This is a genomic window from Brevibacillus sp. M2.1A, from assembly GCF_013284355.2.
Classification (GTDB): Bacteria; Bacillota; Bacilli; order Brevibacillales; family Brevibacillaceae; genus Brevibacillus.
This window is the reverse complement of sequence record NZ_JABSUY020000001.1, coordinates 4,226,615-4,284,285: the sequence shown is the minus strand read 5'-3', so window position 1 is coordinate 4,284,285 and position 57,671 is coordinate 4,226,615. Positions and strand designations below refer to the sequence as shown.

Annotated in this window: 61 protein-coding genes (2 of these 61 running past the window's edge); all 61 read left to right on the top strand. The window is 46.7% G+C overall.

Annotated features, from left to right (window positions below; genetic code table 11):
- Window positions 1-793, top strand: partial view of a type I DNA topoisomerase gene (gene topA, locus HP567_RS20475; protein ID WP_173608023.1) — the final stretch only. It extends 1,286 nt beyond the left edge of the window; 793 of the gene's 2,079 nt are visible here — the last part of the coding sequence; the start codon falls outside the window, past its left edge; its stop codon occupies window positions 791-793.
- Between the two features lie 39 nt (window positions 794-832).
- Window positions 833-2,146, top strand: a complete 1,314-nt coding sequence (gene trmFO / locus HP567_RS20470; protein WP_056488428.1) for an FADH(2)-oxidizing methylenetetrahydrofolate--tRNA-(uracil(54)-C(5))-methyltransferase TrmFO — start codon at window positions 833-835, stop codon at window positions 2,144-2,146.
- Window positions 2,147-2,207: 61 nt separating this feature from the next.
- Window positions 2,208-3,149 carry a tyrosine recombinase XerC gene (gene xerC, locus HP567_RS20465; protein WP_173608022.1) on the top strand — a complete coding sequence of 314 codons (942 nt, stop codon included), beginning with the start codon at window positions 2,208-2,210 and terminating at the stop codon, window positions 3,147-3,149.
- Between the two features lie 15 nt (window positions 3,150-3,164).
- Window positions 3,165-3,707, top strand: a complete 543-nt coding sequence (hslV, locus tag HP567_RS20460; protein ID WP_015891764.1) for an ATP-dependent protease subunit HslV — start codon at window positions 3,165-3,167, stop codon at window positions 3,705-3,707.
- Window positions 3,708-3,727: 20 nt separating this feature from the next.
- The gene (gene hslU / locus HP567_RS20455) at window positions 3,728-5,125 is read left to right on the top strand and encodes an ATP-dependent protease ATPase subunit HslU (RefSeq protein ID WP_304502563.1); all 1,398 of its coding nucleotides are present in this window, start codon (window positions 3,728-3,730) and stop codon (window positions 5,123-5,125) included.
- Between the two features lie 40 nt (window positions 5,126-5,165).
- Window positions 5,166-5,945 (top strand): GTP-sensing pleiotropic transcriptional regulator CodY, encoded by a 780-nt coding sequence (gene codY / locus HP567_RS20450; protein WP_016743316.1) that lies wholly within the window; start codon window positions 5,166-5,168, stop codon window positions 5,943-5,945.
- Window positions 5,946-6,318: 373 nt separating this feature from the next.
- Window positions 6,319-6,729, top strand: coding sequence for a flagellar basal body rod protein FlgB (gene flgB, locus HP567_RS20445; RefSeq protein ID WP_173608021.1), 411 nt, complete (start codon window positions 6,319-6,321; stop codon window positions 6,727-6,729).
- A gap of 2 nt (window positions 6,730-6,731) precedes the next feature.
- Window positions 6,732-7,190 (top strand): flagellar basal body rod protein FlgC, encoded by a 459-nt coding sequence (flgC, locus tag HP567_RS20440; protein WP_106653452.1) that lies wholly within the window; start codon window positions 6,732-6,734, stop codon window positions 7,188-7,190.
- 18 nt (window positions 7,191-7,208) lie between these two features.
- Window positions 7,209-7,505, top strand: coding sequence for a flagellar hook-basal body complex protein FliE (fliE, locus tag HP567_RS20435; RefSeq protein WP_088908111.1), 297 nt, complete (start codon window positions 7,209-7,211; stop codon window positions 7,503-7,505).
- A 30-nt stretch (window positions 7,506-7,535) separates the two neighbouring features.
- A complete protein-coding gene (gene fliF, locus HP567_RS20430; RefSeq protein ID WP_173608020.1) occupies window positions 7,536-9,125 on the top strand; it encodes a flagellar basal-body MS-ring/collar protein FliF in 1,590 nt (529 codons plus the stop codon).
- A gap of 12 nt (window positions 9,126-9,137) precedes the next feature.
- Entirely contained in the window at window positions 9,138-10,151 is a 1,014-nt protein-coding gene (gene fliG / locus HP567_RS20425) for a flagellar motor switch protein FliG (RefSeq protein ID WP_007719331.1), read from the top strand.
- On the top strand, window positions 10,135-10,953 hold the full coding sequence (gene fliH, locus HP567_RS20420; protein ID WP_173608019.1) for a flagellar assembly protein FliH: 819 nt from the start codon (window positions 10,135-10,137) through the stop codon (window positions 10,951-10,953). The genes fliG and fliH overlap by 17 nt, the downstream gene beginning before the upstream one ends.
- The gene (gene fliI / locus HP567_RS20415) at window positions 10,950-12,269 is read left to right on the top strand and encodes a flagellar protein export ATPase FliI (protein WP_173608018.1); all 1,320 of its coding nucleotides are present in this window, start codon (window positions 10,950-10,952) and stop codon (window positions 12,267-12,269) included. The genes fliH and fliI overlap by 4 nt, the downstream gene beginning before the upstream one ends.
- A 1-nt stretch (window position 12,270) precedes the next feature.
- Complete coding sequence (gene fliJ, locus HP567_RS20410; RefSeq protein ID WP_173608017.1) at window positions 12,271-12,717, top strand: flagellar export protein FliJ; 447 nt, start codon at window positions 12,271-12,273, stop codon at window positions 12,715-12,717.
- Between the two features lie 12 nt (window positions 12,718-12,729).
- Entirely contained in the window at window positions 12,730-13,638 is a 909-nt protein-coding gene (locus tag HP567_RS20405; protein WP_173608016.1) for a MotE family protein, read from the top strand.
- A 63-nt stretch (window positions 13,639-13,701) separates the two neighbouring features.
- Window positions 13,702-14,925, top strand: coding sequence for a flagellar hook-length control protein FliK (locus HP567_RS20400; RefSeq protein WP_173608015.1), 1,224 nt, complete (start codon window positions 13,702-13,704; stop codon window positions 14,923-14,925).
- Window positions 14,926-14,949: 24 nt separating this feature from the next.
- On the top strand, window positions 14,950-15,345 hold the full coding sequence (locus tag HP567_RS20395) for a TIGR02530 family flagellar biosynthesis protein (RefSeq protein ID WP_173608014.1): 396 nt from the start codon (window positions 14,950-14,952) through the stop codon (window positions 15,343-15,345).
- A 101-nt stretch (window positions 15,346-15,446) separates the two neighbouring features.
- The gene (flgG, locus tag HP567_RS20390; RefSeq protein ID WP_173608013.1) at window positions 15,447-16,265 is read left to right on the top strand and encodes a flagellar basal body rod protein FlgG; all 819 of its coding nucleotides are present in this window, start codon (window positions 15,447-15,449) and stop codon (window positions 16,263-16,265) included.
- Window positions 16,266-16,334: 69 nt separating this feature from the next.
- Complete coding sequence (locus HP567_RS20385; protein WP_015891749.1) at window positions 16,335-16,556, top strand: flagellar FlbD family protein; 222 nt, start codon at window positions 16,335-16,337, stop codon at window positions 16,554-16,556.
- 15 nt (window positions 16,557-16,571) lie between these two features.
- Window positions 16,572-17,027 (top strand): flagellar basal body-associated FliL family protein, encoded by a 456-nt coding sequence (locus HP567_RS20380; RefSeq protein WP_173608012.1) that lies wholly within the window; start codon window positions 16,572-16,574, stop codon window positions 17,025-17,027.
- A gap of 39 nt (window positions 17,028-17,066) precedes the next feature.
- The gene (gene fliM / locus HP567_RS20375; protein ID WP_172140508.1) at window positions 17,067-18,062 is read left to right on the top strand and encodes a flagellar motor switch protein FliM; all 996 of its coding nucleotides are present in this window, start codon (window positions 17,067-17,069) and stop codon (window positions 18,060-18,062) included.
- Entirely contained in the window at window positions 18,055-19,422 is a 1,368-nt protein-coding gene (gene fliY / locus HP567_RS20370) for a flagellar motor switch phosphatase FliY (protein ID WP_173608011.1), read from the top strand. The genes fliM and fliY overlap by 8 nt, the downstream gene beginning before the upstream one ends.
- A gap of 36 nt (window positions 19,423-19,458) precedes the next feature.
- The gene (locus tag HP567_RS20365; protein WP_007719294.1) at window positions 19,459-19,821 is read left to right on the top strand and encodes a response regulator; all 363 of its coding nucleotides are present in this window, start codon (window positions 19,459-19,461) and stop codon (window positions 19,819-19,821) included.
- Window positions 19,821-20,501: a flagellar biosynthetic protein FliO gene (locus HP567_RS20360; RefSeq protein WP_173608010.1), complete on the top strand. Its 681-nt coding sequence runs from the start codon at window positions 19,821-19,823 to the stop codon at window positions 20,499-20,501. The genes HP567_RS20365 and HP567_RS20360 overlap by 1 nt, the downstream gene beginning before the upstream one ends.
- Window positions 20,498-21,259, top strand: coding sequence for a flagellar type III secretion system pore protein FliP (gene fliP / locus HP567_RS20355; RefSeq protein ID WP_088908099.1), 762 nt, complete (start codon window positions 20,498-20,500; stop codon window positions 21,257-21,259). The genes HP567_RS20360 and fliP overlap by 4 nt, the downstream gene beginning before the upstream one ends.
- Window positions 21,260-21,289: 30 nt before the next feature.
- Window positions 21,290-21,559, top strand: a complete 270-nt coding sequence (gene fliQ / locus HP567_RS20350; protein WP_007719290.1) for a flagellar biosynthesis protein FliQ — start codon at window positions 21,290-21,292, stop codon at window positions 21,557-21,559.
- Between the two features lie 3 nt (window positions 21,560-21,562).
- Window positions 21,563-22,345 (top strand): flagellar biosynthetic protein FliR, encoded by a 783-nt coding sequence (fliR, locus tag HP567_RS20345; protein ID WP_173608009.1) that lies wholly within the window; start codon window positions 21,563-21,565, stop codon window positions 22,343-22,345.
- Window positions 22,342-23,439: a flagellar biosynthesis protein FlhB gene (flhB, locus tag HP567_RS20340; protein WP_173608008.1), complete on the top strand. Its 1,098-nt coding sequence runs from the start codon at window positions 22,342-22,344 to the stop codon at window positions 23,437-23,439. Before fliR ends, flhB begins: the two co-directional genes overlap by 4 nt.
- A gap of 18 nt (window positions 23,440-23,457) precedes the next feature.
- Entirely contained in the window at window positions 23,458-25,500 is a 2,043-nt protein-coding gene (flhA, locus tag HP567_RS20335) for a flagellar biosynthesis protein FlhA (RefSeq protein WP_064202438.1), read from the top strand.
- A complete protein-coding gene (flhF, locus tag HP567_RS20330) occupies window positions 25,497-26,843 on the top strand; it encodes a flagellar biosynthesis protein FlhF (RefSeq protein WP_173608007.1) in 1,347 nt (448 codons plus the stop codon). Before flhA ends, flhF begins: the two co-directional genes overlap by 4 nt.
- A gap of 4 nt (window positions 26,844-26,847) precedes the next feature.
- The gene (locus HP567_RS20325; protein ID WP_173608006.1) at window positions 26,848-27,711 is read left to right on the top strand and encodes a MinD/ParA family protein; all 864 of its coding nucleotides are present in this window, start codon (window positions 26,848-26,850) and stop codon (window positions 27,709-27,711) included.
- Window positions 27,712-27,742: 31 nt separating this feature from the next.
- Entirely contained in the window at window positions 27,743-28,858 is a 1,116-nt protein-coding gene (locus HP567_RS20320; protein WP_173608005.1) for a protein-glutamate methylesterase/protein-glutamine glutaminase, read from the top strand.
- A gap of 21 nt (window positions 28,859-28,879) precedes the next feature.
- Entirely contained in the window at window positions 28,880-30,904 is a 2,025-nt protein-coding gene (locus HP567_RS20315; RefSeq protein ID WP_173608004.1) for a chemotaxis protein CheA, read from the top strand.
- Window positions 30,905-30,920: 16 nt separating this feature from the next.
- Entirely contained in the window at window positions 30,921-31,397 is a 477-nt protein-coding gene (locus HP567_RS20310) for a chemotaxis protein CheW (RefSeq protein ID WP_007719278.1), read from the top strand.
- 5 nt (window positions 31,398-31,402) lie between these two features.
- The gene (locus HP567_RS20305; RefSeq protein ID WP_173608003.1) at window positions 31,403-32,029 is read left to right on the top strand and encodes a chemotaxis protein CheC; all 627 of its coding nucleotides are present in this window, start codon (window positions 31,403-31,405) and stop codon (window positions 32,027-32,029) included.
- On the top strand, window positions 32,016-32,501 hold the full coding sequence (locus HP567_RS20300; RefSeq protein ID WP_015891734.1) for a chemotaxis protein CheD: 486 nt from the start codon (window positions 32,016-32,018) through the stop codon (window positions 32,499-32,501). The genes HP567_RS20305 and HP567_RS20300 overlap by 14 nt, the downstream gene beginning before the upstream one ends.
- Window positions 32,502-32,504: 3 nt before the next feature.
- Window positions 32,505-32,888: a hypothetical protein gene (locus HP567_RS20295; RefSeq protein WP_173608002.1), complete on the top strand. Its 384-nt coding sequence runs from the start codon at window positions 32,505-32,507 to the stop codon at window positions 32,886-32,888.
- 16 nt (window positions 32,889-32,904) lie between these two features.
- Window positions 32,905-33,693: a FliA/WhiG family RNA polymerase sigma factor gene (locus HP567_RS20290; RefSeq protein ID WP_173608001.1), complete on the top strand. Its 789-nt coding sequence runs from the start codon at window positions 32,905-32,907 to the stop codon at window positions 33,691-33,693.
- 31 nt (window positions 33,694-33,724) lie between these two features.
- On the top strand, window positions 33,725-35,143 hold the full coding sequence (locus tag HP567_RS20285) for a DUF342 domain-containing protein (protein ID WP_173608000.1): 1,419 nt from the start codon (window positions 33,725-33,727) through the stop codon (window positions 35,141-35,143).
- 46 nt (window positions 35,144-35,189) lie between these two features.
- On the top strand, window positions 35,190-35,528 hold the full coding sequence (locus tag HP567_RS20280; protein WP_173607999.1) for a hypothetical protein: 339 nt from the start codon (window positions 35,190-35,192) through the stop codon (window positions 35,526-35,528).
- A gap of 23 nt (window positions 35,529-35,551) precedes the next feature.
- Window positions 35,552-36,079, top strand: coding sequence for a DUF6115 domain-containing protein (locus HP567_RS20275; protein WP_173607998.1), 528 nt, complete (start codon window positions 35,552-35,554; stop codon window positions 36,077-36,079).
- Window positions 36,054-36,746, top strand: coding sequence for a DNA polymerase III subunit gamma/tau (locus HP567_RS20270; protein WP_173607997.1), 693 nt, complete (start codon window positions 36,054-36,056; stop codon window positions 36,744-36,746). The genes HP567_RS20275 and HP567_RS20270 overlap by 26 nt, the downstream gene beginning before the upstream one ends.
- Before the next feature lie 244 nt (window positions 36,747-36,990).
- Complete coding sequence (rpsB, locus tag HP567_RS20265; protein WP_015891726.1) at window positions 36,991-37,701, top strand: 30S ribosomal protein S2; 711 nt, start codon at window positions 36,991-36,993, stop codon at window positions 37,699-37,701.
- 137 nt (window positions 37,702-37,838) lie between these two features.
- Window positions 37,839-38,726: a translation elongation factor Ts gene (gene tsf, locus HP567_RS20260; RefSeq protein ID WP_173607996.1), complete on the top strand. Its 888-nt coding sequence runs from the start codon at window positions 37,839-37,841 to the stop codon at window positions 38,724-38,726.
- A 159-nt stretch (window positions 38,727-38,885) separates the two neighbouring features.
- Window positions 38,886-39,608, top strand: a complete 723-nt coding sequence (gene pyrH / locus HP567_RS20255) for a UMP kinase (RefSeq protein ID WP_007719254.1) — start codon at window positions 38,886-38,888, stop codon at window positions 39,606-39,608.
- Between the two features lie 2 nt (window positions 39,609-39,610).
- The gene (gene frr / locus HP567_RS20250) at window positions 39,611-40,168 is read left to right on the top strand and encodes a ribosome recycling factor (protein WP_015891724.1); all 558 of its coding nucleotides are present in this window, start codon (window positions 39,611-39,613) and stop codon (window positions 40,166-40,168) included.
- A gap of 66 nt (window positions 40,169-40,234) precedes the next feature.
- Window positions 40,235-41,005, top strand: a complete 771-nt coding sequence (locus HP567_RS20245) for an isoprenyl transferase (RefSeq protein ID WP_173607995.1) — start codon at window positions 40,235-40,237, stop codon at window positions 41,003-41,005.
- 17 nt (window positions 41,006-41,022) lie between these two features.
- Entirely contained in the window at window positions 41,023-41,808 is a 786-nt protein-coding gene (locus tag HP567_RS20240) for a phosphatidate cytidylyltransferase (protein ID WP_173607994.1), read from the top strand.
- Window positions 41,809-41,848: 40 nt separating this feature from the next.
- Window positions 41,849-42,997: a 1-deoxy-D-xylulose-5-phosphate reductoisomerase gene (locus HP567_RS20235; protein ID WP_173607993.1), complete on the top strand. Its 1,149-nt coding sequence runs from the start codon at window positions 41,849-41,851 to the stop codon at window positions 42,995-42,997.
- 43 nt (window positions 42,998-43,040) lie between these two features.
- The gene (gene rseP / locus HP567_RS20230; protein ID WP_173607992.1) at window positions 43,041-44,306 is read left to right on the top strand and encodes an RIP metalloprotease RseP; all 1,266 of its coding nucleotides are present in this window, start codon (window positions 43,041-43,043) and stop codon (window positions 44,304-44,306) included.
- Window positions 44,307-44,361: 55 nt separating this feature from the next.
- Window positions 44,362-45,444, top strand: coding sequence for a flavodoxin-dependent (E)-4-hydroxy-3-methylbut-2-enyl-diphosphate synthase (ispG, locus tag HP567_RS20225; RefSeq protein ID WP_015891719.1), 1,083 nt, complete (start codon window positions 44,362-44,364; stop codon window positions 45,442-45,444).
- 43 nt (window positions 45,445-45,487) lie between these two features.
- On the top strand, window positions 45,488-47,233 hold the full coding sequence (locus HP567_RS20220; RefSeq protein ID WP_173608376.1) for a proline--tRNA ligase: 1,746 nt from the start codon (window positions 45,488-45,490) through the stop codon (window positions 47,231-47,233).
- Between the two features lie 116 nt (window positions 47,234-47,349).
- Window positions 47,350-51,654: a PolC-type DNA polymerase III gene (locus tag HP567_RS20215; protein ID WP_173607991.1), complete on the top strand. Its 4,305-nt coding sequence runs from the start codon at window positions 47,350-47,352 to the stop codon at window positions 51,652-51,654.
- 167 nt (window positions 51,655-51,821) lie between these two features.
- Window positions 51,822-52,280 carry a ribosome maturation factor RimP gene (rimP, locus tag HP567_RS20210; RefSeq protein ID WP_173607990.1) on the top strand — a complete coding sequence of 153 codons (459 nt, stop codon included), beginning with the start codon at window positions 51,822-51,824 and terminating at the stop codon, window positions 52,278-52,280.
- 53 nt (window positions 52,281-52,333) lie between these two features.
- Window positions 52,334-53,425: a transcription termination factor NusA gene (gene nusA / locus HP567_RS20205; RefSeq protein ID WP_048033423.1), complete on the top strand. Its 1,092-nt coding sequence runs from the start codon at window positions 52,334-52,336 to the stop codon at window positions 53,423-53,425.
- A gap of 2 nt (window positions 53,426-53,427) precedes the next feature.
- Entirely contained in the window at window positions 53,428-53,718 is a 291-nt protein-coding gene (gene rnpM / locus HP567_RS20200; RefSeq protein WP_015891714.1) for an RNase P modulator RnpM, read from the top strand.
- On the top strand, window positions 53,715-54,014 hold the full coding sequence (locus HP567_RS20195) for a YlxQ family RNA-binding protein (RefSeq protein ID WP_016743350.1): 300 nt from the start codon (window positions 53,715-53,717) through the stop codon (window positions 54,012-54,014). The genes rnpM and HP567_RS20195 overlap by 4 nt, the downstream gene beginning before the upstream one ends.
- A gap of 21 nt (window positions 54,015-54,035) precedes the next feature.
- Entirely contained in the window at window positions 54,036-56,615 is a 2,580-nt protein-coding gene (gene infB, locus HP567_RS20190) for a translation initiation factor IF-2 (RefSeq protein WP_173607989.1), read from the top strand.
- Window positions 56,615-56,896, top strand: coding sequence for a DUF503 domain-containing protein (locus HP567_RS20185; RefSeq protein ID WP_016743352.1), 282 nt, complete (start codon window positions 56,615-56,617; stop codon window positions 56,894-56,896). The genes infB and HP567_RS20185 overlap by 1 nt, the downstream gene beginning before the upstream one ends.
- Before the next feature lie 26 nt (window positions 56,897-56,922).
- A complete protein-coding gene (gene rbfA / locus HP567_RS20180) occupies window positions 56,923-57,288 on the top strand; it encodes a 30S ribosome-binding factor RbfA (RefSeq protein WP_007719226.1) in 366 nt (121 codons plus the stop codon).
- Window positions 57,278-57,671 carry the beginning of a DHH family phosphoesterase gene (locus tag HP567_RS20175; RefSeq protein ID WP_173607988.1) on the top strand. It continues 602 nt past the right edge of the window, so the window shows 394 of its 996 coding nt (coding positions 1-394); it begins with the start codon at window positions 57,278-57,280; its stop codon lies off the right edge, out of view. Before rbfA ends, HP567_RS20175 begins: the two co-directional genes overlap by 11 nt.

Below are 57,671 nucleotides of genomic sequence, written 5' to 3'. Positions count from 1 at the left end.
AGAGAGCTTTCTTCCACCTATTGAAGAAGGACAAATCCTGGAACAAAAAGAAATCGAGCCGAGTCAGCACTTTACACAGCCACCACCTCGATTCTCCGAAGCACGCATGCTTAAAACGATGGAAGAGATGGGGATTGGACGCCCGTCTACCTATGCGCCTACATTAGAAACCATTCAAAAGCGTGGCTACGTGTCATTAGAGGAGAAAAGGTTTGTCCCGACCGAGTTGGGCGAGATTGTGATCACGCTTGTCGAAGAGTTCTTCCCGGAAATTCTCAACGTAGAATTCACTGCCCATATGGAATCGGGCTTGGATAACATCGAAGCAGGAACCACCAATTGGGTGCAAGTGCTGGACAATTTTTATCAAGACTTTGCAAAGCGCGTAGTTGTTGCAGAAGAAGAAATGAAAGAAGTAGAGCTGAAAGTCGAAGAATCGGATGAATCATGTGAGCTTTGCGGCCGTGTGATGGTTTATAAGCTTGGTCGATTTGGCAAGTTTTTAGCTTGTTCCGGATTCCCGGATTGCCGTAATACGAAGCCGATTGTAAAAGAAATCGGCGTAAAATGTCCGCAGTGTGAAACCGGAGAGATTATTGAACGTAAATCTAAGAAGAGTCGTATTTTTTACGGCTGCAATCAATATCCGGAATGCGATTTTGTATCGTGGGACAAACCGATTGCCAGACCTTGTCCAAAATGCTCCAGCATGCTCGTGGAGAAAAAGCGCAAAAAGCAAGGAGTTAGCATTGTTTGCACCAAGTGTGATTATCAAGAAGAAGCAGACTCCTAGACAGCCTGATTCGATTTTGTAGTTTGGAGGATTAACAGCATGTCACAACCAACAATTACAGTAGTGGGCGCTGGTCTCGCTGGTAGTGAGGCAGCATGGCAAATCGCGCAGGCGGGTGTAAAAGTAAAGCTGTATGAGATGAGACCGAAGACACAAACGCCTGCACACCATACCGATAAATTTGCAGAGTTGGTATGCAGTAATTCATTGCGTGCTAACACGTTAACGAATGCAGTGGGTGTATTAAAAGAAGAAATGCGTCGACTGAACTCTGTCATTATCGATGCGGCAGATCGTTGCGCGGTTCCAGCTGGAGGCGCGCTTGCCGTAGACAGACACGAGTTCGCGGCTCATGTTACAGATGCCGTTCGAAATCATCCATTGGTTGAGGTCATTTCGGATGAAATTACCGAAATTCCGGATGGGATTGTCGTAATTGCGACGGGGCCACTTACTTCTCCAGCTTTGTCTACAAAGTTAAAAGAGCTGACGGGTGAAGAGTATCTGTACTTCTATGATGCAGCAGCGCCCATTATCGAAAAAGACTCGATTGATATGAACAAGGTATTCGTTGCCTCCAGATATGATAAGGGTGAAGCAGCTTATCTGAACTGCCCGATGACTGAAGAGGAGTTCAATCGTTTCTATGATGCGCTGATCTCTGCGGAAACAGTTCCATTGAAGGAATTTGAAAAGGAAATCTTCTTCGAAGGCTGCATGCCGATTGAAGTATTGGCAAAGCGTGGTCACAAGACCATGACATTTGGTCCCATGAAGCCAGTAGGTTTGGTTGATCCGCGGACGGGCAAAAAGTCTTATGCTGTTGTACAACTTCGTCAGGACAATAGTGCTGCCACATTGTATAACATCGTAGGTTTCCAGACCCATCTGAAATGGCCGGATCAAAAAAGAGTCTTTTCACTCATTCCTGGGTTGGAAAACTGCGAAATCGTTCGTTATGGTGTGATGCATCGCAACACCTTTATCAACTCGCCAAAACTGTTGAAGCCTACGTATCAGTATAAAGACCGGGAAACACTTTTCTTTGCTGGTCAAATGACTGGTGTCGAAGGATATGTAGAGTCAGCAGCATCTGGTTTGCTTGCGGGGATAAATGCAGCACGACTCGCAAAAGGGGAAGAATTAATCGAGCTCCCACCAGAAACAATTATGGGTAGTATGGCTCGTTATATTACAACGGCAGATCCAAAGCATTTCCAACCGATGAACGCAAACTTCGGGCTTGTACCGGAATGGCCAGAACGAATCCGAGACAAGCGGTTGAAAAATGAAAAGCTCGCTGAGCGGGCGCTAGATACAATTCAGAATTTTACACAAGAACGACACAATTAACATTGATATCCGATTTTCGTCTGTGTTACTATATAGGTGCTTCGAGGAGGGTGCATCCCGTATGGACATTTCGCAACAAAATTCTGCGGATATTGAGATGTTTACCCGCTATTTGCGAGTTGAAAAAAACGCCTCTCCTCATACGGTGAAGCAGTATGTGGCAGATATCAGCGAATTTGTCTCCTTTATGGAACAGCACCAAATCACCGTATTTGCTGCTGTTTCTTATTTGCATGGTCGCTCCTTTCTCGCGCAATTGGCTGGCAGGGGGCTTTCCCGGCGAAGTATTGCCCGCAAGCTATCCAGCTTGCGTAGCTTGTACCGATTTCTGTTGCGTGAAGGTCAACTGGAACAGAACCCATTTCAACTAGTCTCCACTCCCAAAATGGAGAAGAAACTTCCTTCCTTTTTATATCCGCAAGAAGTTCAAGCTTTTTTCGATCTGCCTGATACAACCACTCCATTGGGAATTCGTGATCGGCTGATTTTTGAACTGTTGTATGCTAGCGGCATGCGCGTTACGGAGCTCACCACTTTATCTGTGAGTGATGTGAATCCGAGCATGGGAGTCGCCTTGGTTTATGGAAAAGGAGCGAAAGAACGATATGTGCCGGTTGGAAGTTATGCCTGCGACGTTCTTCGGCAATACCTAGAATATGGAAGAGAAAAACTGTTGGCTGGAAAAGTAGAACACGGCAATTTGCTGGTTAACTATCGGGGAGAACCGTTATCCGACCGCAGTGTTCGGCGGATTGTAGACAAATACGTAGAAACGTACGCTCTTCAATTGCGGGTTTCACCACATACCTTTCGTCATACGTTTGCGACCCATATGTTGAATGGCGGTGCTGATCTGCGTACCGTGCAAGAATTATTGGGACACGTTAATGTATCGACGACACAGGTGTACACGCATGTGACCAAAGAGCGACTTCGGCATGTATATGACACCGCTCACCCACGAGCAAACCCGGGCAATACAGGTTCCGCCAATCGGACATAACGGGAGGAATCAGTGATGGAACAGTTTCACGCAACAACCATATTTGCTGTACAGCACAATGGGTCTGTAGCGATGGCCGGAGATGGTCAGGTTACTTTTGGCAACAGCATGGTAATGAAGCACGGTGCCAAAAAAGTAAGACGTCTGTATCGCGGCGAAGTTTTAGCAGGATTCGCTGGCTCTGTTGCTGATGCCATTACGCTTTTTGAGAAGTTTGAAGGAAAGCTGGAGGAGTACCACGGCAATCTGCAGCGAGCTGCTGTAGAGCTGGCGAAAGAGTGGCGCATGGATAAAATTTTGCGTCGTTTGGAAGCAATGATGATTGTTGCCAATAAGGAGCATTTGCTGCTTATTTCCGGAAATGGTGAAATCATCGAGCCTGATGACGGGATTCTTGCAATTGGTTCTGGCGGTAGCTTTGCCCTTGCAGCAGGTCGTGCATTGAAAACATATGCGCCTCACCTCGGCGCACGTGAAATTGCGGAAGCATCGCTTCGTACCGCTGCTGAAATTTGCGTGTTCACAAACAACAATCTTGTTGTGGATGAGTTGAATTGAGCGAAAGGGAGGAACCTACTGTGCTGAATCTTGAGCAATTAACCCCGCGTAAGATCGTAGAGCATTTGGATAAATACATTGTCGGGCAGGCACAAGCCAAGAAAGCCATTGCTGTGGCGCTTCGCAACCGCTATCGTCGCAGTCGTTTGCCAGAGCAAATGATTGAAGAGGTTGTTCCAAAAAACATCTTGATGATCGGACCTACTGGTGTTGGAAAAACGGAAATTGCACGTCGGATTGCAAAACTGACTGGTGCTCCTTTTATTAAAGTAGAAGCAACGAAGTTTACGGAAGTCGGTTATGTAGGACGAGACGTAGAATCGATGGTTCGTGATCTGGTGGAAGCTTCTATCCGTACGGTCAAACAAGAAAAAGTAGAGTCGGTGAAAGAGAAAGCCGAGAAGCTTGCTAATGAAGCGATTGTGAACGTACTTGTTCCATCTCGCAAGCAGGCGAACTCATTCAAAAATCCGTTGGAGATGTTCTTCGGTGGACAGCAGCAACAGCAGCAGGATACCTCTGATCAAGAAGAAGTGTCGATTCAGCAGCAACGCCGGCAAGTCATGTGGCAATTGACGAATGGTCAGTTAGAAGAGCAAATGATTGAGATTGAAGTCGAAGATCAATCACCTTCGATGTTTGACATGTTCCAGGTTCCGGGTACAGAACAAATGGGGATGCAAATGCAAGATATGCTCGGTAGCCTGATGCCTAAGCGGATGAAGAAACGAAAATTGCGAATAAAAGATGCGCGAAAGGTATTAATTCAGCAGGAAGCGCAAAAACTGGTGGATATGGACGAAGTCACGCAGGAGTCAATTCGTCGAGCTGAACAACACGGGATTATCTTCATTGACGAAATTGATAAGATTGCGGGTAAGGATGGGCGTGGCCCGGATGTATCCCGTGAAGGGGTCCAGCGTGATATTTTACCGATTGTGGAAGGCTCAACCGTCATGACCAAGTATGGTCCTGTCAAAACAGATTATGTTCTGTTTATTGCAGCTGGTGCTTTTCACATGGCAAAACCATCAGATTTAATTCCTGAATTGCAAGGTCGTTTTCCGATTCGGGTGGAGTTGACTAGCTTGCGCGTTGAAGATTTTGTCCGAATTCTGACAGAGCCTAAAAATGCGTTGCTTAAGCAGTACGTGGCCCTATTGGAAACAGAAGGTGTGCGTGTTGACTTTACCCCGGAAGCCATTCAGGAACTCGCTCGCCTCGCTGCTGAGGTCAATCAGAGCACAGATAACATTGGTGCTAGACGATTGCACACCATATTGGAGAAGCTACTGGAGGATCTCTCTTTTGAAGCCCCAGAAATTCACCTAGAAGTTGTACAGATTACCCCCGATTACGTTAATCAGAAATTAGGTACAATCGCGGGGAACAAAGACTTGAGTCAATATATTTTATAAACATTGGATAGGCAGCACATATAATTAGGAGGAAATACAGATGGATCTACTGTCAAAAACAAGAAGAATTAACCGCATGTTGCAAAAATCCGCGGGTCATGCCGTGAACTTCAATGAAATGTCCCAAGTTTTGAGTGACGTGATTGAAGCAAACACTTATGTGGTAAGCCGCAAAGGAAAACTTCTCGGCTTTGCGATTCATCAAGAAATGGATAACAGCCGTATGCGCAAAATGCTGGAAGAGCGCCGTTTTCCAGAAGAATACAGCATGGGGTTGCTAAAAGTAGACGAAACATCTGCGAACCTGGATGTAGATAGCCCATACACGATTTTCCCTGTTGAAATGAAAGAAGTATTCCGCACAGGTTGGACGACGCTTGTTCCAATTATGGGTGGAGGAGATCGTCTCGGTACGTTGATTTTGGGTCGTATTAACGATCAATTTGTCGATGACGACCTGATTCTTGCAGAAGTAGGGGCAACGGTAGTAGGCATGGAAATCTTGCGTGAGCGTTCTGAAGCAATCGAAGAAGAAGCACGCAGCAAAGCGGTTGTACAAATGGCAATTGGTTCCCTCTCCTATAGTGAGTTGGAAGCAGTTGAACATATTTTTGAAGAACTCGAAGGCAAAGAAGGCTTGCTCGTAGCCTCCAAAATCGCGGATCGCGTAGGAATTACTCGCTCTGTTATTGTAAACGCGCTCCGTAAGCTGGAGAGTGCGGGTGTTATCGAATCCCGTTCCCTGGGGATGAAAGGTACCTTCATTAAAGTGCTGAATGAAAAGCTGTTGCCTGAGCTTGAGAAGCTCAAAACTTCGTAATTTACCTTGTCAAAAGTTACAAGAAAGTAAACAAAAAGGTGTAGCAACTCAAGTTGCTGCACCTTTTCTCATGGGACTTTGGTCCTAGTTGTAGTAAAAAACGACACATTATTACCATAAAATATATATTGATTTTTTATGCATGCCTCGACATTTGCAATGGTTTGAATATGGTTTCCTTGTAAAATGCAGTAAAAAAACAGGAAAGATAAGGGATTTAGTCCCATTGAATCATTTTGAAAAACGTCATGAAAAGGGGCTTTTTTGTCCAAATTGATTTTGCTATGATTGAATCGTATTAGGGTGTCGAAAATACAGGAAATATAGGTGGTTTTAGGGAAAAGAATTGACTCATATTGGGGGAGAAGGAAAAATGCTGGATAGTTACCATCTGCAGGTCTTGGAGAGATCACTGGACGCTGCAACATTGCGACATAGAACGATCGCAAACAACCTTGCCAACATAGACACCCCTCAATTCAAAAGTCAACAAGTCATCTTCGAGAGCTTTTTGCAAGATGAGTTGAACGCAAGAGCGGGAAATGGCAAGTTAGAAGCGTATCGGACCAATCAAAGACACCTCCCGTTTGGAAATGCAGGTGTTGCAGTCCCACAGGTTGTGTCCAATCCGAATAACTTCATTCAGAACAGTGGCAATGATGTTGACTTGGAATCAGAAACAACAGAATTGGCCAAAAACCAAATTTGGTACAGCGGTTTAACGCAATTGACAGCAGGACATTTTCAAAAACTACGCAGTGTAATTGAGGGTGGAGGTAAATAAAGATGAGCTTGTTTCAGGGAATTAACACAAGTGCTTCTGCCTTAACAGCTAACCGCTTGCGATTGGATACGATTGCTTCCAATATTGCGAATGCGGAAACCACTCGAGCGAACTTCGTAGATGGCGCCTGGCAGCCATACAGGAGGAAAATGGTGGAGTTGTCACCTCAAACAAATGGAACATTTGATAACTTCCTGCAAGCTGCGGTAGGGACGGTCTCAGGAAGTCGGGGTGGACAAGGTGTGAAGGTCACAGCGATTCAAGAAGACAATACTCCGTTTAAGCGAGTATTTGATCCATCTCATCCAGATGCAGATCAAGACGGGTATCTCTTGATGCCGAATGTCGACCCGATGAAAGAGATGGTGGACATGATCTCCGCATCAAGATCATACGAAGCCAACGTGACAGCATTGAATGCTTCCAAATCGATGATGCTAAAAGCATTGGAAATCAAGTAAGGCGGGTGACAGTAAGGAATGGAAATGAGTGCAATCTCCCAACTAACGCCAATTCGTACACCGAGTGTGAACAAGCCAACCCCAGCTGAAGTTTCCCAAGAATTCTCATCGTTTCTATCGGATGCCATGAATAAAGTGAATCAGGCGCAAGTAGAATCGTCGAATCTTGCCGACAGGTTTGCAGCGGGAGAAATTACCGACTTGCACCAATTGACTGTTGCAGGTCAAAAAGCTTCCGTGATGCTACAAATGACCATGCAGGTCAGGAACAAGATGATTGAGTCTTATCAAGAAATCATGCGCATGTCGATTTGATCGTTGTTGGTATCCTTTGAGAGGTGAAACATGAACGAACGTTTAGCAGTATACAAAGACCAGATTACGTCAAAATGGAACCAATTTTCCAAGAAACAAAAATGGATGATTCTCGGTATTTCGCTCTTCCTCTTGATTTCTCTAGGTCTATACATATACATCGCTTCTCAGCCGGTGTACAAACCACTTTACAACCAAAGATTAAGTGAACAGGAAATCGGGACTATCAAGCAAGAGTTGGAAGCTTCACAAATCCCATACCGTATCACGGGGAATGGTACAAGTATCGAGGTTCCAGAAAAAATGGCACAAGATGTCATTGTCGATTTGGCTGCACAAGGTATTCCGAGCCAAGCAGGAATTAATGCGGAAATATTCTCCAGTACTCTAGGAGTTACAGATCGCCAATTTGATGTCATGAAGAAAGAGGCTTTACAACAAGAGCTACGCAAGATGCTGGAACGTGTAAAAGGTGTACGCTCCGCACAAGTGATGATTACGTTGCCGCAGGAAAGCGTTTGGGTAACGGAGACTCCGGATACAGCGACGGCTTCCGTTATCGTCGATGTAGAACCTGGAACAACGCTTGATCAAAAGCAAATTAACTCGCTTTATCTGCTTGTTTCCCGAAGCGTTCCCAAATTGCCGATGGAAGCGATTGCGATTACAGACCAGTATTCCAATCCACTGGAACGTTCCGAAGGCAATGAAAACGAAGGAACATTGAGTAGCTTTAAGCAACAGGAAACAATCAAAGCAGATGTTGAAAAGAAAATTCAACAAAACCTGTACAACTTGTTGGGTACAATCATGGGACGCGATAAAGTCATCGTACATACGTTCATCAAAATGAACTTTGACAAAGAAAATCGCGTAGAGAACATCGTCGAAGCACCTGACAAAGAGAATAACGAAGGACTTATCATTTCTTCTCAAAAATTATCAAAAGCCTTTTCTGGACAAGGTCAACCTCCAGGGGGAATTGCAGGAACCAATAACAATGCAGTTCCGAACTACCCGGGAGCTAACCCACAAGGAAGTAACAGTCAATACGAAGAGTTGAATGATACGATTAACCGTGAAGTAAATCGCATCACACGAAATGTTACATCAAGCCCGTACAAGATCGAAGACATCACAATCAACGTTGGGGTAGAACCGCCAGCTGGTGGAACACTGGATGCTGCTACACTCGAGAGCATTAAACAAGTGTTGCGCAATGTTGTTCGTGTCACATTAAGTGAGCAGGCTTCTGATTTGACGGATACTGAGTTGGACAAGCATATTTCTGTACTCCCTCGTCAGTTCTCAGGAAAAGCTGAGATTGAGGATTCCAGTGCACTAAGTCCTGCTGTTCTTTGGACAGTTGGTGGTATTGCAGTCTTGGCACTTGCTGCTGTTGCCTTCCTCGTTTATCGCAGACGCAGTCAAGCGAAGCAACAACAAGAAGAAGAGGAATTGCCAGACTTGCTGACACCGTTAAACGCGGCCGAAATACCAGACTTGATTTACCAAGAAGATGGAGACCAGGTAGTGGTCAGAAAGCAACTTGAAAAATTGGCGCGAAGCAAACCAGATGAGTTTGTTGTTCTGCTTCGTACATGGTTAGCAGAAGATTAAGGAGTGAATGGTATGGCTCGCGGCGCTAAAGAGTTGTCAGGACGACAAAAAGCAGCTATCCTCCTCATCTCACTCGGGCCGGAAGTTTCTGCCCAAGTGTTCAAGCATTTGCGTGAGGATGAGATCGAGCAACTGACATTAGAAATCGCCAATGTGCGAAAAGTGGATACGGATGAAAAAGATAAAATTTTATCTGAATTTCACCAGATAGCAGTTGCCAAAGAGGTAATTGCACAAGGCGGGATTACATACGCCAAAGAAATCTTGCAAAAAGCTTTGGGTGAGACCAAAGCGATGGATATTATCAATCGCTTGACGGCAAACCTTCAAGTTCGACCGTTTGACTTTGCTAGAAAGGCTGACCCAGGTCAAATCCTAAACTTTATCCAAAATGAGCATCCGCAGACGATAGCCCTGGTGCTTTCTTATCTGGAGGCTCAACAAGCTGCCATGATCCTGTCGGCACTTCCACAAGAACGTCAAGCGGAGGTTGCAAAACGTATTGCGACTATGGACAGTACTTCACCGGAAGTAATCGCCCAAGTAGAACAGGTATTGGAGCAAAAGCTCTCTGCCACTGTTACCCAAGATTACACGCAGGCAGGCGGGATCGAAGCGATCGTGGCTGTACTCAACGGTGTCGATCGTGGAACCGAACGCACGATTCTGGATTCCCTCGAAATTCAAGATCCAGAGTTGGCAGAAGAAATCAAGAAGCGTATGTTCGTCTTCGAGGATATTGCTACACTCGACAACCGTTCGATTCAGCGCGTTATCCGCGACGTGGAAAATGCCGATCTGCAACTTTCCCTCAAGGTATCCAGTGAAGAAGTTCGGGAAGTTATTTTCCGGAACATGTCCAAGCGGATGGCGGATACCTTCAAAGAAGAAATGGAGTTTATGGGCCCAGTTCGCCTTCGCGACGTCGAAGAGGCACAATCTCGTATCGTTGCAATTATCCGTCGCTTAGAGGAGGCTGGTGAGATCATCATCGCCCGCGGTGGAGGAGATGATATCATTGTCTAGGATCATCAAAAGCGCCAATTATCGGCCTTCTGAGGAATCTTTTCTTCTCTCGGTAACGCCTGTACCACTTAAGACGGAGGAAGTTGCCGAAAGGTTGCAAGAAAACCAAGAAATTTTTAATCAAGCTGAGATCGAGGCGAAAACGATCATCTCAGATGCAGAAGAAACCGCACAAAACATCTTGCAGCAAGCTGCGGAGCAAGCAGAGCAGGTAAGACAAGAGACGCTTGCTCAGATGGAAGAATGGTGGGAACAAAAGCGTCAGGAAGCCGCTCAACTTTTTCAGCAAGTGCAGGAGCAGGCTATGACGGAAGGGCAAGAGGCCGGTTTCGAAGCGGGTAAACGTGAGGCGTACGAGGAGCAAACAGATACACTCAGCCAAGCAAAAACCATTCTGGAACAAGCGTTTGCCGAGAAAAAACAAATTATCGCTGAGGCGGAGCCCTTTCTAGTGGAACTCAGCATAGAAATTGCCAAAAAAATCATCGGACAGGAATTGCAACAGCATCCCGAGCAGGTCCTGGAAATGACCAAAAAAGCACTCCGCCGCTCCCGGGTTCATGGCGAGATTACAGTGTGCGTCAACCATAAGTACTTCGATTATGTGCTCGAGCATCGTGCTGGTTTTCTGGAATTATTAGATGGACAAGCAGAGCTCTCCATTTACCCTGACTATACAGTACAAGACGGTGGATGTGTCATCCGTACCGCTTTGGGAAGTGTCGATGCCCGCATCGATACACAAATGGAGGAGATTAAGCAGGCACTGCTTACGATTGCCAGAGGAAGTGAGGCTCCATGAGCATCCTAGATCTCTCGAAGTACAAGCACATGCTGCATGGCTTAGATCCGATGCGGGTGAATGGCAAAGTGACACAGGTCGTTGGACTCACCATTGAGTCGCAAGGGCCAGAAGTGAAATTAGGCGAGATATGCCATCTATATCCGGCTAACACAAAGGAACCGATCATCGCAGAAGTGGTTGGATTTCGCGAAAATAAAGTGCTGTTAATGCCATTAGGCGAATTGACCGAAATTGGTCCAGGTTGTGACGTCGTCGCGACAGGACGGTCGCTAGATGTAAAAGTTGGACCTGAAATATTGGGTTCGATCCTCGATGGCCTTGGGCGGCCCTATCAAGGTTCACTGCCATTTGGACTGACGTCCTATCCTACCAACAATATGCCGCCAAATCCTATCCTTCGACCGCGCATTCAAGAACCATTGAGTGTGGGAGTGAGAGCGATAGACGGACTCCTTACCATCGGGAAAGGTCAGCGGGTCGGCATTTTCGCTGGATCGGGGGTAGGGAAAAGTACATTGATGGGAATGATTGCCCGAAATACGACGGCAGATATCAATGTGATTGGTCTCATTGGAGAACGTGGCCGTGAAGTCATGGAGTTTATCGAGCGCGATCTTGGGGAAGAAGGACTAAAGCGGTCTGTTGTTGTCGTAGCTACTTCCGATCAACCTGCCATGATTCGAATCAAGGGAGCGATGATTGCGACTTCCATAGCGGAATATTTCCGCGATCGTGGAATGAATGTCATGCTCATGATGGATTCTGTCACGCGCTTTGCCATGGCACAACGTGAAGTGGGCTTGGCAATCGGTGAACCTCCGGCTACGCGTGGTTATACGCCATCGGTGTTTGCGATGCTGCCAAAGCTGATGGAGCGTGCAGGAACAGCGGATAAGGGAAGTATTACGGCATTTTATACCGTATTGGTTGACTCTGACGACATGAACGATCCGATTGCGGATGCGGCGCGGGGGATTTTGGACGGTCACATCGTTCTTGACCGGAAAATTGCTCACAAAGGTCATTTTCCTGCCATTGATGTGATGGCGAGTGTAAGTCGTGTCATGAATGAAATCGTCGATAGTAACCATTTGGATGCTGCTCGTCAGCTGAAAAAACATTTGGCTACGTATCGTGAAGCGGAGGACCTCATAAACATTGGGGCGTACAAGCCGGGAAGCAATCGGGAAATCGATGCAGCCATTCGCTATCGTGATATCATTTCTGGTTTTACGGCACAAGGAACGCATGAACCGTCTACTTTGCAGGGTGCTATCCAAGCGTTGACAGCTCATTTCGGAGGAGTGAACTAACGTGCGTGTGTTTCAGTTTCATCTCCAAAAGGTTCTTGATTTAAAGGAAAAAGAAAAAGAACAAGCAGAGTGGGCTTTCGGAAAGTCCATCCAGCGTAAAAACGAAGAAGAGTGGAAGCTTTCTCAACTAACTGAGCATCATGACGAGATGACGATGAAGCTCCAGGAAGTACAGATGCAGACATGCAGTGCTGCGCAGCTCATTTCCATTACGCAATATCAGCAATCTGTTGCGAAATCCATTCAGAATCAGCAACGTACCTTGCATGGTTGTGAACAGGATGTGGAACGCTGTCAGTCACGATTGACGGAACGTATGAAAGAGTCCCAACTATGGCAACGCCTTCGGGAAAAGTCGCTCCACCAATTTCTGGACGACCAGAAGCAAAGAGAGCAAAAAGAGTTGGATGAGATCGGTACGCAGCTCTATCTTCGCCGAAGCTACTGAGGGAGGTTCCAAATGGAAGAAATCCAAGAAGAACGGGAATACGGCAGGTGGGAATGGTTCTTTTATATGATTGTCATTCCTGCTCTGTTTGCCAGCCTCCTTGGCGGTGTGCTCCTGAGCTTGCTCGGAGTAAACGTGTTAGGGACTGTTCTCCACTGGGCTAACTCCATACCGTACGTGGAAAAATTAGTCCCGGACGACTATGCAGCAACTCCCGGCTCAGAAGAACAACCTGACATGGACAAACAAGTGGCAACCCTACAGCAAGATCAAGCAAAAAACCAGCAGCAGATTACCACTTTAAAAGAAGAGTCAGCAAAGAAAGATGCCACGATTGCGGCACTGGAAAAACAAATCGATGATGTAAACAAGGCAATGGAAGACAAGCGTGCAACTGAGGAAGAGCGTCAGAAGCAGTTTACAGATTTGGCGAAAGTGTACACAACCATGTCTCCAAAGAATGCTGCGGCCATCATTGAAAATTTAAAACTGCAAGAGTCAGTTGCCGTCATGACGAAAATGAAGCCTGCACAACAGGCAGACATTTTGGCCAAGATGGAACCAAAGAAAGCTGCCGATATTTCCATCTTGTTAAAAGATTCAGTTGTGAACAAAGATGATGACATTGCTGCTCTGCAACAACGAGTTGATGTTCTGACTAAGGCGTTGAGCAATACGCGTGAGGGGTCTGAGTCGAACGAGGAACTAATGAAGACATTTACTCAATTGCCGCCTGCGGATGCTGCTGCTATCATTCGTTCACTCATGGATACTAACAGAGGTCAAGCTATTGCCTTAATGAAAGACTTGCCTGCGGATAAACGGGCACAAACTCTCTCAGCGATCGCCAATGACGACAAGAAACAGAAAGAACCAGATAATCTGGCGGCTCGCATTACAGCAGAGTTGCTTCGAAAATAGAATGAGCAATCATCTGTTTTCGTTCTTATAAGCAACAAATATCAAATGGAGGAGGTGAACGAGATGAATGTGGCCAATTTGACCCCTGCAGTAGGATCAGCAGGATCTGTTACAGCAACCCCTACCGTTAATGCAGGTGGAACTGGTCTAGGTCAAATGTTTTCCATGCAATTGATTCAGGTGTTGGATCAGGTGGGGAACCCAGAAGAGACAATGGTGGATCCAGAGGGTTTAAGTGAAGAGGACATGCTCGCATTAGCTGATCTCATGGCATTATTTGCCCAACTGCTTGGCTCTGGTCAAACTGCGCAAGACGAATTACCGCCTGACGCCCAAGAAAAATTTGCAACTGCAATGGAACAACTATTGGGTAAAGCGCAAGGGAATGCTGGTCAAGTGAGTGAGGATTTAAAGCAGCTTCTAGCTAACCTGAAAAAAGGGGAAGCAACTCCAAACGAACTAGACAAGCTGGCAGCTCTTCTCGAATCCCTGAAGAATCAAAAAGGAAATGCTGAGGAGTCAAAACGAAGTGGACTGAACTTGCGATCCGATGTGATGGCAAACATGAACACAACCCAACAGGATACGTTTAAGACGATTTCTCCACTGCGGTTGAATCAAGGACTCTCGGCTTACAAGCTAGAGGCAGGGATTCAATCCCAAACAGTACAGTCAACCCTTCAAAGCGGCCTTTTGAATCAGGATGGCAATGCAGAAGAGGGCATGTTGAATGGAAATGGTCAGACACCGATTATTGCTTCATCTAATACACAGACACAATCTGTACAGACCTTTCAGCAACAGTCTGTTCCAACACATCACGTGAACGCCAACCAACTGACACAGCAAGTCACACAGCTTTTCGTGTCCAAGATGCAGTTGACCCAACATAATGGCGTACATGAGGCAAGGCTGATTCTGAATCCACAATCTTTGGGCCAAGTAGATGTAACGATTACTTCCCAAAATGGAGTGATTACAGCACAGTTCCATGCTGAAACACAGGCTGGAAAGGATATGCTGGACAATCAGCTTCCACAGCTTCGAGCTGCTTTGACCCAACAAGGCTTGCAGGTTGATCGCTTGGAGGTAAACCAACAGCAGGATACAGCTTTTAACTTCCAACAGCAGCGTGAACAAGCACGACAGCAACAAGAAAATCGAAAACAGCAAGATAAAGACGAGCAAGAATTTGCTCTCGATGCCCTGGTAGACAGTAATGAATCATCAGAAGTGCTATGGAATCGATTGCGGGAAACGGCTCGCGGCATTGACGACATCGTCTAGGATTGGATGTAAGGAGGAAGTGCCATGAACCATTTTCGTGTGGGGCAACCCTATTTTCCTCCGAAAACGAATCACGTCGCAAAAGCTACTGCCCAAACTGCTCCGGGAAACAACACGTTATTTCAGCAGTATTTGACGGAATCGATTGGCGCTGTAACAAAGGCGGAGCCACTTAGTTTTAGCCAGCATGCCGTCAATCGCTTGCAGGAGCGGGGCATAACGCTAGAAAGACAACAGATGGAGCGTTTGGAATCCGCTGTGGAAAAAGCAGCCGCCAAAGGCGCCAGAGAGTCTCTCATTATGATGGATAATGTGGCCTACGTCGTGAGCATCGTAAATCGGAAAATTATTACCGCTGTAGACGATGGCAGCATGAAAGACAACGTATTTACTAACATTGACAGTGCCATATTCGTGTAGGTGGCTGTTTACTGGGCTGGACCTCCTTTTGAGGAAGCCCATTCGGCTACCGACTGACAGAGGTAGCCGCTGTAAATGAGAAGGTAAAGGAGGAAGCAGGTATGCTTCGATCTATGTATTCAGGTATTTCAGGCTTGCGTGGATTTCAAACTAAGTTGGACGTTATTGGTAATAATATCGCGAACGTAAACACCGTGGGCTTCAAAAAGGGTCGTGTGATGTTCCAAGATATTTTGAGCCAAAACGTTCAAGGGGCTGGGGCACCTACAGCTGGTGGGAAGGGCGGAACTAACCCAACTCAGATTGGTCTAGGAGCTTCAATCGCATCCGTTGATACCGTCTTCAATGCTGGTAGTCCAATGACAACCAACCTGCCAACAGACCTTTCTATCGAGGGCGATGGATTCTTTATGGTAAGCCCGGATGAAGGGGCAACGATCTATTATACGCGTGCAGGCAACTTTACACGTGATGCAGACGGATACCTGGTGAACTCCCAAGGGATGAAGCTCATGAACACTGATCCAGGTGCCATTCAGATCAGCCAAAATGATGGGATTGTTTCTTACTCTATCGGAAAAGACGGAGTCATCACAACGGTGGATGAAACAGGTGCATTAGACTCTACGAATACCATTGGGATAATGACCTTCAATAACCCAGGTGGTTTGAAGAAGATTGGGAACAATCTTTACGAAAACACAGTAAACGCTGGTGCGAATGATAATGACCCCTTGACACCAGTAACGCCAGCTGATGCAAAAGTAAGCATCATCGCAGGACAACTGGAAATGTCCAACGTTGACCTTTCTGAAGAATTTACAGAAATGATCGTGGCACAACGCGGTTTCCAAGCAAACTCACGGATCATCACGACATCTGACACAGTATTGGAAGAACTGGTGAACCTGAAACGATAATTTCGTTTAACGGAAAAGCCGGGGAAGTGTTCTAAGCCTTCCCCAGCTTGATCCGGAAAGGAGCAGCCAATGATTAAGTTAACGCGGTTTAACGGTTCTACTTTTTATCTGAACATCACTCACATTGAAACTGTTGAAGGAACTCCGGATAGCGTAATTACGCTGTTCAACGACAGAAAGTACATCGTGAAGGATTCGGTGGAATCCATCGCTGAACGTGTTCAGGCTTTTTATCATAATGTTCCTCCGGCAACATCTGTACCGAAAATGCCGGGTGATTCAAATGAATAGCGGGAGGCATTAGCGATGTTTCAAAATCGATTGTTTAACATGGCTCTAATCATTATCATCGCGATATCGCTACTGGGAGTGATCTCGTTTGTTCTCTGGCAAACCTATCTCTCTCCGGCAGCCCAAACAGCCACGACGGAAGAGCAAGAAGTGAAGCCGCTCACGGCAGAGGAAATGAAAGAGTTCTCTGTTGATACTGGCGAAATTACTACGAACTTGCTAACGAATAATTACATGATTGTACGCTTTAGCATTACGGCTGACAGTAGTGCTGCCAAAACAGAGTTGGAGCAGCGCTTGCCGCAAGTCAATCAGGTGATTATTAAAACATTGGCGGGGTTGACACCAGAAGACATAAAAGGGACTGAAGGTGTGAACAAGCTAGAAGCAAAAATCATGAATGAAATCAGCTCCCTGATGCAAGAAGGTAAGATTGTTCAAGTAGTGACAACCAAACGCGTCTTGTCATAGGAAGCGATTATGGTATACATAGCAAGGAGGTGACGACATATGGCCGAGGTTCTCTCACAGAGTGAGATTGATGCGCTGTTGGCCGCCCTATCTTCGGGTGAAATGGATGCCAACGAGCTGAAAAAGGAAGAAACTGAGCGTAAAGTCAAAGTATATGATTTCAAACGCGCCCTGCGATTCTCGAAAGATCAGATCCGTGGTTTAACGCGAATCCATGAAAACTACGCGAGGCTGTTGACTACGTATTTTTCAGCTCAGCTCCGTACCTTCGTGCAAATTACGGTTGCCTCCGTCGATCAATTGCCGTATGACGAATTTATACGTTCTATTCCCAAGATGACTATCTTGAACATCTTTGAAGCTCCTCCGCTGGAAGGACGAATGGTTTTGGAAGTAAATCCAAACATCGCCTATACCATGTTGGATCGACTTCTGGGAGGACAGGGGGCGATTCCGGAAAAAATGGGCGCCCTTACGGAAATTGAAACAACGGTGATGGAACGCGTATTCGGCAAAGCGCTGGATACTTTCCACGAGGCATGGAAGCAAATCATTGAACTGGACCCGTATCAGGAAGGCTTGGAAATGAATCCACAGTTCATGCAGATCGTCTCACCTAATGAGATTGTCGTGGTAATCTCTTTTAGTACCAAAATCGGCGATACAACAGGAATGATCAATCTCTGTTTGCCTCACGTGGTACTGGAGCCAATCATGACAAAGCTGTCTGGACAATACTGGTTCTCCAAACAGAAGAAAACGCGGGATGAAGAAGAGCGCCTGCGTGTAGAAGAGCGAGTAAAAGTTGCAAAATTGCCGATTGTTGCTGAAATGGGAACAGCTACGATTACAGTAGGAGATTTCCTACAGCTACAAAAAGGCGATGTCATTCAATTAGATCAATCGATCGACAACAAGCTGAAAGTCAAAGTGGGCGACCACTTAAAGTTCTTGGGTCAGCCAGGAACACATAAAGGAAGAGTCGCCGTACAGATTGATGAAGTCATAGAGGAGGGGGAGGAACAAAATGAGTAGAGATATGCTTTCTCAAGACGAGATTGACGCGCTGTTACGTGCGAACAACTTGGTTGAGGACGAAGAGGAAGCTGTATCGGCAGTGACCCAGGATGTTGCCGATTTTCTGTCCCCGTTTGAACAGGATGCACTCGGAGAAATTGGTAATATCTCCTTTGGGAGCGCAGCTACTGCGTTATCTACTTTGTTAAGTCAAAAGGTAGATATTACAACCCCTACTGTTTCGGTAGTCAATGTCGATGAATTGGAAAGTGAATTTCCGATTCCTCACGTGGCTGTCCACGTGGAATATACAGATGGATTCAAAGGAATTAACCTGCTCGTCATTCGCATGGAAGATGCTGCCGTTATCGCGGATCTGATGATGGGCGGAGATGGTAGACCAGCGAGCACTGAAATGTCTGAGCTTCATATCAGCGCGGTTCAGGAAGCCATGAATCAAATGATGGGCTCCGCTGCTACGTCCATGTCGACGATTTTCAACCAGTTCATCAATATTACGCCACCAGGCATCGATGTAATGGATCTAGCGCAAGGCAAGGGTGGAGACAGCTTCTCTGATGATGACAGTCCTCTGGTGAAAGTATCTTTCCGCTTAAAGGTAGGAGAACATGGCGAACTTATTGATTCCAATATTATGCAGCTTCTCCCTCTTTCCTTTGCGAAAAAGATGATTGATCGACTGGTTGGAGGTGCAGGGGATGAAGAAGCAGCAGCGGCCCTCATAGATGAGATAGAGATGCCTTCTCTGCCTGCTATGGGTCTGTCGGCTCCTTCTATCCAGCCAAGTGCGCAAGAACAGCCACAGAGTCATGTACCGCCTGTAGCGCAGCCGTCACAGGCACAGCAACAGCCAATGTATCAGCAGCCGCCGGGCTACGCACCGCCAATGGGCTACCCAGGACAGCCGCCGATGTATCCTGACGCGTATGGACAACCAATGATGCCACCTGGCTACGCTCCGTACCCAGGAATGTATCAGCAGCCTCCAATGGCTCCGCCAACACCACAGCATTTCGGAGGTCCTGCCGCTAGTCAGGCGAATGTAGTACCAGCACAATTTGCTCCGCTTGGAGGTGCTCCTATGTATACAGGAGACATACAGAATTTGAACTTGCTTCACGATATTCCATTACAAGTAACAGTTGAGTTAGGACGTACGAAAAAGCTTATTAGAGAAATCCTTGACTTGTCCGCTGGATCGATTATACAGTTGGACAAGCTGGCAGGTGAGCATGTAGACATTTTGGTGAACAACAAACTAATTGCCAAGGGCGAGGTTGTCGTCATTGATGAGAACTTTGGGGTTCGTGTTACAGACATCATCAGTCAGATAGATCGTGTTCAAAAATTACAATAAACCAATCAAGTGGGAAGCATTAGGGAGGAGCTATTCATGTCTAACAAAGTTTTAATCGTCGACGATGCAGCATTCATGCGTATGATGATCAAGGAAATTCTTTCGAAAAACGGGTACAGCGTCGTAGGGGAAGCAAGTGACGGTGCACAAGCAGTTGAAAAGTACAAAGAATTGGGACCTGATCTGGTAACCATGGATATTACCATGCCAGAGATGGATGGAATTTCTGCATTGAAAGAAATTAAAAAGTTGGATCCTAACGCGCGCGTGATCATGTGCTCTGCGATGGGACAACAAGCGATGGTAATCGATGCGATCCAGGCGGGCGCAAAAGACTTCATCGTAAAACCATTCCAGGCAGATCGCGTTCTGGAAGCGATCAAAAAGACAATGAGCTAATGATGATGATCCGGAATGCAGGGGCAAGACTCATTTTAGCCTTCAGTCTGATCCTGTTGCTTTTCGTCTCCTCCCTGCCGAGTACCGTTTTTGCGGAAGGTTCAGTAGCGGATGCGTACAACCAGGGAAAAGTGCCAACTAGCAATGCGCCCGCCGGCAGTGAACAGCCGGCGGCCATTCCGGGCAGCGGAACAGGAAGTATGATCGGGTATCTGGTTCAAGTCATTTTTTCGCTTGGCTTTATTGCAGTATTGATCTTTTTATTGCTTCGTTTTCTTGGTCGACGTCAAGGGGCCGGGAGTCATGGACCGATTAAAGTGATTAGCGCTACTGCGCTTGGCAATGGCAAAACACTGCAGGTTGTTATGATCGGCGAGTCATTGTACATCGTGGGAGTAGGAGAAAACGTTCAATTGCTTCGTAGGATCGAACCGGGTGAAGAGGTAGATGTGATCTTGGCTGACGCTGAGATCAAACCGATGAAAAGCCCATTCTCGCTAGAATGGCTCCCGTTCGGTAAGAAAAAGCAGGCGGAAGAAGAAATCTTGTTTTCTTCTGACATGGACGGGAAAAGCTTTCAAGATCTGTTGCAAGGTCAATGGAACGACTTGAGAAATCGTCCAAACCAAACAGAACATTGGAAGAAAGAGCAAGCTCAGGACAGAGGGGACCAAAAATGAAATATTTTTTGCAGGTGCTGATGCTTGTCGCAGTGTTGCTATCCGTACCTGATATGGTCATGGCGGCGCCAGCGGGGACACCGCTTGTTCCGAGTATTGATTTGAAGATAGGCGGCGGAACAGGAACTCCGCAGGAGACATCGACGGCCATTCAGCTGTTACTGATTTTGACAGTATTATCTGTAGCTCCAGCGATTTTGCTTTTAATGACCAGTTTTGCGCGAATTATCATTGTCTTGTCTTTTGTGCGAAATGCATTGGCAACTCAGCAAATGCCACCGAATCAGGTATTGATTGCCCTTGCGTTATTTATGACATTTTTCATAATGGCTCCGACACTCGGACAAGTAAACGAAACAGCCGTGCAGCCATTTATGCAAGGAAAGCTAACGCAACAGCAGGCATTAGACGCAGCGGTCATACCCTTTAAGGAATTTATGGCAAAGCAGACGCGTGAAAAAGATTTAGCACTTTTTCTGGAATACACAAAAGCCGAACGACCAAAATCAATCCAAGATATTCCGTTGAATGCATTGGTACCTGCTTTTGCCATTAGTGAATTGAAGACGGCTTTTCAGATCGGCTTTATGATATTCATTCCATTTCTCGTAATTGATATGATCGTCTCCAGTATTTTGATGGGGATGGGGATGATGATGTTACCGCCGGTTATGATTTCATTGCCGTTTAAGATTTTATTGTTCATCATGGTGGACGGCTGGTATCTCATTGTGAAATCACTTTTGACCAGTTTTTAGCGACATTCCGAATGCCTCAGGAGGTAGAGCATGACACAAGAATTACTTATGCAAATTGCCCAGAGCTCTGTTTATACCATCCTGCTGATTTCGGCACCCGCACTTGGGGTCGCCTTGCTGGTCGGTTTGATGGTCAGTGTCTTTCAGGCAACGACACAAATTCAGGAGCAGACACTCGCTTTCATTCCAAAGATCGTGGCCGTATTTGTCGTGATCTTGGCTGCTGGTCCATGGATGCTCCGGGTACTGCTTGATTTTACGATGGGGATTTTCGGTAACCTTCATCGTTTTGTTGGGTAGCGTATGAATCTTTTTCTGATGTATCTGCCCGTATTCTTGCTTGTTTTTGTCCGAATGAGTGCCTTTTTTGTAACGGCTCCGTTCTTTTCCATTCGTGGTGTACCGAATCAGTTTAAAATCGGTCTCGCATTTATCATTGCCGTCATTAGTTTTCAATCCTTGCCGGTACAAGGCGAGATTCCAATGGATTTGACTTTTATTCTGTATATCATGAAGGAAGCGCTTGTTGGTGTCATTCTTGGATACATATGTGAAATGATGTTTGTCGCCATTCAGGTTGCCGGCGGACTGATGGACATGCAGATGGGTCTCGCAATGGCAAACGTGATTGATCCCAAAACGGGTGCATATATCCCGATAACAGGTAACTTCAAAAACATTCTCGCTGTCCTGTACTTTTTCAGTATTGACGGACATCACATGCTGATACGAGGTGTGATAAGCAGTTACCAGGTTATACCCGTGGACATCATGTGGGCGGCTTTCGGAAGCGAAAACGTCATGATGACAGCAGTAAAAACATTTCAAACGATGTTTACGAGTGCGTTTATGATTGCGGCACCGATCGTCGTTGCATTGTTTCTGGTTGATCTCTCTCTTGGTATTATCGCCAAATCTGTCCCGCAGTTTAATATCTTTGTGGTGGGTTTGCCCATTAAACTGCTTGCCGGCTTTTTACTGCTTATTGTGGTGATGCCTGCGTTCTTGCTGACCCTGAACGGATTGTTTGGAAACATGTTCCGGGCACTTGCAGAAATGATGAAATCGCTCGGAGGATCACCATGAATCAATTGAGGCTTTCCTATCAAGTAGATCTTCAATTTTTTAATGGGGAAAAGACAGAAAAAGCTACGCCCAAGAAAAAGCAAGATGCACGAAAAAAAGGGCAAGTCGCGAAAAGTCAGGATCTTTCCCCAGCCCTATCTTTGACAGCATTTTTCTTTCTGCTAATGATGCTTGGCTCTACCATGCTAGGCACCTTTCAAGATTTGATGCGGGAGTCATTGATTACATATACCACGTGGCAAGTAAATGAAGAAAATTTAAAAGTCATCGTAATGCAGCTTGCATTTGAAGCGATAAAAATTGTAGGACCTATCTTGGGCTTGAGTTTTCTTATCGCATTTGCGGTGAACTACATGCAGGTAGGCTGGCTAATTAGTACAGAACCCCTTCAAATGAAGCTGGAAAAGATCGATCCGATTAAAGGGGCAAAACGAATTTTTTCCTTACGCTCGCTCGTAGAGCTACTGAAATCTTTATTAAAAATAAGCGCAGGCATTTACGTCGCGTACGTCATTTTGTGGAATGCAAAGGAACAAGTTGTACAGCTTTCCTTATTGTCTCTCGGAGCAGTCTTATCGTTTACTGCCGAAGAGGTGACAAAGCTGGGAATCTATCTCGGGTTATTGCTTTTCATTCTTGCGGTCCTGGACTACGCCTATCAGCGCTATGAGCATGAAAAGAATCTGCGGATGTCTAAGCAGGATCTCAAGGACGAGCATAAGCAAGCGGAAGGTGATCCGCTCATCAAAGGGAAGATTCGTGAACGGCAAAGAAGCATGGCCATTCGCCGTATGATGCAGGAGCTTCCCAAAGCGGATGTCATTATTACGAACCCGACTCACTTTGCTGTTGCCGTTCGCTATGACGCGAGTGCGATGAGTGCACCGACGGTAATCGCCAAAGGGCAAGACTATCTAGCGTTAAAAATAAGGGAAGTAGCGAAAAAGCATCGTATCGTTACCATGGAAAACAAGCCCTTGGCCCGGGCTCTCTATAGTCAAGTTGAAGTTGGGCAACAAATTCCCGAAGAGATGTTTAAAGCGGTCGCGGAAGTTCTCGCGTACGTCTACAAGCTGCAAGGGAAAGTGAAATAAATGGAAGGAGGATAACCAGTGGGATTCAAATTTAAAGAAGTTGGTACGATCCTTTTTGTCATAAGCATTGTTGTCATGATGGTAATCCCACTTCCTTCAGCGCTTCTTGATTTGCTGTTGATTTTGAATATCTCCCTTGCATTGACCATCTTGCTTGTGTCGATGTATACAAAAGAAACTTTGGAATTCTCGATCTTTCCGACGGTTTTGCTTATTACAACACTTTTTCGACTGGCCTTGAACGTGTCGACGACGAGAAATATTCTATCGCACGGTGAAGGCGGTAAAGTTATTGAAACGTTCGGTAGCTTTGTAGTCGGTGGTAATCAAGTCGTCGGTTTCGTTGTGTTTTTGATCTTGATCATCATTCAGTTTATCGTAATCACCAAAGGTTCTGAGCGTGTCGCTGAGGTAGCAGCACGTTTTACGCTCGATGCGATGCCTGGTAAACAGATGAGTATCGACGCGGATCTAAATGCAGGAATGATCACAGAAGCAGAAGCACGTGTACGAAGAAAAAAGATTGAAAACGAAGCTGACTTTTATGGAGCAATGGATGGTGCCAGCAAATTCGTAAAAGGGGACGCCATCGCGGGTATTATCATTTTTATCGTAAATATTATCGGTGGTTTTATCATCGGGATGCTCATTCACGATATGAGCTTTGCCGAGTCTGCCTCTCGTTTCACTACCATGTCTGTCGGTGATGCATTGGTGAGCCAAATTCCTGCGCTCTTAATCTCGACCGCAGCGGGTATTATTGTAACGCGTTCCACTTCTGGTGAAGGTTTGGGAGAAGACATCGTCAAGCAAATGTTCAGCTTCCCACGTCTTCTCTATATCGTATCGGGATGCATGTTGTTGCTGGGTCTTTTTACTCCGATTGGAATTTTGCCTGTGCTCCCAGTAAGCGGGATAATGGCATTTGCCGCCTGGAAAATGGAAAAGAACCAGAAGATGCAGATACAAGAATCCGCCGATAAGGTGGAAGAACAGCAAATGGAAGAAGTACGCAGTCCAGAAAGCGTCGTGAACCTGTTACAGGTCGATCCGATCGAGTTCGAATTCGGTTATGGCTTAATCCCGCTTGCTGATGTGAAGCAGGGGGGAGATCTGCTAGATCGAGTCATCATGATCCGAAGACAAATCGCACTCGAGATGGGGATCGTTGTACCGGTCATTCGTATACGTGACAACATCCAGCTTCGGCCGAATGAATACATGATCAAAATAAAAGGCAACCAGGTCGCAAAAGGGGAAATCATGCTGGATCACTATCTGGCAATGAGCCCGGGGATTGAAGATGATTCCATTGTTGGGATAGAAACCGTAGAACCTGCGTTTGGATTGCCCGCATTATGGGTAACAGAAGAGAATAAGGAGATTGCTGAGCTGTCTGGCTATACAGTTGTCGATCCGCCATCTGTTGTGGCTACACATCTGACAGAGGTCATCAAGCGACATGCCCACGAATTGTTAGGTCGCCAGGAAACAAGGGCCCTGATCGACAATGTAAGGGAGACAGCACCAGTTCTCGTAGACGAGTTGATTCCAAGTTTGCTTGCCATCGGGGACGTACAAAAAGTATTGCAAAAGCTGTTGCGTGAAAAAGTGTCTGTTCGAAATCTCCATGTCATTCTTGAAGCGCTCGCGGATCATGCCTTGTATACAAAAGATCCAGATGTACTGACAGAGTATGTGAGACAGGCGATGGCGAGACAGATCACACTCCAATTTACGGAGCCAGGACAACCACTTCGCGTGCTGACAGCTGGAGCAGGATTGGAAAAAGCAATCTCTGAACGTGTGGAACAGTCTGAGCAAGGAAGCTATCTGGCGATGGATCCGGAAACGTCTCAGCGAATTTTCCAAAACATGTCGACTGAAGTGAGCAAAATGATCAACTCGGGTCAACAGCCGATCATTCTTTCATCACCAGCGGTCCGAATGTACTTGCGTCAATTAGTAGATCGCATGATGCCAGACGTTCCCGTTTTGTCGTACAGCGAGCTCGAACCACATGTTGAAGTGCAAAGCGTAGGGATGGTGAACATTTCGTGAGGGTAAAACGTTACATTGTCGATTCGATGCCAGAAGCAATGGAAAAAATCAGGACGGACTTAGGAATGGATGCAGTGATTCTTAATTCCAAGCCGATCAAAACAGGTGGATTGTTCGGGATGTTTGGCAAACAACGAATCGAAGTAATCGCTGCTGTCGATGAAAAGGCATCCGAGCGAGAAAATCCCACAGTAGCAGCTGAACATCGAACCAGCAACGTTTTGCCCAAATCGCAGACGGGTACGTACACGGCTGCTCAAGCGTATCGAAGACCGACTGTGGCAAAAACATCGGAGAATCAACAAGTTCAATCAACAGGTAGGGAGCAGCTCGTAGCCGCGATGACACAAACTGCGGTTGCGACGCCTCCACAAGAAGAGATCTCAGATACGAGAGCTGTGCCAAAGCAGGTAGAGCCAGCTGAGCAGCATGCTCCTGTCACGACATCCCAAGAAAGAGCTATACCCGTAAGCAATCATGACGCGATTGCCACTGAAATGCGAGATATGCGTCAAATGTTTCAAAAGCTGTTGGTGCATGACTTAAGTGAACAACTTCCTCCGGCGATACAATCTATTCGTGCAAAGTTATTGAAGCAAGAAGTGACGGAAGAGCTAACTGCAGAAATCATTCGAAAAGTAATGGATATGTCGCAACCGGGTGAAAAATGGACGGAGGAAGAAGCGTTTACGGTAAGCCGAACGATTATCACTTCCATGATCGAGCCATATACAGCATCTTCGCCAAAGCTGGGTAAGAACGTACGGTATGCTTTCTTTTTCGGTCCGACAGGGGTTGGAAAAACAACGACCATTGCGAAGCTTGCGGCGAACAGCATGTTGAAGGAAAAGCGAAAAATCGGCTTTATCACGGCTGATACGTATCGAATGGCGGCTGTAGAACAATTGAAGACGTACGCAAACATCTTGAATGTCCCACTGGAGGTTGTCTTTTCTCCGAAAGAAATGGCGGCAGCGATGGAGCGCTTAAGTGATTGTGACCTCATTTTTGTAGATACGGCTGGACGAAATTTTCGCAACGATGAATACGTCGAAGGCATTCGTGAATTGTTGGAGCATGGCAAAGACAGCGTGAACTACCTGGTACTTAGCTTGAGCTCCAAATTCAATGATATGAAAGCGATCGTCCAAAATTTTGCGGAAGTTCAAGTGAAGCAAGTCATTTTTACAAAAGCGGATGAAACGAACAGCTTTGGCACGATGTTGAATGTTTGTCAGGAGATGAATCTACAGCTCTCCTATGTAACGACAGGTCAAAATGTACCAGATGATATCGTTGTAGCTACACCCGAGCTGGTTTCAACGATGATTATGGGAGAGTAAACAGATGCGTGACCAAGCAGAGCAACTCCGTGAGCGGATGCTACAAAACAAGAAGACACGACCAACTAGACTGGTCACAGTGACGAGTGGAAAAGGTGGTGTCGGCAAGTCCAATTTCAGCTTGAATTTTGGACTTGGTTTGATTGAGAAAGGTCATAAGACGGTTTTGTTTGACTTGGATCTGGGTCTGGCAAATCTGGATGTATTAATGGGAATTACCCCAAAAAAGCATCTGTTTCATTTGTTAGAGCCAGATACGACTGTTTGGGACATTATCGAGCACGGGCCAGGAGGCTTAGAATTCATTGCGGGTGGATCTGGATTTACGCAGATCATGCAGTTAGATGATGAGAAGCTTGATCGCTTATTCTCACATCTGGACCCATTGCAGGGCTATGCCGACACCATCATTTTTGATACGGGAGCAGGTTTTTCAAAAGAATCCATGCGATTCATGCTCTCCTCAGACGAGGTGATCCTTGTTACCACTCCTGAACCACCAGCGATAACAGATGCATATGCAGTCATGAAGATGCTACACGCACGCAATCCTGCTGTATCCATTCGTTTGGTGATAAATCGAGCGTCGTCGGAGAGAGAAGGGAAAATGACGGCAGACAAGCTTGCGATGGTTTCCAAACGTTTTTTGAATATGGAAATTCAGTCGCTTGGATATGTTTCGGATGATCCTTATGTTTCAAAAGCTGTTAAACTGCAGCGTCCTTTTCTACTTACATATCCACAATCGCAAGCCGCGAGAAGCATACGAAATCTGGTAGAGCGGTATTTGGATCGTCCGGTTACTTCAGATGCTTCTGTCAGTGGCCTCAAAGGTTTTCTTGCGAGGTTGAGGCACTTCATACGATGAGACATAAAAGTAGGAAGGGAGCGACATTCGAATGAGCAAAATCCGCGTTCTCGTCACGGACGATTCAGCATTTATGCGTAAAGTGATTTCGGACATTTTATCTACTGATCCTGAGATTGAAGTGATCGATCGTGCCAAGAATGGACTCGAATGTATTGAAAAATGTAAACAACTGGTGCCGGATGTTCTCACACTCGACATTGAAATGCCTGTCATGAACGGTTTGGACGCTCTGGAAAAACTGATGAATGAGTGTCCGGTTCCGATCGTCATGTTGAGCAGCCTGACAAAAGAAGGCGCCGAAGCTACGATTCATGCGTTGGAACTAGGTGCGTTTGACTTTGTAACGAAGCCTTCGGGTCCAATTTCTCTCGATATCCACAAAGTGGGAGATCGTCTTATCGAGCGCGTGAAGGCTGCGGCAGCATCGAAAGTACGTTTGAAAAAGCAGATGCCACGCGTAGCCAAACCGGTATCTTTCGAACCAACAGCTGCACCTGGTGCTCCGGCCTCACCAGTAATACGTACGAAAATACCGAGCCCGCCTGCTGTGATGCGGTCACAAGTGGGGGGGAAGGCAAGACTGGTGGTTCTAGGTACTTCCACAGGTGGTCCTAAAGCATTGCAGAGTGTACTGACTGCAATTCCGGCGAATTTTCCTGCACCAATTGCTATCGTTCAGCATATGCCAGCTGGATTCACAAAATCGTTAGCAAATCGACTAGACTCGTTATGTCAGATTCGAGTAACCGAGGTTGTCGATGGCGAGTTTTTGGAAAATGGTACAGCGTACATCGCTCCAGGAGGCTTCCACTTCGAAGTTCGTCAAGTGAATGGCAGACTGCAGGCCTACTTACATCAAGAGGAGCCACGAGGCGGACACAGACCGTCTGTCGATATCCTGTTTGAATCAGTCAGTCAATTGACAAATGTAGACAAGTGGGCAATCATCATGACAGGCATGGGAAATGATGGGACTAAAGGGCTAAAACTCATGAAGGAACTGGGCCGTGTCACAAGTATTATCGAAGATGAGTCGAGCTGTGTTGTATACGGAATGCCACGCGCAGCGATTCAAGCAGGCTTGGCAGACAACGTGGCCCCATTGGAAAAGATTCCAGAGCTGTTGTGCAAGCTCTTGCACTGATTTTTGGGAGGTGGATCACCTATGGATATGAATCAGTATTTGGACATGTTTATTGAGGAGTCAAAGGAACACCTACAGGCGATCAACGCCAATTTGCTACTCTTGGAAAGTGATCCGGGTAACATTGGCCACGTCAAAGAGATTTTTCGATCCGCGCATACATTGAAGGGTATGTCGGCAACTATGGGCTTTGAAGACATGGCGAGTTTGACTCACGAAGCGGAAAATGTACTTGACCTGATTCGCAATCAGAAGCTAACGATTACCAGTGATATCATGGACTCTATTTTCCAGAGTGTAGATTTGATTGAAGGCATGGTCATCGATATCACAGAAGGCGGAGACGGCTCAGCGGATGTATCCGCTATTGTAAAGAAGCTGCGTGCGATTGTTGCAGGAGACTTTTCAGCCGAGCAGGAAGTAGCAGCTACTACTATGGAAGTGGAAGCACCGCAAGAGGAAACTACATCAGCTGAAGATCATGAGCTTGATGATTATGCCATGATGGTCTTGAAGCAGTCTCAGGAGCTCGGGAACAACGTTTTGTGGATCAAAGTGACATTGAATGAAAACTGCTTGCTCAAGGCAGCCCGCTCTTACATGGTTTTTGATCAACTGGAATCCATGGGTGAAGTGATCAAAACGAAGCCAGCTGTTGAAGATATCGAGAATGAGCGATTTGAACAGTCGTTTGAAATCGCCTATGTGACGGAGCAATCGATTGAAAAGGTACGTACTACGATTCTTAACATTTCGGAAATCCAAGATGTGACAATCGAAACCATTCAATTGAAGAAGGAAGCTCCACCTGCTCCCGTAGTGCAACAGGCACCAGCACCAGCTGAAAAGGGTGCAGCAGAAGCTCCTCAAGCACCAGTGAAAAAGGCGACGGCTGGTGGAAAAACCATTCGTGTCGATATCGAACGCTTGGATATCTTGATGAATCTGTTTAGCGAATTGGTCATTGACCGCGGTCGTTTGGAGCAGTTGGCACGAGAAATTGGAAAGAATGAACTGCAAGAAACCGTGGAGCACATGAGCCGGATTAGTGGCGATCTCCAGAACATCATTCTGACCATGCGCATGGTGCCGGTGGAGCAAGTATTCAATCGTTTCCCACGTATGATTCGCGATCTGCAAAAAGATCTAAATAAAAAAGTGAATCTGGAGATTATCGGTGCGGAGACAGAATTGGATCGTACCGTCATCGACGAAATCGGGGACCCACTCAATCACTTGCTGCGTAACTCGCTTGACCACGGAATTGAGTCTCCAGCAGATCGGAAAAAGGCGGGTAAGCCAGAGGAAGGAAAAATCGAGCTCCGCGCTTTCCACAGTGGCAACCATGTATTTATTGAAGTAAAAGATGATGGTGCTGGAATCAATAAAGATAAAGTTCTCAAAAAAGCGCTTGAGAGAGGCATTGTCAATCCTGCCAATGCAGATAGCATGAGTGACAAGCAAATCCATGAGTTGCTATTTGCAGCAGGCTTTAGTACAGCGGAAGTTGTATCTGACATTTCCGGTCGTGGTGTTGGATTGGATGTCGTGAAGTCCAAAATTGAATCGTTGGGTGGCAGTGTCAGCGTAGATTCTGTGCGCGGTCAGGGCACGACTTTCCTCATTCAATTGCCACTTACGCTCTCTATCATTTCCGCGATGCTGGTGCAAGTGAAGGATGAGAAGTACGCTGTCCCACTCAGCTCCATTATTGAGACGGCTGTATTTAAAAAAGATCAAATCATGATGGCTCACCGCCAAAAAGTGATCGACTTCCGGGGACGTGTAGTTCCGCTCGTTTCGCTGCAGGACATTTTCCAAGTGCCTGATAATGGGGAAACGATGGAAGATGAAGTGGCAGTCGTCATCGTACGTAAAGGTGAGAAAATGGCAGGCCTTGTCGTCGATTCGTTCATCGGACAACAAGAGATTGTTCTAAAATCTCTCGGCAAATATCTGGTCAATGTATTTGCCATTTCAGGTGCAACGATCCTGGGAGACGGTCAGGTCGCGCTCATCATAGATTGTAACTCGCTGATTAAGTAGAAGGAGGGGCAGCCACATGCTCGATCAAAAAGAAGTCATTAGCGAAGTCAAAGTGATTGTCTTTCGATTGAAGGACGAAGAGTATGGCGTTGAGGTTCATCAGGTTAAATCCATTGAAAAGCTGGAGCACATCACAAGAGTTCCTCGAACGCCTAGTTTCGTCAAAGGGGTTATTAATCTGCGTGGCGTTGTGACACCGATTATTGACCTGCGAAATCGTTTTAGTCTCGAAGAAAGCGTCTATTCCGAAGCAACTCGAATCATTATCGTGGCCGTAGGTGAATTGGAAGTGGGTCTCATTGTAGATGCCGCAAACGATGTTATCGATATACCAGTTGATGCGATTGAACCGCCTCCAGAAGTTGTTGGAGGTGTGGAGGCTGCTTATTTGCGAGGCGTCGCTAAGCTGGATAAACGACTGTTAATCCTCTTAAACCTCGATAAAGTATTGAGCACTGAGGAAATCAAGCAGTTGGACGCAATTGAGGGGTAAGTAAAATGGGCGATTTTACGAAGTTTGGGGATTTCCAATTTGACGTTTTACGGGAAATCGGGAATATCGGTGCTGGTCACGCTGCCACGGCTCTCTCCAAGCTCATACAAAAAGAAATCGATATGAAAGTTCCACAAGTCAAGATTATCCCCTTCGACGAAGTTGCAGATTGTGTCGGAGGAGCGGAAACTGTAGTAGTGACCGTCTTCCTCCGGGTTGAAGGCGATTGTCCAGGCAACATGTTTTTCATCCTTGATTTGGATTCAGCCAAGCACCTGCTCGAGCAAATCACAGGAATTAATAAAGATGTGCACGAGTGGGAAGAGCTGGAGATCTCCGCGTTGCATGAGATTGGCAACATCTTAACAGGTTCTTATTTATCATCGTTAGCTGATTTTACACAATTAAATTTACAGCCGTCCGTACCTGCACTCGCTGTGGATATGGCTGGAGCTATTCTAAGTTATGGATTAATAGCGTTGGGTCAAGCGGGTGACTTTGCCCTCACGATTGACACCGCTTTTTTCGAAGGCAATGATCAAGTAAAAGGGAACTTTTTCTTAATTCCTGATCCTGAATCGCTCCCAATACTATTTCGTTCATTAGGGGTTCCGTTCGATGGAGATTATTAAGATAGGGATGGCTGATCTCGGTGTGGCAAAGCCGCCGAGCAAGCTGCGTACTACCGGTTTAGGTTCTTGCGTAGGAGTAGTACTCTACGATCATATCCATAAAATTGCAGGTATGGCACATGTTATGCTCCCTGAATCGTCTTTGGCTAAAGGCGGGGAGCTAACGATAGGAAAATATGCAGATACAGCAATCCCTCATCTGATTCAGTTGATGGTGAAGGCTGGTGCGGAGACGAGACACACAGTTGCGAAATTGGCTGGTGGCGCACAAATGTTCGCGTTTTTAGGAAATAATGACACCATGCGGATTGGGCCTCGGAATGTAGAGGCGTGCAAACTTGCATTGAAGGATGCTCATATAAAGATCGTGGCAGAAGATACAGGGGGAAACTGCGGTCGGACAATAGAGTTAGATGCCACAAACGGCATTCTTCAAATCAGGACCGTAAATCAAGGTGTGAAGGAAGTATAACAAATGTTAGGAACCATTTGGATTAATTTTGGATTAGGGATGCTCGCATTTCTTGTAACGCTGGGTACGGCTGTGGCGAGTAATGTCTGGCTCGTATCACTGGAGAGAGCAGGTATTGCATTTGTCCTATTCTTCCTCGCTGCATTTCCAATTCGTTGGCTGCTCGCAACGTTCATACAGTCATCTACTCCACCAATGGTTACGGACACGCTAGAGGGGACAAGCTCTCCTCTAGCAGAAGGTGGGGTCGTTCTGGAAATTGGACAACAATTCGAACAGGAAGAACAGACATTTGCACCACTCTTAATCAACAACATGGAAAGGATTCATCCTACTGAGGATCCAGCCACCGTTGCAGAGGTCGTTAGGCGCTTATCAGATGAGTAAAGGTTGGTGACTATTCGTGGCACGGCTAACCAGTCAAGAAAAAGCAAAAGAGTTCGATAAATGGGTCATGTGGAAGCAAGAGGGAAGTCGCGAGGCGGAGGTTGACTTGGTCACGCGGTTTTTGCCACTGGTAGACAAGGTGGCAAATCGGTTGGCAATTAATCTGCCATCAAATGTGGACAAGGATGACTTGATTAGTTATGGGCGCTTTGGGCTATTGGACGCTTTGGCTAAATTCGATCACACCCGGGGTCTCCAATTTGAGACGTACGCTATGTGGAGGATTCGTGGCGCAATGATCGATGGACTACGCGAGAACGACTGGATCCCTCGTACTGTTCGAGACAAGGCCAAAAAAATCGAAGAAGCATACACCACCTTGGAACAGCAAATGCTGCGAATGCCAACCGATCAAGAAGTGTCTGATTATCTGGGAATAAGCAAAAAGGAGCTTCAACAGGTTTTCTTGGAAACCTCTCTTGCCAGCATGGTTTCAATCGATGAAGCAGTAGGGGATGAAGACGAACAAAAAACAGCAAGGCATTCGTATATCATCGACGAGATCACACCTCGGCCTGATAATGTGGCGGAAGTATCCAGCTTAAAAGAGGTTCTAGTAACGGTCATCGACAAGTTGCCTGAAAAGGAACGACTGGTTGTCTCCTTGTTTTATTTTGAAGAAATGACCTTATCAGAAATTGCGGAAATCATGAGCTTGTCACCTTCAAGAATATCCCAGTTGCACTCCAAAGCTCTTTTCCGACTTCGTTCTGCGTTGTCCAGATGGAAATCGCAATTGATGTAAGGGGACATTACCCAAGCTTGAGAGGGGTAGAATGATGGAAGGGATCGGGAATTATAAAATAGAAGTAAAAATTTCAGCTGATAAATTGGAGGCCGAAATACTTCTTCGTATGGACGAACAAGATATCGATGAAATTGTCATCTTGGAAACAGATGTCTATAAAGCCTTACAAGCAAGCAATGTGAAATATGGAATTCTCGATGATGTAGTTCGGGACTTGTGCACCTTACCCGCGAAGTATGCAAACGCGAGAGTAAAGGTTGCTCAAGGGATTGCACCTGTGGCCGGAACCGATGGGACTATCGAGTACCCTTATTTGGCATCTATTAATGAAGGGGAAGGTCCAAAAGAGCTAGAGGATGGCCGAGTTGATTTTTATAATGTGACGACAATCCCCAATGTAGCAAAAGGACAACTCTTGGCACGTAAAATACCAGCAAGCCAGGGACAACCAGGCACAGCAGTTACCGGAGAGCCCATCGCTCCCAAAGCCGGCAAGGAAATAAACATAAAGCCTGGGAAAAATGTTGTGCTCAATCAAGAGCGGACGATGCTATACGCCGCTATTGACGGACAAGTATCCTTTACGGAACAGGCAAAAATGAACGTGTTTCCCGTATTTGAAGTAAACGGGGATGTTGATTTTGGTGTTGGCAATATTGATTTTGTGGGAACGGTGGTCATTCGCGGGAACGTATTGAATGGCTTTCGCGTAAAGTCATCAGGAGATATACGCGTACTTGGCAGTGTAGAAGGGGCCGAGCTGTACGCGGAAGGTTCCATTGAGATCAAAAGCGGGATTGTTGCCCAGGACAAAGGCTGCATTGTTGCGGGGAAAGATGTCCGGACATCCTTTATCCAAAACGCCAATGTAACGGCTGGCAATCAAGTGATTGTTTCACAAAGCATCATGTTCTCCACCGTACGTGCCGGAAAGCAAATCATTTGCAAAGGGTCAAAAGGATTCATTATTGGCGGCGTACTGCAGGCTGGGGAAAAGATTGTGGCACGAGTATTTGGGAACAGCAGCGCCACTCCTACGATACTCGAAGTAGGAGTAAAACCGGAATTAAGACAAGAACTTGCGAACATTCAAAAAGAACTACAAAATGTGTATGAAAATTTACGCAAAACAGATCAAGGCCTTGGCGTTATGAATCAGATCCTTCAAGTCAGCAAGGAACTTCCAGCAGACAAACGTCTCATGCAAATCAAGCTAACCAATACTCGTTTGGTTCTGGAAAAAGAAAGTAAGGAATTGGAAGCGCGCAGAAATGATATTGAACTCGAGCTAAAAGGGGAAGGCCCAGCAGCTATTGAGGCATATCATGTAATGTATCCAGGAATTAAAATGACGTTTGGAAAGCTGGTGCACTTTATCAAGCACGAGTATGCGAGAACGCGATTTATTGTGCTGGACGGTGAAATTAGCACAGCAACTCTCATCTAATCCAGGATGCTTACATACTTAGTGTGACAAAGGGAGTTGGGGCCATATGAGTTTGAAAGCGGTTGAATTGCAGGTGGCAATACCACGCACGTTAGAAGTCAGCCGAATTCAGGAGCATCAGCAACAACGAACCATGCATGAACAACAATCAATGATTGATCAACGAAGAGACCTGGATGAACATATGCGTCAGCGCCCGACCGATCTTGAGCAATCACAAAAGAACCAGATACGCGAACGGGAAAAAAAACAAGGACAGCAAGAGCATCAGGACAAAAAAGAATCCACTGGGAGCCAAATGTCCGAATCGAGCGAAGGTGTATCTACGAATGCTGATCTCATGAGAGACCCGTTGCGTGGACGTATTATAGATATTTCTTTATAAACGAAGTCAAGCCAGAAATAAAGGTGGACAACATGGACGTAGTGTATCCCATCCTGATTGGAGCAGGAATGATCAGCATGCTTCTTGCTTTTATCATTAAAAAGAAGCAGCCTGTTGACTCCTTTTCCTCATTACCGACACAACGCACGACGGACAAGGACGAGCTCGAAAAAAGCGTGCAACGTCTTCAAAAGCAGGTAAAGCAAGAAACCAATCTTCTTGCTGCAGAATGGCAGGAAATGAGAGCGGACCTTCTCGAGGATATCGCGAGTTTGCGCAAGCGATTAGACTATATGGAAGAGCAATGGCAAACGAGTGAAAGCCACAACAAGCAAGAAGCTCCAAAGGACACTCATAGGATAGAACCAGCACCTCAAGTACAAGAGGTGGATATGCTGGCACTGCGAGAACGTTATCGCCGTGCCTTTGAGCTGAGTAAAGAAGGTTTGTCTCGGGATGAGATCGCAAAACGACTAGGTGCCGGCAGAGGGGAAATCGATTTGATCTTTTCCTTGGCTGACAGGCATGAGCGAGGTCTGGCCGATGCGTAAACAAGAGCTATTATTCGGGTTTGGAGCAGGTCTGATTGTGGCTACCTCCATTATCGGACTGTTGGCTCCTAAGCAGACTGCGCAAGCTCCGGCGATGACTGTCGATCAAATGAAAGTAGCCGCACAAGAGCTGGAAATGGTCGTACTTACAGCAGATGAATACAAACAGTGGCAAGAAGAAAAGAAAGTGAACGTCCAGCCAGCTCCTGGAGTGCCCAAGGCGCCAGTTACGCCAAAGGTAGGACAAACAGTGGCGCCTGTGACAAAGCAACCGCAGACGCCAACTGTACAGCCTACGACACCTGCAGCTTCATCGGAGCAAAAGGTGACTCCGCCAACAGATCCAGTGAATAAGGACGTCCAGCCTACTCCTACCGTACCGAATACACAGACACCATCACCAAATGCGGAGGCACCTAAACCTCCGATAGTGGAGGCACCTTTGGCGGATAAGAAGGTTTCTTTCACTGTTCCTTACAAAGCAACCGCAGAGGATGTAGCGCAGATTTTAGTAAAGGAAGGAATTCTTCCTGCCGACAATCAATTTGTGGCCCAACTACGTGCCAGTGACAAGCTAAATCGTATTCGAGTCGGCACCTATGAAGTGTCGACTGCCGCTAAGGAAGCAGACATCGTCAAATTGATAACAACGCCGCCTAAAAAATAGGCGGTTTTTTCAATGTAACGAAATGTGTCCGTTTGTCGTCTGTCAAAAGGGTCAAAACTTTTTTACGAAATAAATGGAATTCGTTTGTTGCAATTGAAACTTCCATGTGATATATTCATTTACGGTGTTGAAATCGCACGTCCACCAATTCCGGCAACGGTGCTGCCTATGGCAGAATTGCTTGGAACATGCGGTGAGACGGAGGTAGGCATCACAAAAACCATTTTTGAAGGAGGTGTGAAATATGGCAGTAATTTCGATGAAACAATTGCTCGAGGCTGGTGTACACTTCGGTCACCAAACTCGTCGTTGGAACCCGAAAATGGCTCGCTATATCTTCACCGAACGTAACGGAATCTACATTATCGACCTACAAAAAACCGTTAAAAAAGTAGAGGAAGCGTACAACTTCGTGCGTGAACTCGCTCAAGACGGCGGAAAAATCCTCTTCGTAGGTACGAAGAAACAAGCACAAGAATCCGTTAAAGAAGAAGCAGAACGCACAGGTCACTACTTCATCAACCAACGTTGGTTGGGTGGTACTCTGACAAACTTCACAACCATCAAAAAACGTACTGCTCGCTTGGCTGAGCTGAAGCGTATGGAAAACGATGGTACTTTCGCAGTATTGCCTAAGAAAGAAGTTATCGTTCTGCGCAAAGAAATGGATCGTCTGGAAAAATTCTTGGGCGGTATCGCTCACATGGATAAACTGCCTGACGCTCTGTTTGTCATCGATCCTCGTAAAGAGCGCATCGCTGTAGCAGAAGCTCGTAAATTGGGTATCCCAATCGTAGCGATCGTAGATACTAACTGCGATCCAGATGAAATCGATTATGTGATCCCAGGTAACGATGACGCAATTCGCGCTGTGAAATTGCTCACTGCTAAAATGGCAGACGCTCTCCTGGAAGGAAACCAAGGTACAGAGCAACAAGCAACAACAACTGCGTAAGCATGTGTGTTAAAGGGTGGACTGAGGGTGTCAGAACCCCCGTCCATCCTTTTTTGCTGAATAGCGTCGCCGAGGTTAACAGGTGACTTGCTTTTCGATTATAATAGGATCGTAACTTTTCGAGGAGGTTTCACTCAATGGCAATTAGTGCACAAGCGGTTAAAGAACTGCGCGAGCGTACAGGCGCAGGTATGATGGATTGCAAACGCGCGCTGGAAGAAACAGCAGGCGACATGGAAAAAGCAATTGACTTGCTCCGTGAGCGCGGTGTAGCGAAAGCAGCGAAAAAATCCGGACGTATTGCAGCTGAAGGTTTGACTGCGACAGCGGTAGCTGGAAACGTAGCAGCAGTTGTAGAAGTAAACTGCGAAACTGACTTCGTTGGTAAAAACCCTGAGTTCCAAACACTTGTGAAAGACATCGCTGAGCACGTTGTATCCCAACGTCCTGCATCTGTTGAAGAAGCTCTGGAGCAACCTTTCAAAGGTGCTGGCGAGACTTTGGGTCATGTAATCAACGAGAAAATCGCGACTATCGGAGAAAACATCTCCTTCCGTCGTTTTGCTCTCTCCGAGAAAACAGACAACGGCGTTTTCGGTGCTTACCTGCACATGGGTGGACGTATCGGCGTTCTGGTTACTTTGGAAGGTACACAAGACGAAACACTGGCTCGCGACCTGGGCATGCACGCAGCAGCGTCCAACCCACGTTTTGCTAACCGTGAAGAAGTTTCCGCTGATGAGATCGAGCGTGAGCGTGAAGTTCTGAAAAACCAAGCACTGGCTGAAGGCAAACCTGCTAACATCGTTGAGAAAATGGTAGAAGGCCGCCTCTCCAAATTCTTCGAAGAATACGTACTGGTTGAGCAACCATTCGTAAAAGATACTGACAAGAAAGTAGCTACTCTGCTGAAAGAAGCAGGAGCTACCTTGAAAGGTTTCGCTCGCTTCCAAGTAGGCGAAGGTATCGAGAAGAAACAAGAAGACTTCGCAGCTGAAGTAATGGCTCAAGTTAATAAGCAATAATAAAGGTTATAGGGAACACCTTCGTGTTCCCTATTTTCAAAGCGAGAGTTTCACTTTGTGTGAAACTCTCTGCATGTAGATAGCAGTGTGTACCTGTTCCCAATTAGAAGGAATGAAGACTGGGCACAGAGAATGATTCATGAATGGAGGCCGTTTCACATGCCACTTCCTGCCTATAAACGGGTTGTGTTAAAGTTGAGTGGGGAAGCTTTGGCGGGGGACTTAGGGTATGGTATTGACCCAAAAGTTATTTTCTCCGTCGCTAACCAGATCAAGGAAATCGTAGAATTGGGTGTACAAGTCGCAGTAGTCGTCGGAGGAGGTAACATCTGGCGCGGACTTTCCGGCAGCTCCAAAGGAATGGATCGGGCAACAGCCGATTACATGGGTATGCTGGCCACAATTATGAACTCACTCGCCTTGCAGGATGGGTTAGAAAAAGTGAACGTCCCGACTCGTGTTCAAACCTCGATTGAGATGAGACAGGTAGCAGAACCATACATACGCCGTCGTGCCATTCGCCATTTGGAAAAAATGCGCGTGGTTATCTTCGCTGCCGGTACTGGTAACCCTTACTTTTCAACAGATACGACTGCAGCGCTGCGTGCAGCTGAGATTGAAGCTGAAGTAATCCTGATGGCGAAAAACAAGGTAGACGGTGTTTACTCTGCAGACCCAAGCCTTGACCCGAACGCTAAGAAGTACGACCAGTTGACATTCCTGGAAGTGCTGAATAAAGGTTTAGGTGTCATGGATTCAACAGCGTCCAGCTTGTGCATGGATAACAGTATTCCGTTGATCGTCTTTAACATTTCTGAAGAAGGCAATATTCGTCGGGCAGTAATGGGCGACAAAATCGGTACTCTAGTGAAAGGGGAATAATTATGCCACAAACTGTGCTAAATGACATGGAAGATCGCATGAATAAAGCGATCAATGCTTTGAAAAGAGATCTGTCCAGCCTGCGTGCAGGTCGTGCGAACCCAGCGATGCTGGATCGTGTTACAGTAGACTACTACGGCACGCCAACGCCGATTAGCCAATTGGCAAACATCAGCGTACCAGAACCACGTATGCTGACAATCCAGCCTTGGGATAAAACGGCGCTCAAAGAAATTGACCGTGCGTTGCAACAATCGGATTTGGGAATTTCTCCATCCAATGATGGCGTGATTATCCGCCTGATCATTCCTCCACTCACAGAAGAACGTCGTAAAGAGCTCGTGAAGCTGGCAGGAAAAGGTGGAGAAGAGGCAAAAGTAGCGATTCGTAACATCCGTCGTGATGCAAACGATGAAATCAAAAAGCTTGAAAAAGCTGCTACTATTTCTGAGGACGATTCTCGTCGTCATCAAGAAACCATACAAAAAACGACGGATAAATTCATCGCCGAAGTTGACAAGATCGTTAAGGACAAAGAGAAAGACATTTTGGAAGTATAGGTAATGGTAATCCCCCTCGTTTGAGGGGGATGTACGTCTATATCTCTCATTACGGGGGAACACTTTATGTTAGAACATCTGGCGCGCAAATGGGGCCGCAAAGAAAAGCAATCGGAGCCAGCCGAGTTGGATCGTTCCGGTAAGATTCCGGAACATGTGGCGATTATTATGGATGGTAACGGTCGTTGGGCCAATAAGCGCAGTTTACCCCGGGTTGCCGGGCACCGTGCAGGAATGAAAGCAGTAAAAGAAGTCGTCAAGGCTGCAGACGAGATCGGCGTGCGTTATATGACGATGTACGCATTCTCTACCGAAAACTGGAAGCGTCCACGCGATGAAGTGGATTTTCTCATGAAACTTCCGCAGGAATTTTTGTCGACAGAATTGGATGAATTAATAGAACGTGGTGTCCGCATACGCATGCTGGGCAGTAAAAACGAACTGCCTTCTCATACGCTGAAAGCATTGCTGGAAGCAGAAGAGAGAACGAAGGACAATAGCGGTCTTCAATTGAATTTTGCCCTGAATTACGGGGGGCGAGATGAACTTGCAAAAGCATTCTCAGAGATGGCAGCACAAGTAAAAGCAGGCGAGCTACAACCAGAAGAACTGACAGAGGAATTGATATCGAGCTACCTGTATACAAGCGAAATTCCCGATCCAGACCTCTTGATTCGTACAAGTGGAGAGATTCGCTTGAGTAACTTTATGCTGTGGCAATTAGCATATACAGAATTATGGTTTACGGACGTGCTATGGCCTGATTTTACCCGTGAACATTTTTATCAAGCAATCGTGGAATACCAAGGCCGAGCTCGTCGCTACGGGGCGGTATAGCCGAGAGGTGGAATCAGTTGAAGCAACGTATAATAACAGGCCTGATTGGTGGGGCTGCTTTTCTATTATTGATGTATGCTGGTGGAGTTTGGTACTCACTATTAGTGTTTTTACTGGCTGTCATTGGTTATTTTGAATTTATGAGAATGGCTGGCATTCAGTCATTTTATTTGGCAGGATTGCTCGGATATGTATTGATGTTAAGCATTTTGTGGCCGTCTCTATTATTTTCGGATTGGCTCAGTATCAGCATGCCGGATCTGATGCTGCCCGTCATCCTGCTCTTGTTGATTTACTCCGTTTTACGGAAAAATCAGTTTCACATCGAACACGTCGCCCTTACGTTGGTGGGGGCGTTATACATAGGCTACGGTTTTACTTATATGGCCGCTACCCGAAACCTACCTGAAGGATTCATGCTTACGGTGATGGTCATTATGGGAATCTGGTCGACTGATTCGGGCGCCTATTTTGTCGGAAAAGCAATAGGTAAACGTAAACTGTGGCCAGAAATTAGTCCAAACAAGACGGTGGAAGGGGCCTTAGGAGGTCTCTTCGCTTCGGTCTTGATTGTTCTTTCCATCAATGCTAGCTTTGGACATTTTGCGATTGATCAGGCATTGACCATCGCTCTTGTTGCAGGGATCGTCGGGCAATTGGGGGATTTGGTGGAGTCGGCTTTCAAGAGACATTTCCATGTAAAAGATTCAGGACAACTCATTCCGGGTCACGGGGGCGTTTTGGATCGCTTTGATAGTTTTTTGCTCGTCTTTCCGGTTCTACATCTATTAGGTATTGTCTAAAACCTTTTGCATATAGAAAGAGATATAGAGGGTGAAATCCGTGAAAAAAATAGCGCTCTTAGGTTCAACGGGGTCAGTTGGAACGAGCACGCTTGAAGTCGTAGACCAGCATCCAGAGGATTTTTCGGTGGTGGCTATGGCTGCTGGAACAAACGTCGACCTACTAACACGCCAGGTGGAAAAATTCAAGCCCGAGCTCGTATCTGTGGGAAATGAGAAGGCTGCCGTTGAACTGCGAGATAGATTGGCGGGCAAGTCTCAACCAGAAATCGTTTACGGTGCCGAAGGATTGGAACTGGTTGCCCGTCATGAAGCTGCCAATTTCGTTATGACCGCTGTTGTGGGCAGTGTAGGGGTCGCACCTACACTCGCTGCGATTGAGGCGGGAAAAACAATTGGACTGGCCAACAAAGAGACACTGGTGAGCGCTGGCCCTGTTGTCATGAAACGAGCGAAAGAAAAAGGTGTATCGATTATTCCAGTAGACAGCGAGCATTCAGCTGTCTACCAATGTCTGCAAGGAGAGCGCAAGGAGGATGTGGCGCGGGTCATTTTGACCGCTTCAGGCGGTTCGTTCCGTCATCTCTCTCGCGAGGATCTACAGCAAGTGACAGTTGAGCAGGCATTGGCTCATCCGAATTGGAGCATGGGTGCAAAGATTACCATCGATTCTGCCACCATGATGAACAAAGGTTTTGAAGTGATCGAGGCTCATTGGCTGTTCGATTTACCTTATGAGCAAATCGAATGCGTATTGCATTATGAAAGTATCATACACTCTATGGTAGAATACAAAGACAGAGCGGTCATGGCCCAACTCGGTACACCGGATATGAAGGTTCCGATTCAGTACGCCATGAGCTATCCCATCAGAAAAGAACTGCCTACAGAACCACTTGATTTGGTCAAGATCGCCACGCTTCATTTTGCTGCCATGGATTATGAGCGTTATCCACTGTTAAAATTAGCGTATGAGTGCGGCATGGCAGGAGGTACGCATACTGCAGTACTGAATGCAGCCAATGAAGTCGCAGTTGATAGGTTCTTGAAGGGAGCGATCAGTTTTTTGGACATCGAAAAGGTCGTCCGAAAAACATGCGAAGCTCACCTTGGTGTAGCGAGCCCAGAGCTTTCAGATATTTTTGCAGCTGATGAGTGGGCACGCTCTTATGCGCTCGTTTCCATCTAAGGAATATGAGTGTTAGATACTTGACAGAAAGGTGGCTGTTCACTTGCCTTTGCCCAACCTGGATTCCGTTGAATCAATTCTCGCGATTGTAGTTGTATTTGGGGTACTTGTCTTTGTGCACGAACTAGGACACTTCCTTCTGGCCAAGAAGGCAGGGATCTTATGTCGTGAATTTGCACTGGGAATGGGGCCAAAAATTTTTCGCGTGAAGCGGGGAGAAACGGAATACACCTTACGCCTGTTACCCATCGGTGGTCTCGTTCGCATGGCGGGAGAAGACCCGGAGATGGATATGTTAAAACCGCACATGGAAGTAACCGTGGAGCGGGATGCGTTAGGAAAGGTCACACATATTTTGCTCGATGGGCCAAGTTCTGGTTCTACTCGTTCGATCACCGGTACGGTGGTACAATTTGATCTGGAGCAAAATTTAAATATCGTGCTTGAACTGGACGGAGAGCAGAAGACGTTTGCTGTTCATCCACAGGCTCAGCTGGTCAAGGATGGAGAAGAAGTACAGATTGCCCCTCTGAACAGACAGTTCAAAGGCAAGACAGTTTCACAGCGTTTCTGGGCGATTTTTGCGGGACCTGCAGCCAACTTTTTGCTGGCGTTTGTTTTGTTTATCGTGATCGGCTTCTTGTACGGCGTACCGAATGGCAGTTATCTGGGGAATGTGATCCCGGGAGGACCTGCTGCTCAAGCTGGATTATTGCCAGGTGATAAGGTGGTCGCGATTCAAGGTCAGCCTGTATCCTCGTGGAAAGACGTTGTAGAAAAGATTAGTAAAGCGCCGGACCAACAGCTAACATTTGAATACGAGCGCAATGGACAGCGTATGAGTGTGCCAGTTAAAGTAGGGAAAGACGAAAACAACGTAGGCAAAATCATGGTAACCAATGCACTCACGTTTGCTCCAGGGGAAGTTCTGAAATCTGGTGCAACCAACACTTACGATTTTACGATGATGATCCTGAAAAGCTTGGGAATGCTCGTAACGGGGGAATACGGATTGAAGGACTTGAGTGGTCCCGTCGGTATTTTCAAGATGACTGGTGAGGTTGCGCAACAAGGCATGGCGATTCTGTTGAAATGGGCTGCTGTATTGAGCATTAACCTTGGGTTGTTCAATCTGTTGCCACTGCCAGCCTTGGACGGCGGACGTCTGGCATTCTTGGGAGTAGAAGCGCTGCGAGGTCGACCTGTTGATCCGCATAAAGAAGGAATGGTTCATTTCTTGGGCTTTGCCTTTTTGATGTTGCTAATTTTGGTAGTGACTTGGAATGATTTGCAACGATTGTTCTCCTAATCACGTACTAACAAGATAGAAAGAAAAACAGACATACCTAAAAGGATGGTGCAAAATGTTCAAGCGCGAGGAGACGAAACCGGTTTTTGTAGGTGGAGTGCAAATCGGGGGCCAAAAAAGCGTAGTCATCCAATCGATGACGACAGCAGACACACGTGATGTAGAAAAAACTCTGGCTGAGATTCAGAGACTGCACGATGTCGGTTGCCAAATTGTTCGCTTGGCCGTCATCAATGAAGATGCAGCACGTGCCATCAAAAAAATTAAAGAACGCTCCCCTTTGCCGCTTGTTGCCGACATTCATTTCGACCACAAGCTGGCGTTGATTGCATTGGAGAGCGGGATTGATAAAATTCGGATCAACCCGGGAAACATCGGTTCGAAAGAAAAAACGCAACGCGTAGTGGAAGCGTGCCGTGAGCGCAATGTTCCGATCCGTATCGGGGTCAACTCCGGTTCTGTCGAGAAAAGACTATTGGATAAATATGGTTACCCTTCTCCGGAAGCAATCGTAGAAAGTGCGATGGACCACGTGCAAATTCTGGAAGACTTGAACTACGACAACATTGTCATTTCCTTGAAGTCTTCCGATGTTCCAACGATGATCCAAACCTATTCATTGATGGCACAGAAACGCAACTATCCGCTGCACGTCGGTGTAACAGAAGCAGGCACACAGTTCTCCGGCAGCATCAAGTCTTCAGTTGGAATCGGAACGGTATTGTCGATGGGAATCGGTGATACCATCCGTGTATCCCTGACGGCTGATCCTGTTGAAGAAATTAAAGTAGCAAAACAAATCCTTCGCAGCTTGGATATCGTGAACAACGATCCAGTGGTGATTGCATGCCCATCTTGCGGTCGATGCGCAATTGACCTGATCGGCTTGGCAACAAAAGTCGAGGATGCCGTTTCCACGCTGAAAGTACCGTTAAAAGTAGCGGTAATGGGCTGCGCGGTAAATGGACCTGGTGAAGCTCGTGAAGCAGATGTAGGCGTTGCCGGCGGAAATGGCGAGGGCTTGATTTTCCGTAATGGTGAAATTGTTCGGAAAGTAAAAGAGACCGAGTTGTTTGAAGAGCTGATGAAAGAAATTAACGAAATAGTAAACGAGCAAAAACCTACAACTGTAGGATAATGCACGTTGATTGCTGATAAGGCATAAGGAGGACACGCACGTGTTGAAGCAAAGTCAAATGTTGATCCCTACCCTGCGGGAAGTGCCATCCGACGCGGAGATTGCCAGCCACAAGCTGCTGCTCCGCGCAGGTATGGCCCGCCAACTGGCTTCCGGTATTTATACGTACCTGCCCCTGGCGCTCCGTTCCCTGCACAAAATCCAAGCAATTGTGCGTGAAGAAATGAACAATGCTGGGGGACAAGAGCTGTTGATGCCAGCGATGCAACCAGCTGAGCTGTGGCATCAAACGGGTCGCTGGGATGTATACGGTCCCGAGCTCGTTCGCCTGCGTGATCGTCATGATCGTCCTTTTGCCTTGGGTCCAACCCACGAAGAAGTCATTACGAGTCTCGTGCGTGATGAGATTAACTCTTACAAAAAACTCCCGATCAACCTTTATCAAATTCAAACCAAGTTCCGTGATGAAGTGCGTCCACGCTTCGGTTTGATTCGTTGCCGCGAGTTTATTATGAAGGATGCTTACTCTTTTGATACGTCACAAGAAGGTCTGGATCGCAACTTCCAGGCAATGTACGATGCATACACGAACATCTTTACCCGAGTAGGCTTGAACTTCCGTGCAGTAGAAGCGGATGCAGGTGCAATCGGCGGAAAAGGGACTTACGAATTCATGGCGTTGTGCGACATTGGGGAAGACACGATTGCTTATTCTGAAGAAGGTGATTATGCGGCCAACTTGGAAAAGGCAGAAGTCGTGTACAAGCCATCTCCGAAGCCAGCAACAGAAGCGCCAGCTCGCGAAAAATTGCATACGCCTGGCACTAAAACGATCGACCAATTGGTACAAGCACTGCAAATCGAAGCAAAGCAAATCATCAAGAGCCTCATATATCGCGTAGACGACAAGCTGGTTATGGTGCTAGTCCGCGGTGATCATGAGATCAATGAAGTGAAGCTGAAAAACTTGTATGATGCAGCGATCGTAGGTTTGGCTTCTGAAGCGGATATCGTTTCGGTAACAGGAGCGCCTGCGGGATTTGTTGGCCCAGTGGGTATTGATCCTGAAAAAGTGGAAATCATCGCGGACAATTTTGTTCAAGATGTTTATGATGGTGTCGTCGGTGCCAATGAAACAGACTATCATCTGACTCACGTAGTTGCTGGCCGTGATTTCACGGTTTCCCAGTACGCTGACTTGCGCAACATTACAGAAGGCGACGAGTGCCCTCGTACAGGTGGTGTCATCAAGTTTGCACGTGGTGTAGAAGTTGGTCACGTATTCAAGCTGGGTACGAAATACTCCATAGCGATGGGTGCTACCTACCTGGATGAGAACGGTCGCAGTCAACCGATGATCATGGGCTGCTACGGAATCGGGGTATCCCGTACAATTGCGGCAGTGATCGAGCAGAACAATGATGAAAATGGTATCATTTGGCCAGTATCTGTTGCACCTTTCCATGTGCATGTGATTCCGGTCAATGTTAAAGTAGAAGAGCAACGTCAAACTAGTGAACAAATTACAGAAGCACTGCGCAAAGCTGGCGTCGAGGTTTTGTTTGACGATCGTCCCGAGCGTGCTGGTGTGAAGTTTAAAGACGCTGATTTGATCGGATTGCCTCTGCGTATTACGGTTTCTGATAAAGCGGCACAAGAAGGAACAGTTGAAGTGCGTATCCGTAAAAACGGCGAAACACATGATGTGAAGCTGGATCAATTGGTCGATGAAGTGAAAGGTCTCCTATCTCGAATTGACCAAACCGGAGCTGCGCTGTTCGGTAACTAGTTGCATGCAGGAATAAGAAGGATTTTGTCGAATTTTTACGGGGTACTCCCCTAGATTAAAGGGGAGTGCCTCTTTTTCTTGTTTGAACGCTCACTTATGGGGAAGGTGGGAAAACCGTGGACCGTTTACAAGAGCAAAAACATCGCTTCTCCCTATTGGTCAAGCAAATGGAAGTTCCTGACGAATGGGTGGAGCGATTTTTTCTAGATGCGCAGATTGAAAAGCTAGAGCTGTATAAGCAAAACAAAGAATGGGTTTTTCACTTTGCCCTCCCGAGAATGATACCTGCAGATGTTTATGCTGCTTTTACCAAGCGATTGACGCATACATTTTCACATCTAGCCAAAGTAGATACCCGATTTCGCTATCACCAAAAGCCGTCTCTTGATCACGTAGTCGAAGAGTATTGGGATGTCTTGCTAGCTGGGCTGGAGCCAACATTGAACTCCTTGGCCGTTACGATGCGTCAAGCACGTAAGCAAGTCGACCAACAGGAAGTCAAGGTGTACTTGCCAACGGAGATGTCTGTTGAGGTTGCCAAGCGAAAACGAGCGGATAATGAACTTTTGGCTGCTTTCCAGAAAGCAACTGATTGTTCAATGCGCTTTTCTTTCCATGGGGAAGAAAGCGATGACGCGTATAAGGCCTTTGAGGAGCAACGTAAAGAAGAAGAGCGTGCTCTCGTCGAAGTTGTGATGACGGCTGTTCAACAAGAAAGCAAATCGTCTGATAAAGCCGAGGCTGTCACTACGCTTATGATGGGTTATGAAATCAAAGATGCGCCGATCCCGATTTGCGAGATTCAAGATGAGGAACGGCGTATCGTCATCCAAGGAACCGTATTTAACGTAGAAGTAAAAGAGCTTCGCAGTGGACGTCATTTGCTCACATTCAATATTTCTGACTATACGGATTCTCTCACGGTGAAGATGTTCTCCCGCGATAAAGAAGACGTGAAAATGCTTGAATTGCTGAAAGACGGCATGTGGGTGAAAGTGCGGGGAAGTGTTCAGCATGACACATTTGTACGCGATCTCGTTATGAATGCCAATGATTTGAACCAGATTGAGCAGGTCATTCGCAAAGATCAAGCAGAAGAAAAACGTGTCGAGCTCCATTGTCATACGCCGATGAGTGCGCTGGATGCCGTTGCATCTGTAAAATCACTGATCTCGACCGCAGCAAAGTGGGGTCATAAAGCCATTGCTGTCACTGACCATGGTGTCGTACAGGCATTTCCAGAGGCGTATTCCATCGCCAAAAAGAACAACATCAAATGCATTCTCGGTATGGAAGCGTACGTAGTCGAGGATGGTATCGATATTGTTTATAACCTGCAAGCAGACAATAATATTTCCATAGATGAAAATACCGAGTACGTCGTGTTTGATACGGAGACAACGGGTTTAAACGCGTCTGAGCATACCATCATCGAGATCGCTGCTGTCAAAATGAAAGGCTCGGAAATTGTCGACCAATGGACGGAACTGATTGACCCGCAATTGGAAATTGGGCCAAAGACAACTGAGATTACGGGGATTACCAACGAAATGCTCCGCGGGCAAGAGACACTCGATGTGGTTCTTCGCAAGTTCAAGGATTTTACTGGTGACGCCATCCTGGTTGCACATAATGCAGAGTTTGACAAAGCGTTTATTAATGCCTGCGCCAAACGGATCGGCATGGAGCCATGGACCAATCCATTTTTAGATACGCTGCCTTTGGCTCGGTTGATGTACAAAGGAATGCGCAATTATCGTTTGGGATCATTAGCGAAAAAGTTCAACGTCGAGCTCATCAATGCCCACCGTGCGTTGGACGATACCGTAGCCTTGGCTCACGTGTTCCAGCAAATGTTGAAGGACATAAAAGAAGCGGAAATCAAATCGCTTGCTGAATTGAATGAAAAAAGCAACGAAGAGGCGGATTACAAGAGTGGACGTCCATTCCATGCGACGATTCTCGTGCAAAATAAAGAGGGACTCAAAAACCTGTACAAGCTTGTAAGTCGTTCCCATGTGGAAACATTCTTCCGTTGGCCCCGGATTCAGCGAAGCCAGCTGACCAAATACCGCGAAGGCTTGTTAATTGGTACGGCGTGCAAAGACGGAGAGCTCATGCAATCGATTCTCCGCGGTAAGTCACCTGAAGAGTTGAAGGAAGTTGCTGCTTTTTACGACTTTTTGGAATTACAGCCGATCGCTCATTACTCACCACTGTTGCGTAATGAAGAAATTCCTTCGCTGGAGACGATGAAAGGCTACCATGAAAAGATCGTCGAAATGGGAAAAGAGCTCGGTAAGCTGGTCGTAGCTACAGGGGATGTGCACTTCCTGAATCCCCAGGATGAGATCTTCCGCGATGTTTTCTTGCTGTCAAAAGGTGATCCAACCGCAGGCAACCAGCCGCCGCTTTACTTCCATACAACGGATGAGATGCTGGAGGCGTTCTCCTTTTTGGGAGAGGAGACCGCAAAAGAAATTGTCGTGACGAACACTAATGCCATCGCAGACATGATTGAGGATATTAGTCCGATTCCAGACAAGCTGTACACGCCGATCATTGAAGGGGCCGATGATGAGCTGCGTCAAATGTGTTATGACAAAGCAAGGTCGTTGTATGGTGACCCATTGCCTGAACTGGTCGAGCATCGCTTGGAAAAAGAATTGAACAGTATCATCAAACACGGCTTCGGTGTGATTTATTTGATTTCGCAGCGTTTGGTAACGAAATCATTGAATGATGGTTATCTGGTAGGCTCACGTGGATCTGTAGGCTCGTCTTTTGTTGCGACGATGTCTGAGATTACCGAGGTAAACCCATTGCCTCCTCATTATCGCTGCCCAAATTGCAAGCACAGCGAGTTTATTACTGATGGTTCAATCGCCTCTGGGTTTGACTTGGAGGATAAAGCATGTACAGAATGTGGAACCATGTATGCCAAGGATGGACAGGACATCCCGTTCGAGACGTTCCTCGGCTTTAAAGGAGATAAGGTACCCGATATTGACTTGAACTTCTCTGGTGATTATCAGCCGCGTGCACACAAGTACACACAAGAACTGTTCGGAGCAGACTACGTATATCGTGCAGGAACGATTGGTACTGTTGCGGAAAAAACAGCGTATGGATATGTGCGCAAGTATGCCGATGAACGAGGCATGACGTTGCGCAATGCCGAGATATCCCGGATCGTGAACGGCTGCACAGGTGTAAAAAGGACGACAGGGCAGCATCCGGGCGGTATTATCGTAGTTCCTGACTACATGGAAATTGAGGACTTTTGTCCGATTCAGTTCCCGGCTGATGATAATGAGTCAGAATGGCGCACAACCCATTTTGACTTCCACTCCATTCATGACAACCTGCTAAAACTCGATATTCTGGGACACGACGATCCGACCGTCATTCGTATGCTTCAAGACTTGACGGGAATGGACCCGAAGACGATTCCACTGGATGATAAAAAGACAATGTCCATCTTCAGTTCGACGGAAGCCCTGGGGGTAACACCCGAGCAAATCGGTACGAATATGGGGACATTGGGCATTCCAGAGTTCGGAACCAAATTCGTTCGTCAGATGCTGGAAGACACCAAACCGACTACGTTTGCCGAGCTTGTTCAGATTTCTGGACTTTCTCACGGTACGGACGTTTGGTTGAACAACGCGCAGGACTTGATCCGCAATGGTACTTGCAAACTGCCAGACGTAATTGGTTGTCGTGACGATATCATGGTGTATTTGATCTATAAAGGGCTAGAGCCTTCGCGTGCCTTTAAGATCATGGAGTCTGTGCGTAAAGGTAAAGGGGTTCCTGAGGACGATCAGGAAGAAATGCGCAACAACAATGTGCCAGAATGGTATATTCAGTCGTGCCAGCGAATCAAGTACATGTTCCCGAAGGCGCACGCGACTGCCTACGTCATGATGGCCGTGCGGATTGCCTACTTCAAGGTTCATCGCCCACTGGAGTTTTACGCGACGTATTTTACTGTTCGCGCAGATGACTTTGATATTCCGCTGATGGTCAAAGGCTCAGCGGCGATCAAGCAAAAGATTGAAGAGATCGAGGGCAAGGGACACGATGCGCAGCCAAAAGAAAAGGCATTGCTGACTGTCTTGGAGATGGCTTTGGAAATGGTTGAACGCGGCTTCCGTTTTGCCAACGTTGATTTGTACAAATCGGACGCTACTCGCTTCTTGATCGAGGGTGATTCTCTCATCGCTCCATTCAACGCCCTGCCTGGTTTAGGGACGAATGCAGCGATCAGCATCGTACAAGCGAGAGAGCAAGGGGAGTTTTTGTCCAAGGAAGACCTCCTGTCCCGCTCCCGTATCTCCAAGACCATTTTGGAGTTCTTGGACGAGCAAGGTGCGTTGAAAGGATTGCCAGAATCCAACCAGCTATCCTTGTTCTAAGGCGTGCAGTCAAGGCTCACAGTCATCCAAAGGTTGTCAGCAGAGGGCTGTTATGCTATAATTTTTTTGGAAATACTGGTTTTATACGCATGGCTGATCGAGAGTGGGGAAACCCACTCTTTCTTTCTGGCTACACCTCATGGTTCAAATGAGAAGGAGGTACTTGCTTGAGCAAGGTAACAGGCATCGTCACTGAACTCGTCACGCCCATTGCTGAAGAATTGGGCCTGGAGCTAGTTGACATCGAGTACAAAAAGGAAGGCAGCAACTGGTTTCTGCGCGTGTTTATCGACAATGAAACTGGCAACATTGATATTGATGACTGCCGCCTTGTCAGCGAGAAGCTGAGCGAAAAACTAGACGAAGTAGATCCCATCCCTACAGCATACTTTTTAGAAGTATCTTCGCCGGGTGCTGAGCGCCCATTACGCAAGGATAAGGATTTCACGAAAGCTGTCGGCAGAAATGTGCATATCACAACAAAAGAGCCAATAGAAGGTGCAACCACGTTCGAAGGCGAACTGGTATCCTATGAGGATGGCAAGCTGACAGTAAAAGAAGCAAAGAAAACGTATGTAATTTCCCAAGAGCAAATTGACACGGCTAGAATGGCAATTATTTTTTAGTTGTCGCGGCCTGTGTTAGCCTGTGGTAAGTAAAGGAGGAGGCAACGAAAGTCATGAACGGCGATTTTATCGAGGCTTTAGAAGCCATTGAGAGAGAGAAAGGCATCACCAAAGACGTACTGATTGAGGCCATCGAAGCGGCTCTTATCTCTGGATACAAACGTAACTTCAACTCGGCCCAAAATGTGCGGGTGGATGTAAATCGTCATTCAGGTATGGTGCGTGTGTTTGCGCGGAAGAACGTAGTGGAAGAGGTATTGGATCCGCGCCTTGAGATCTCTCAAGAAGCAGCACAAGAAATCGATCCTAACTTCCGTCTGGAGGACATCGTCGAAATCGAGGTAACGCCTCGTGATTTCGGTCGAATTGCTGCTCAGACAGCGAAGCAAGTGGTTACGCAGCGCATTCGCGAAGCGGAGCGCGGTTTGATCTACAGCGAGTTTATTGAACGTGAAGACGATATCGTAACAGGCGTTGTTCAGCGTATGGACGCTCGCAATTATTACATTGATCTGGGTAAGGCGGAAGCCGTTATGCCGATCACCGAAAAAATGCCATCCGAAGATTTTAAATCACAAGATCGCGTGAAGGCATACATCATCAAAGTAGAGAAAACCACTAAAGGACCGCAAATCGTCGTTTCCCGTACTCATCCGGGGCTTTTGAAGCGCCTCTTCGAACTAGAAGTGCCAGAAATATATGACGGTGTGGTTGAAATCAAGTCTGTTGCGCGAGAAGCCGGTGATCGCTCGAAGATCGCTGTGCATTCCATCAACGCAGATGTTGATCCAGTAGGAGCTTGTGTCGGTCCAAAGGGCATGCGTGTCCAAACGATCGTTACAGAGCTGAAAGGCGAAAAGATCGACATTGTTCGTTGGTCTGAAGATCCTGCCGAGTACGTAGCCAATGCACTCAGCCCTGCAAAAGTGCTGCATGTTGAGGTTAACGTAGCGGAGAAGGTTACTCGTGTGATCGTTCCCGATTATCAATTGTCTCTGGCGATTGGTAAGCGTGGCCAAAACGCGCGCCTGGCAGCCAAGCTGACTGGCTGGAAGATCGATATCAAGAGCGAGTCCCAAGCCGACCAAGAAGGCATCGCTTATCCAAAAGAAGTAGAGAGCGATGAAGGGACGGACAACGAATAATCATGAAGCAAAAAAAGATCCCGTTGCGTAAGTGCATTGTTTGCCAAGGAATGTTTCCGAAAAAGGAATTAATCCGCGTCGTCCGGACGCCAGAAGAAGAGATCGTCATTGATCTTACTGGAAGGGCGGCGGGACGCGGTACCTATGTGTGTCGGCAGGAAAGCTGTCTGAAGCCGGATGCGTTCGCATCGGGGAAATGGAAAAAAGTGCTGGAACGTGCCCTCAATATGTCCATCTCCCAAGAAAAGTATGATGCTTTCCGTGAGAAATGGCTGGAGATGGTGGGAAAATGACCCCAAAAGCAGCACAATTACTCGGATTGGCGATGCGTGCGAGAAAGATCGTAACTGGGGAGGAATTGGTCATTACCGCTGTTCGTAATGGGCAGGCCCGCCTGGTATTGCTCGCATCAGATGCATCAGACAATACCGCCAAGAAAGTAAAGGATAAATGTTCCTATTACGGTGTCTCATGTGTAACCACTGGCGACCGACATTCATTGGGACACGCAATCGGAAAAGATGGGCGCGTTACCGTGGCGGTAACCGATGGGAAATTGGCCGAAAGCATTCAGCGTCTGCTCACCTAACTAAGAAAGGGTGAAGTATATTTGAAGACACGTGTGTATGAGTATGCCAAACAGCACAACATGAGCAGCAAGGAAATCCTCAATTTGCTAAAACGATTGAATATAGAAGTAGCAAATCATATGAGTATCATGGAAGAAGGGACGATCAAAAGGATCGAGGATCACATGGCAAAATTGCGTTCTGGTGCCAAACCGGAGACGCGGAGCACACCTAGTGATGCAAGACCCAAACAAACGGACGATCAACGACGCCCCAACGACTCCAGAGGACAACAGATCAAACCCCAGCAGCAAGCGGGGCAAGTTCAACCGGTTAGAAATGAAAAACCAAATAGCGATCGCGGAGCAAAGAACACAAGCACGAATCGTCCAGGAAATAGCAGTGCAAGTGGCAATCTCGATCAGCATAGTCCTCAGCATGGAAAAAATCAGGGGAAGAATCAGGAGAGAAAACCAAACAATATGAGAAGTCAACCCGCAAAGCCGTCTGACCGTAAGCCGCAGAATCAACAACGACCACAAAACCAACAGCGTCCTCAAAATCAGCAACGACCACAAAACCAGCAACGACCACAAAACCAACAACGTCCTGCAAACCAACCTGCAGCGAATCAAACGGAGGGTCGTACAGGGGAAGAGTTTGAGGATAAAGTAAAACTTCCTTCCAATGTTGGTATGGAAAAGCGTGAGAAAATCAAAAAAGCTCCTCAAACCCAAAAGACTTTTGAAGATAACAAGAAGAATCAACCATTCCGCGGTGGAAACAACCGTAACAACCAAAACAACCGCCGTGGAGGAAATAACAACCGTGGTGGTGGTGGACAAAAGCCGCAACGTCCTGTGATTGAACCACCTACAAAGATCACGTTTACAGAGTCTTTGACTGTAAATGAGTTGGCAGTGAAACTGCGTAAGGAACCAGCCGAAGTAATCAAAAAGCTGTTCGGCTTGGGTATCATGGCGACGATCAACCAGTACCTCGATCGTGAAGCTATCGAACTGATTTGCGCGGACTACAACGTAGAAGTCGAAGAAAAAATCATCATTGATGAAACGAACTTCGAAACGTTGGAAGACGTAGATGCACCAGAAAGTCTCATGGAGCGACCGCCAGTTGTTACCATCATGGGTCACGTTGACCACGGGAAAACAACGTTGCTGGACGCGATCCGCTCTACAAACGTAGTAGCGGGAGAAGCGGGAGGAATTACACAGCATATCGGTGCGTACCAAGTTGAGATCAAAGGAAAGAAAATTACTTTCCTCGATACACCAGGTCACGCGGCGTTCACAACGATGCGTGCACGCGGTGCGCAAATCACAGATATCACCATTCTGGTGGTTGCAGCAGATGACGGTGTCATGCCGCAAACCGTTGAGGCGATCAGCCATGCGAAAGCGGCAAATGTGCCAATCATCGTTGCTGTCAACAAGGTTGACAAACCAGAAGCAAATATTGACCGTATCAAGCAAGAGTTGACCGAGTATGAATTGGTTGCCGAAGAGTGGGGCGGCGATACGATCTTCTCCCCATTGTCCGCTAAACAGCGTACAGGTATCGAGGAATTGCTCGAGTACATCTTGCTCGTATCCGAAGTACAAGAACTGAAAGCCAACCCAGACAAACTTGCGCGCGGTACCGTTGTCGAAGCTGAGCTCGACAAGGGACGTGGTCCTGTTGCAACTATCTTGGTTCAACAAGGTACTCTCCGTGTAGGTGATCCTATCGTTGTCGGTTCCGCTTTTGGACGTGTGCGTGCGATGGTGAATGACAAAGGACGCCGTCTGAAAGAAGCAGGTCCATCTACGCCAGTAGAAATTACGGGTCTGAATGATGTTCCACAAGCAGGCGATCAGTTCCGTGTCTTTGAAGACGAGAAGAAAGCCCGCGCGATCGGGGAAGCACGTGCTTCCAAGCAACGTGAATCCGAGCGTCGTGAAAGCTCCCGCGTTTCTTTGGATGATTTGTTCCAACACATCCAAGAAGGCGATATCAAGGAACTGAACCTGATTGTAAAAGCAGACGTACACGGTTCTGTGGAAGCACTGCGCGGTTCTTTGGAGAAAATCGATGTCAACGGAACTCGTGTGAAGATCATTCATACAGGTGTTGGTGCGATTACAGAATCCGATGTTACACTGGCAAATGCTTCGAATGCCATTATCATTGGTTTCAACGTTCGTCCTGAACCAAATGCGCGCAGCATGGCTGAACAAGAGAAGATCGACATTCGCCTACACCGTGTGATCTATACTGTAATCGAAGAGATCGAGTCTGCTCTCAAAGGTATGCTTGATCCAGTCTTCAAAGAAAACATTATCGGCCAAGCTGAGATTCGTGAAGTGTTCAAAGTATCCAAAGTCGGAAACATTGCAGGTTGCTATGTGACTGAAGGTAAATTGAGCCGCGATGCTGGTGCGCGTTTGATCCGCGAAGGCATTGTGATTTATGAAGGTAAGCTCGATACCCTCAAACGCTTCAAAGATGATGCGAAAGACGTTGCTGCTGGCTATGAGTGCGGTCTGACTTTGGAACGCTTCAATGACCTCAAAATCGGCGACGTCATCGAAGCATTCGTCATGGTTGAAGTGAAACAATAATGATAGCAGGTGTGCAGATCGAACTGTTTCTGCCCGCTAGCCAAAACCTGAAAGAAAAACGGGCCATCGTCAAAAGTCTGATCGGCAAGCTGCGGAGCCGATTTCATGTCTCCGCGGCAGAAGTGGCTTATCTCGAGCAATGGCAGCGTACCGTGTTGGGTATCGCTGCCGTTGCTAATGAGATTTCTTTTTTACAACAAGAAATGCAGGCTGTCATTCGATTCGTGGAAAACCATCCAGAGGTAGAGTTGATTCGCGTGGATACGGAATACTACGACTAAAGAGCAGCCAGCGGAGGTGAAAATCGATGAATAAAACACGAATCAGCCGCGTAGGCGAAGAAATCAAAAAAGAGTTGAGCCTCGTATTGCAGCGTGGACTCAAAGATCCTCGTGTCGGTTTCGTAACGGTAACAGATGTAGAGGTAAGCAGTGACCTGCAATTGGCAAAGGTTTTTGTCAGCATTTTTGGCAGTGAGGAAGAGCGTAAAGCTTCTCTTGCAGGTTTGACAAAAGCAAAAGGTTATTTGCGTACGGAGATCGGGAAACGCGTAAAGCTGCGTCACATTCCTGATTTTGTATTCAAGCTGGACGAGTCCATTGACTACGGCAGCAAAATTGAATCAATCCTGCGGGAAATCTCCACAGAGGGAGAGAAACAGGATGAATCCTAATCAAATGGCAGTACAGGAAGCGGTGCGTTTTATGCAGGAGCACGACCGCTTCCTGGTTCTTTCCCATGTAAGCCCTGACGGAGATGCTACAGGATCTGCTTTGGGAGTCGTGCTCATGCTAGAGCAATTGGGAAAAGAGTATGTGGTTGTAAACGAAGGGGAAACACCGATCAAGTTTAACTTCTTGCCGCGGTTTGACCGTCTTTATAACCTGCGCAAACAACCACTGAACGAGACGTTCGGGGCCGTAATCGCTGTAGACTGCGCGGATGAGTCGCGGATGGGCGATGTACGGTCTTTATTTGCTTCTGGCGCTGCTTTGCTGAATATCGATCATCACCCGACCAACGATCATTTTGGAACGGTAAATCTGGTTCGACCGG

What these genes read in the sequence shown, in the direction of transcription:
- trmFO (WP_056488428.1), top strand. Translation starts at nt 833, where the DNA reads ATGTCACAACCAACAATTACAGTAGTGGGCGCTGGTCTCGCTGGTAGT.
- xerC (WP_173608022.1), top strand. Translation starts at nt 2,208, where the DNA reads ATGGACATTTCGCAACAAAATTCTGCGGATATTGAGATGTTTACCCGC.
- hslV (WP_015891764.1), top strand. Translation starts at nt 3,165, where the DNA reads ATGGAACAGTTTCACGCAACAACCATATTTGCTGTACAGCACAATGGG.
- codY (WP_016743316.1), top strand. Translation starts at nt 5,166, where the DNA reads ATGGATCTACTGTCAAAAACAAGAAGAATTAACCGCATGTTGCAAAAA.
- flgB (WP_173608021.1), top strand. Translation starts at nt 6,319, where the DNA reads ATGCTGGATAGTTACCATCTGCAGGTCTTGGAGAGATCACTGGACGCT.
- flgC (WP_106653452.1), top strand. Translation starts at nt 6,732, where the DNA reads ATGAGCTTGTTTCAGGGAATTAACACAAGTGCTTCTGCCTTAACAGCT.
- fliE (WP_088908111.1), top strand. Translation starts at nt 7,209, where the DNA reads ATGGAAATGAGTGCAATCTCCCAACTAACGCCAATTCGTACACCGAGT.
- fliF (WP_173608020.1), top strand. Translation starts at nt 7,536, where the DNA reads ATGAACGAACGTTTAGCAGTATACAAAGACCAGATTACGTCAAAATGG.
- fliG (WP_007719331.1), top strand. Translation starts at nt 9,138, where the DNA reads ATGGCTCGCGGCGCTAAAGAGTTGTCAGGACGACAAAAAGCAGCTATC.
- fliH (WP_173608019.1), top strand. Translation starts at nt 10,135, where the DNA reads ATGATATCATTGTCTAGGATCATCAAAAGCGCCAATTATCGGCCTTCT.
- fliI (WP_173608018.1), top strand. Translation starts at nt 10,950, where the DNA reads ATGAGCATCCTAGATCTCTCGAAGTACAAGCACATGCTGCATGGCTTA.
- HP567_RS20405 (WP_173608016.1), top strand. Translation starts at nt 12,730, where the DNA reads ATGGAAGAAATCCAAGAAGAACGGGAATACGGCAGGTGGGAATGGTTC.
- HP567_RS20400 (WP_173608015.1), top strand. Translation starts at nt 13,702, where the DNA reads ATGAATGTGGCCAATTTGACCCCTGCAGTAGGATCAGCAGGATCTGTT.
- HP567_RS20395 (WP_173608014.1), top strand. Translation starts at nt 14,950, where the DNA reads ATGAACCATTTTCGTGTGGGGCAACCCTATTTTCCTCCGAAAACGAAT.
- flgG (WP_173608013.1), top strand. Translation starts at nt 15,447, where the DNA reads ATGCTTCGATCTATGTATTCAGGTATTTCAGGCTTGCGTGGATTTCAA.
- HP567_RS20385 (WP_015891749.1), top strand. Translation starts at nt 16,335, where the DNA reads ATGATTAAGTTAACGCGGTTTAACGGTTCTACTTTTTATCTGAACATC.
- HP567_RS20380 (WP_173608012.1), top strand. Translation starts at nt 16,572, where the DNA reads ATGTTTCAAAATCGATTGTTTAACATGGCTCTAATCATTATCATCGCG.
- fliM (WP_172140508.1), top strand. Translation starts at nt 17,067, where the DNA reads ATGGCCGAGGTTCTCTCACAGAGTGAGATTGATGCGCTGTTGGCCGCC.
- fliY (WP_173608011.1), top strand. Translation starts at nt 18,055, where the DNA reads ATGAGTAGAGATATGCTTTCTCAAGACGAGATTGACGCGCTGTTACGT.
- HP567_RS20365 (WP_007719294.1), top strand. Translation starts at nt 19,459, where the DNA reads ATGTCTAACAAAGTTTTAATCGTCGACGATGCAGCATTCATGCGTATG.
- HP567_RS20360 (WP_173608010.1), top strand. Translation starts at nt 19,821, where the DNA reads ATGATGATGATCCGGAATGCAGGGGCAAGACTCATTTTAGCCTTCAGT.
- fliP (WP_088908099.1), top strand. Translation starts at nt 20,498, where the DNA reads ATGAAATATTTTTTGCAGGTGCTGATGCTTGTCGCAGTGTTGCTATCC.
- fliQ (WP_007719290.1), top strand. Translation starts at nt 21,290, where the DNA reads ATGACACAAGAATTACTTATGCAAATTGCCCAGAGCTCTGTTTATACC.
- fliR (WP_173608009.1), top strand. Translation starts at nt 21,563, where the DNA reads ATGAATCTTTTTCTGATGTATCTGCCCGTATTCTTGCTTGTTTTTGTC.
- flhB (WP_173608008.1), top strand. Translation starts at nt 22,342, where the DNA reads ATGAATCAATTGAGGCTTTCCTATCAAGTAGATCTTCAATTTTTTAAT.
- HP567_RS20325 (WP_173608006.1), top strand. Translation starts at nt 26,848, where the DNA reads ATGCGTGACCAAGCAGAGCAACTCCGTGAGCGGATGCTACAAAACAAG.
- HP567_RS20320 (WP_173608005.1), top strand. Translation starts at nt 27,743, where the DNA reads ATGAGCAAAATCCGCGTTCTCGTCACGGACGATTCAGCATTTATGCGT.
- HP567_RS20315 (WP_173608004.1), top strand. Translation starts at nt 28,880, where the DNA reads ATGGATATGAATCAGTATTTGGACATGTTTATTGAGGAGTCAAAGGAA.
- HP567_RS20310 (WP_007719278.1), top strand. Translation starts at nt 30,921, where the DNA reads ATGCTCGATCAAAAAGAAGTCATTAGCGAAGTCAAAGTGATTGTCTTT.
- HP567_RS20305 (WP_173608003.1), top strand. Translation starts at nt 31,403, where the DNA reads ATGGGCGATTTTACGAAGTTTGGGGATTTCCAATTTGACGTTTTACGG.
- HP567_RS20300 (WP_015891734.1), top strand. Translation starts at nt 32,016, where the DNA reads ATGGAGATTATTAAGATAGGGATGGCTGATCTCGGTGTGGCAAAGCCG.
- HP567_RS20295 (WP_173608002.1), top strand. Translation starts at nt 32,505, where the DNA reads ATGTTAGGAACCATTTGGATTAATTTTGGATTAGGGATGCTCGCATTT.
- HP567_RS20285 (WP_173608000.1), top strand. Translation starts at nt 33,725, where the DNA reads ATGATGGAAGGGATCGGGAATTATAAAATAGAAGTAAAAATTTCAGCT.
- HP567_RS20280 (WP_173607999.1), top strand. Translation starts at nt 35,190, where the DNA reads ATGAGTTTGAAAGCGGTTGAATTGCAGGTGGCAATACCACGCACGTTA.
- HP567_RS20270 (WP_173607997.1), top strand. Translation starts at nt 36,054, where the DNA reads ATGAGCGAGGTCTGGCCGATGCGTAAACAAGAGCTATTATTCGGGTTT.
- rpsB (WP_015891726.1), top strand. Translation starts at nt 36,991, where the DNA reads ATGGCAGTAATTTCGATGAAACAATTGCTCGAGGCTGGTGTACACTTC.
- tsf (WP_173607996.1), top strand. Translation starts at nt 37,839, where the DNA reads ATGGCAATTAGTGCACAAGCGGTTAAAGAACTGCGCGAGCGTACAGGC.
- pyrH (WP_007719254.1), top strand. Translation starts at nt 38,886, where the DNA reads ATGCCACTTCCTGCCTATAAACGGGTTGTGTTAAAGTTGAGTGGGGAA.
- frr (WP_015891724.1), top strand. Translation starts at nt 39,611, where the DNA reads ATGCCACAAACTGTGCTAAATGACATGGAAGATCGCATGAATAAAGCG.
- HP567_RS20245 (WP_173607995.1), top strand. Translation starts at nt 40,235, where the DNA reads ATGTTAGAACATCTGGCGCGCAAATGGGGCCGCAAAGAAAAGCAATCG.
- ispG (WP_015891719.1), top strand. Translation starts at nt 44,362, where the DNA reads ATGTTCAAGCGCGAGGAGACGAAACCGGTTTTTGTAGGTGGAGTGCAA.
- nusA (WP_048033423.1), top strand. Translation starts at nt 52,334, where the DNA reads ATGAACGGCGATTTTATCGAGGCTTTAGAAGCCATTGAGAGAGAGAAA.
- rnpM (WP_015891714.1), top strand. Translation starts at nt 53,428, where the DNA reads ATGAAGCAAAAAAAGATCCCGTTGCGTAAGTGCATTGTTTGCCAAGGA.
- HP567_RS20195 (WP_016743350.1), top strand. Translation starts at nt 53,715, where the DNA reads ATGACCCCAAAAGCAGCACAATTACTCGGATTGGCGATGCGTGCGAGA.
- HP567_RS20185 (WP_016743352.1), top strand. Translation starts at nt 56,615, where the DNA reads ATGATAGCAGGTGTGCAGATCGAACTGTTTCTGCCCGCTAGCCAAAAC.
- rbfA (WP_007719226.1), top strand. Translation starts at nt 56,923, where the DNA reads ATGAATAAAACACGAATCAGCCGCGTAGGCGAAGAAATCAAAAAAGAG.